At 63.1% G+C, this 56,911-nt stretch carries 56 protein-coding genes (2 of these 56 cut by a window edge); 42 read left to right on the plus strand and 14 right to left on the minus strand.

The features are described from left to right. Together HAQ05_RS16930 and HAQ05_RS16935 are read right to left on the minus strand one after the other, a co-directional pair. Positions 1-1,340, minus strand: partial view of a transglycosylase domain-containing protein gene (locus HAQ05_RS16930; RefSeq protein ID WP_190422657.1) — the start only. Its footprint begins 1,768 nt before the window's first position; only the first 1,340 of its 3,108 coding nucleotides appear in the window; its start codon is at positions 1,338-1,340; its stop codon lies off the left edge, out of view. A gap of 96 nt (positions 1,341-1,436) precedes the next feature. Then, the gene (locus tag HAQ05_RS16935; protein WP_190422659.1) at positions 1,437-1,862 is read right to left on the minus strand and encodes a VOC family protein; all 426 of its coding nucleotides are present in this window, start codon (positions 1,860-1,862) and stop codon (positions 1,437-1,439) included. A gap of 111 nt (positions 1,863-1,973) precedes the next feature. Here HAQ05_RS16935 and HAQ05_RS16940 point away from each other — a divergent pair, with 111 nt between their 5' ends. Next, positions 1,974-2,825, plus strand: a complete 852-nt coding sequence (locus HAQ05_RS16940) for a LysR family transcriptional regulator (protein ID WP_190422661.1) — start codon at positions 1,974-1,976, stop codon at positions 2,823-2,825. A gap of 6 nt (positions 2,826-2,831) precedes the next feature. Here the strand turns inward: HAQ05_RS16940 and HAQ05_RS16945 are convergent, their stop codons facing one another. The 7 genes from HAQ05_RS16945 to HAQ05_RS16975 form a co-directional block, all read right to left on the minus strand. Further along, entirely contained in the window at positions 2,832-3,827 is a 996-nt protein-coding gene (locus HAQ05_RS16945) for a nucleoside hydrolase (RefSeq protein ID WP_190422663.1), read from the minus strand. After that, positions 3,806-5,179, minus strand: coding sequence for a nucleotide 5'-monophosphate nucleosidase PpnN (gene ppnN / locus HAQ05_RS16950; protein WP_190422665.1), 1,374 nt, complete (start codon positions 5,177-5,179; stop codon positions 3,806-3,808). The genes HAQ05_RS16945 and ppnN overlap by 22 nt, the downstream gene beginning before the upstream one ends. 102 nt (positions 5,180-5,281) lie before the next feature. Next, positions 5,282-5,818 (minus strand): gluconate 2-dehydrogenase subunit 3 family protein, encoded by a 537-nt coding sequence (locus HAQ05_RS16955; protein WP_190422667.1) that lies wholly within the window; start codon positions 5,816-5,818, stop codon positions 5,282-5,284. Between the two features lie 88 nt (positions 5,819-5,906). After that, complete coding sequence (locus HAQ05_RS16960; RefSeq protein WP_194719616.1) at positions 5,907-6,677, minus strand: glucose 1-dehydrogenase; 771 nt, start codon at positions 6,675-6,677, stop codon at positions 5,907-5,909. 54 nt (positions 6,678-6,731) lie between these two features. Next, complete coding sequence (locus tag HAQ05_RS16965; protein ID WP_190422759.1) at positions 6,732-8,012, minus strand: MFS transporter; 1,281 nt, start codon at positions 8,010-8,012, stop codon at positions 6,732-6,734. Between the two features lie 425 nt (positions 8,013-8,437). Next, positions 8,438-9,625: an MFS transporter gene (locus HAQ05_RS16970; RefSeq protein ID WP_190422669.1), complete on the minus strand. Its 1,188-nt coding sequence runs from the start codon at positions 9,623-9,625 to the stop codon at positions 8,438-8,440. Positions 9,626-9,838: 213 nt separating this feature from the next. Beyond that, positions 9,839-11,161: an Nramp family divalent metal transporter gene (locus HAQ05_RS16975; protein ID WP_190422761.1), complete on the minus strand. Its 1,323-nt coding sequence runs from the start codon at positions 11,159-11,161 to the stop codon at positions 9,839-9,841. A 233-nt stretch (positions 11,162-11,394) separates the two neighbouring features. Here HAQ05_RS16975 and rnd point away from each other — a divergent pair, with 233 nt between their 5' ends. From rnd to HAQ05_RS16990, 3 genes are all read left to right on the plus strand, one after another. Beyond that, positions 11,395-12,528: a ribonuclease D gene (rnd, locus tag HAQ05_RS16980; RefSeq protein WP_190422671.1), complete on the plus strand. Its 1,134-nt coding sequence runs from the start codon at positions 11,395-11,397 to the stop codon at positions 12,526-12,528. Then, entirely contained in the window at positions 12,525-12,818 is a 294-nt protein-coding gene (locus HAQ05_RS16985; protein WP_190422673.1) for a YcgL domain-containing protein, read from the plus strand. Before rnd ends, HAQ05_RS16985 begins: the two co-directional genes overlap by 4 nt. A 101-nt stretch (positions 12,819-12,919) precedes the next feature. Then, entirely contained in the window at positions 12,920-13,852 is a 933-nt protein-coding gene (locus HAQ05_RS16990) for a D-2-hydroxyacid dehydrogenase (RefSeq protein ID WP_190422675.1), read from the plus strand. A 100-nt stretch (positions 13,853-13,952) separates the two neighbouring features. Here the strand turns inward: HAQ05_RS16990 and HAQ05_RS16995 are convergent, their stop codons facing one another. Further along, on the minus strand, positions 13,953-14,546 hold the full coding sequence (locus HAQ05_RS16995) for a nitroreductase family protein (protein WP_190422677.1): 594 nt from the start codon (positions 14,544-14,546) through the stop codon (positions 13,953-13,955). 135 nt (positions 14,547-14,681) lie between these two features. Between HAQ05_RS16995 and HAQ05_RS17000 the strand changes: the two genes are divergently transcribed. Further along, complete coding sequence (locus HAQ05_RS17000; protein WP_190422679.1) at positions 14,682-15,131, plus strand: YcgN family cysteine cluster protein; 450 nt, start codon at positions 14,682-14,684, stop codon at positions 15,129-15,131. A gap of 6 nt (positions 15,132-15,137) precedes the next feature. Here HAQ05_RS17000 and HAQ05_RS17005 read toward each other — a convergent pair whose 3' ends face one another. The 3 genes from HAQ05_RS17005 to HAQ05_RS17015 all read right to left on the minus strand — a co-directional run bounded on the left by HAQ05_RS17005 (position 15,138) and on the right by HAQ05_RS17015 (position 19,907). Further along, positions 15,138-15,488, minus strand: a complete 351-nt coding sequence (locus HAQ05_RS17005; protein ID WP_190422682.1) for a YgaP family membrane protein — start codon at positions 15,486-15,488, stop codon at positions 15,138-15,140. A gap of 207 nt (positions 15,489-15,695) precedes the next feature. Further along, complete coding sequence (locus HAQ05_RS17010; protein ID WP_476705388.1) at positions 15,696-17,732, minus strand: prolyl oligopeptidase family serine peptidase; 2,037 nt, start codon at positions 17,730-17,732, stop codon at positions 15,696-15,698. A 126-nt stretch (positions 17,733-17,858) separates the two neighbouring features. Then, the gene (locus tag HAQ05_RS17015; protein ID WP_190422686.1) at positions 17,859-19,907 is read right to left on the minus strand and encodes a S9 family peptidase; all 2,049 of its coding nucleotides are present in this window, start codon (positions 19,905-19,907) and stop codon (positions 17,859-17,861) included. Between the two features lie 68 nt (positions 19,908-19,975). Here HAQ05_RS17015 and HAQ05_RS17020 point away from each other — a divergent pair, with 68 nt between their 5' ends. The 37 genes from HAQ05_RS17020 to HAQ05_RS17200 all read left to right on the plus strand — a co-directional run bounded on the left by HAQ05_RS17020 (position 19,976) and on the right by HAQ05_RS17200 (position 54,747). After that, positions 19,976-20,443 carry an MFS transporter gene (locus HAQ05_RS17020; protein ID WP_190422688.1) on the plus strand — a complete coding sequence of 156 codons (468 nt, stop codon included), beginning with the start codon at positions 19,976-19,978 and terminating at the stop codon, positions 20,441-20,443. 11 nt (positions 20,444-20,454) lie between these two features. Continuing rightward, positions 20,455-21,252: a class II glutamine amidotransferase gene (locus HAQ05_RS17025; protein ID WP_190422690.1), complete on the plus strand. Its 798-nt coding sequence runs from the start codon at positions 20,455-20,457 to the stop codon at positions 21,250-21,252. A 9-nt stretch (positions 21,253-21,261) separates the two neighbouring features. Continuing rightward, entirely contained in the window at positions 21,262-21,783 is a 522-nt protein-coding gene (locus HAQ05_RS17030) for a DUF2937 family protein (protein WP_190422692.1), read from the plus strand. Positions 21,784-21,992: 209 nt separating this feature from the next. Beyond that, complete coding sequence (locus HAQ05_RS17035) at positions 21,993-23,171, plus strand: sensor histidine kinase (RefSeq protein ID WP_190422694.1); 1,179 nt, start codon at positions 21,993-21,995, stop codon at positions 23,169-23,171. Beyond that, complete coding sequence (locus HAQ05_RS17040; protein WP_190422696.1) at positions 23,171-24,652, plus strand: sigma-54-dependent transcriptional regulator; 1,482 nt, start codon at positions 23,171-23,173, stop codon at positions 24,650-24,652. Before HAQ05_RS17035 ends, HAQ05_RS17040 begins: the two co-directional genes overlap by 1 nt. A 100-nt stretch (positions 24,653-24,752) precedes the next feature. Further along, a complete protein-coding gene (gene fliE / locus HAQ05_RS17045) occupies positions 24,753-25,085 on the plus strand; it encodes a flagellar hook-basal body complex protein FliE (protein WP_190422698.1) in 333 nt (110 codons plus the stop codon). Positions 25,086-25,099: 14 nt separating this feature from the next. Beyond that, positions 25,100-26,905, plus strand: coding sequence for a flagellar basal-body MS-ring/collar protein FliF (gene fliF / locus HAQ05_RS17050; protein WP_190422700.1), 1,806 nt, complete (start codon positions 25,100-25,102; stop codon positions 26,903-26,905). Then, positions 26,898-27,920, plus strand: a complete 1,023-nt coding sequence (gene fliG / locus HAQ05_RS17055) for a flagellar motor switch protein FliG (protein WP_190422702.1) — start codon at positions 26,898-26,900, stop codon at positions 27,918-27,920. The genes fliF and fliG overlap by 8 nt, the downstream gene beginning before the upstream one ends. Positions 27,921-28,071: 151 nt before the next feature. Next, positions 28,072-28,833, plus strand: coding sequence for a flagellar assembly protein FliH (gene fliH / locus HAQ05_RS17060; RefSeq protein WP_190422704.1), 762 nt, complete (start codon positions 28,072-28,074; stop codon positions 28,831-28,833). Further along, entirely contained in the window at positions 28,823-30,184 is a 1,362-nt protein-coding gene (gene fliI, locus HAQ05_RS17065) for a flagellar protein export ATPase FliI (protein WP_190422706.1), read from the plus strand. Before fliH ends, fliI begins: the two co-directional genes overlap by 11 nt. 6 nt (positions 30,185-30,190) lie before the next feature. Continuing rightward, on the plus strand, positions 30,191-30,640 hold the full coding sequence (gene fliJ, locus HAQ05_RS17070) for a flagellar export protein FliJ (protein ID WP_190422708.1): 450 nt from the start codon (positions 30,191-30,193) through the stop codon (positions 30,638-30,640). A gap of 86 nt (positions 30,641-30,726) precedes the next feature. Next, positions 30,727-31,050, plus strand: coding sequence for an STAS domain-containing protein (locus HAQ05_RS17075; RefSeq protein WP_190422710.1), 324 nt, complete (start codon positions 30,727-30,729; stop codon positions 31,048-31,050). Then, complete coding sequence (locus tag HAQ05_RS17080; RefSeq protein ID WP_190422712.1) at positions 31,043-32,746, plus strand: fused response regulator/phosphatase; 1,704 nt, start codon at positions 31,043-31,045, stop codon at positions 32,744-32,746. The genes HAQ05_RS17075 and HAQ05_RS17080 overlap by 8 nt, the downstream gene beginning before the upstream one ends. Before the next feature lie 26 nt (positions 32,747-32,772). Next, positions 32,773-33,117, plus strand: coding sequence for an Hpt domain-containing protein (locus tag HAQ05_RS17085; protein WP_190422713.1), 345 nt, complete (start codon positions 32,773-32,775; stop codon positions 33,115-33,117). A 68-nt stretch (positions 33,118-33,185) separates the two neighbouring features. Beyond that, entirely contained in the window at positions 33,186-34,610 is a 1,425-nt protein-coding gene (locus HAQ05_RS17090) for a flagellar hook-length control protein FliK (RefSeq protein ID WP_190422714.1), read from the plus strand. A 319-nt stretch (positions 34,611-34,929) separates the two neighbouring features. Next, positions 34,930-35,445, plus strand: coding sequence for a flagellar basal body-associated protein FliL (gene fliL, locus HAQ05_RS17095; protein ID WP_190422715.1), 516 nt, complete (start codon positions 34,930-34,932; stop codon positions 35,443-35,445). Positions 35,446-35,455: 10 nt separating this feature from the next. Beyond that, a complete protein-coding gene (fliM, locus tag HAQ05_RS17100) occupies positions 35,456-36,424 on the plus strand; it encodes a flagellar motor switch protein FliM (RefSeq protein WP_190422716.1) in 969 nt (322 codons plus the stop codon). Between the two features lie 36 nt (positions 36,425-36,460). Further along, positions 36,461-36,928, plus strand: a complete 468-nt coding sequence (fliN, locus tag HAQ05_RS17105) for a flagellar motor switch protein FliN (RefSeq protein WP_190422717.1) — start codon at positions 36,461-36,463, stop codon at positions 36,926-36,928. Beyond that, the gene (gene fliO / locus HAQ05_RS17110; protein WP_190422718.1) at positions 36,928-37,380 is read left to right on the plus strand and encodes a flagellar biosynthetic protein FliO; all 453 of its coding nucleotides are present in this window, start codon (positions 36,928-36,930) and stop codon (positions 37,378-37,380) included. The genes fliN and fliO overlap by 1 nt, the downstream gene beginning before the upstream one ends. Next, on the plus strand, positions 37,380-38,144 hold the full coding sequence (gene fliP / locus HAQ05_RS17115) for a flagellar type III secretion system pore protein FliP (RefSeq protein WP_190422719.1): 765 nt from the start codon (positions 37,380-37,382) through the stop codon (positions 38,142-38,144). The genes fliO and fliP overlap by 1 nt, the downstream gene beginning before the upstream one ends. A gap of 22 nt (positions 38,145-38,166) precedes the next feature. Beyond that, the gene (fliQ, locus tag HAQ05_RS17120; RefSeq protein ID WP_190422721.1) at positions 38,167-38,436 is read left to right on the plus strand and encodes a flagellar biosynthesis protein FliQ; all 270 of its coding nucleotides are present in this window, start codon (positions 38,167-38,169) and stop codon (positions 38,434-38,436) included. A 1-nt stretch (position 38,437) separates the two neighbouring features. Beyond that, positions 38,438-39,214, plus strand: coding sequence for a flagellar biosynthetic protein FliR (gene fliR, locus HAQ05_RS17125; RefSeq protein WP_420825778.1), 777 nt, complete (start codon positions 38,438-38,440; stop codon positions 39,212-39,214). A gap of 4 nt (positions 39,215-39,218) precedes the next feature. Then, complete coding sequence (gene flhB / locus HAQ05_RS17130) at positions 39,219-40,376, plus strand: flagellar biosynthesis protein FlhB (RefSeq protein ID WP_190422725.1); 1,158 nt, start codon at positions 39,219-39,221, stop codon at positions 40,374-40,376. 133 nt (positions 40,377-40,509) lie between these two features. Next, a complete protein-coding gene (flhA, locus tag HAQ05_RS17135; protein ID WP_190422763.1) occupies positions 40,510-42,627 on the plus strand; it encodes a flagellar biosynthesis protein FlhA in 2,118 nt (705 codons plus the stop codon). Between the two features lie 11 nt (positions 42,628-42,638). Then, positions 42,639-43,973, plus strand: a complete 1,335-nt coding sequence (flhF, locus tag HAQ05_RS17140) for a flagellar biosynthesis GTPase FlhF (protein ID WP_190422727.1) — start codon at positions 42,639-42,641, stop codon at positions 43,971-43,973. 96 nt (positions 43,974-44,069) lie between these two features. After that, complete coding sequence (gene fleN, locus HAQ05_RS17145; protein WP_190422729.1) at positions 44,070-44,903, plus strand: flagellar synthesis regulator FleN; 834 nt, start codon at positions 44,070-44,072, stop codon at positions 44,901-44,903. Then, positions 44,897-45,640: an RNA polymerase sigma factor FliA gene (gene fliA / locus HAQ05_RS17150; RefSeq protein ID WP_338050250.1), complete on the plus strand. Its 744-nt coding sequence runs from the start codon at positions 44,897-44,899 to the stop codon at positions 45,638-45,640. Before fleN ends, fliA begins: the two co-directional genes overlap by 7 nt. Before the next feature lie 164 nt (positions 45,641-45,804). Continuing rightward, positions 45,805-46,179 (plus strand): chemotaxis response regulator CheY, encoded by a 375-nt coding sequence (locus HAQ05_RS17155; protein WP_190422733.1) that lies wholly within the window; start codon positions 45,805-45,807, stop codon positions 46,177-46,179. 19 nt (positions 46,180-46,198) lie between these two features. Then, positions 46,199-46,987, plus strand: a complete 789-nt coding sequence (locus tag HAQ05_RS17160) for a protein phosphatase CheZ (protein ID WP_190422735.1) — start codon at positions 46,199-46,201, stop codon at positions 46,985-46,987. Positions 46,988-47,068: 81 nt separating this feature from the next. Beyond that, positions 47,069-49,276 carry a chemotaxis protein CheA gene (locus tag HAQ05_RS17165; protein ID WP_190422737.1) on the plus strand — a complete coding sequence of 736 codons (2,208 nt, stop codon included), beginning with the start codon at positions 47,069-47,071 and terminating at the stop codon, positions 49,274-49,276. A gap of 47 nt (positions 49,277-49,323) precedes the next feature. Continuing rightward, positions 49,324-50,430: a protein-glutamate methylesterase/protein-glutamine glutaminase gene (locus HAQ05_RS17170; protein ID WP_190422739.1), complete on the plus strand. Its 1,107-nt coding sequence runs from the start codon at positions 49,324-49,326 to the stop codon at positions 50,428-50,430. Further along, the gene (locus HAQ05_RS17175) at positions 50,430-51,170 is read left to right on the plus strand and encodes a flagellar motor protein (protein ID WP_190422741.1); all 741 of its coding nucleotides are present in this window, start codon (positions 50,430-50,432) and stop codon (positions 51,168-51,170) included. Before HAQ05_RS17170 ends, HAQ05_RS17175 begins: the two co-directional genes overlap by 1 nt. 4 nt (positions 51,171-51,174) lie before the next feature. Further along, the gene (gene motD / locus HAQ05_RS17180; RefSeq protein ID WP_190422743.1) at positions 51,175-52,056 is read left to right on the plus strand and encodes a flagellar motor protein MotD; all 882 of its coding nucleotides are present in this window, start codon (positions 51,175-51,177) and stop codon (positions 52,054-52,056) included. A gap of 23 nt (positions 52,057-52,079) precedes the next feature. Continuing rightward, positions 52,080-52,868, plus strand: a complete 789-nt coding sequence (locus HAQ05_RS17185; RefSeq protein WP_190422745.1) for a ParA family protein — start codon at positions 52,080-52,082, stop codon at positions 52,866-52,868. A gap of 1 nt (position 52,869) precedes the next feature. Beyond that, the gene (locus HAQ05_RS17190; RefSeq protein WP_190422747.1) at positions 52,870-53,814 is read left to right on the plus strand and encodes a CheW domain-containing protein; all 945 of its coding nucleotides are present in this window, start codon (positions 52,870-52,872) and stop codon (positions 53,812-53,814) included. A gap of 56 nt (positions 53,815-53,870) precedes the next feature. Continuing rightward, a complete protein-coding gene (locus HAQ05_RS17195; protein WP_190422749.1) occupies positions 53,871-54,350 on the plus strand; it encodes a chemotaxis protein CheW in 480 nt (159 codons plus the stop codon). Position 54,351: 1 nt separating this feature from the next. Then, on the plus strand, positions 54,352-54,747 hold the full coding sequence (locus HAQ05_RS17200; protein ID WP_190422750.1) for a DUF2802 domain-containing protein: 396 nt from the start codon (positions 54,352-54,354) through the stop codon (positions 54,745-54,747). Here the strand turns inward: HAQ05_RS17200 and HAQ05_RS17205 are convergent. Continuing rightward, positions 54,744-56,911: the 3' portion of a dermonecrotic toxin domain-containing protein gene (locus HAQ05_RS17205; protein ID WP_190422751.1), read on the minus strand. It continues 619 nt past the right edge of the window; the window shows 2,168 of its 2,787 coding nt (coding positions 620-2,787); its start codon lies beyond the right edge, outside the window; the stop codon is at positions 54,744-54,746. The two genes, HAQ05_RS17200 and HAQ05_RS17205, sit on opposite strands and share 4 nt — an antisense overlap.

A 56,911-nucleotide genomic window follows, 5' to 3' on the forward strand; every position in this document is an offset into this window, starting at 1 on the left:
TCGCTGGCCTGGCTTTGCAACTGCGCGTTGAGGCTGCTGGTGGCCGTAAGGTCCAGCCGGTCGAGGTCGTACAGTGGCTCATCGAGAAGCCCGGCCAGGCGGCCACGGGTAACCACAGTGGCCTTGTCGTTGCTATAGGGCTCCCAGGTGGGCTCTTTGGCCCAGTCGCGCCAATGCAATTGGCTTTGCAGGGCATAGGTAGCCTGCTCATTGCTGATGATGCCCTGGCCGGCGAGCAGGCGAATGTGCGCGTCGGTAAGGGTGTTCAGTTCACCGTGGCCGCGGCTTAAAAAGTGCGAGGGCCGGCGCTGGGCGATCATCAATGACAGCACCTGGCGCAGCGCCAGGCCGCGGGCCTTCAAGGAGCCGACGTCATCGCCCTGGCTGCTGAGGATCACATTGGTTTTATCGAAGTCGGCGCCATACCACACCCGTAGGCCCTCAGCCAGGCCGTGCACTTCGCCATGGCCAGGCACCGCAGACAACGGCACGCTGTTGAGGTAGTCGCGTACCACGTTCTGCCGCGCTTTCAACGTGTTTGGCCCGTTTTGGTAGGCGCGCACGCTGGCCGAGAACATCTGCCGCAGTTTTTCTGGGCCAGAGTCGGTCAGCCCACCGGGGGAGTGGCGGTATTTTTCCAGTTGGGTGGCCAGGGTACTGCCGCCGGCTGACTGGCCGGGCAGGCCGAGCGCATGGGCCACCTGCGACCACGCGGCCTTGGCGAAGCGCGGCCAGTCGACCGCCGGGTTGAGCGTAGGGCGGCGGGCGTCGAGCAGGTTGCGGTCTTCGATGAACAGCAAACTGTTGACCACCAACGGCGGGATGTCGCCAAACTGTTTATATAACTGCAGCGGGTACTTGAAGTCGTAGATCGGTACGCCGCGGCAGTCGTCGATGTGCAGGCCCGCCTGGGGTTTTTCCGGGTAGGGCACGAACAACCCGCGGTTGGCATAGCGTTGCAGGGCAGAAGAAAAGCGTACCTGCTCCAGCACTTGGTAGTTGCGTTTTTGCAAACGTTCGAGGAAGGCGCCCAGGTGGCTGTAGCCCAAGCGCTCATCGAAAGGGCCATTGCTGGGGTATACGACGGCGTCGCTGGCCCCGGGGCGCAATTGCCACCCCAGGCTCGCCGCCAGGCGGCTGAATTCGCGGGCCTGAAGGCGTGAGTTGTACATTTCCTGGCGGGCGGCATAACCGCCGCCCAGCACCACGATCGTCCCGATCAGGGCCACCACCGGCCAGCGCCGCCGGGGGCGCCGCGGGCCGGGCTCAGGGGCCTGCGCGGGCGCCTGCTCCGTGCTGAGGTTCGGCTTGCCTGGCTGGCTGTTCCACAATACGCCCATGGGTCAGGTCTGCTCACTTCTACACCGGGGTGCTGACTTAGAGCGTAACTGGCCCGCAGAGTGCCGCTTGGTTTCCCTTGCCGCTGCGTTTAGGCGTTACCGGGCGAACAATTGGCTCATATCCTTGAACGCTTTGAATTCCAGTGCATTGCCGCAGGGGTCGAACAGAAACATCGTGGCTTGCTCGCCCACCTGCCCCTTGAAGCGCACGTAGGGCTCGATCACGAAGGCAGTATCGCGCGCCCGCAGGCGTTCGGCCAAGGCTTCCCACTCCGGCCAACTGAGTACGATACCGAAATGCGGCACGGGCACATCGTGGCCATCTACCGCATTGGTATGGGCCGCCTGTTGGGAAGGGGTCTTGGGGTGCTCATGGATCACCAACTGGTGGCCGTAAAAGTCGAAATCGACCCAGTGGTCGCTGGAGCGCCCTTCGGCCAGGCCGAAGACATCACCGTAGAAGTGGCGTGCGGCGGGCAGGTCGTAAACGGGGATAGCCAAGTGAAACGGTGACAGGCTCATAGGGTGTTCTCATCGAGGTTCACGGTGGGCCATTCTTACCCATTGGAAATTCGATGCAAAGCGGATAGTTTTGTAGCTGAGCAGCAAAAATATTGTGCCTGGGGCCTTGCCATGATCCGCGAACTTCGCACTTTTTTAGCCGCTGCCCGGCGTGGCAGTTTCGTTGGCGCTGGGCAACAGATAGGGCTTACGCCTTCGGCGGTCAGCGCGCAGTTGCGCAACCTTGAACAGGCGCTGGGGGTGCAACTGTTCGAGCGCAGCGCCCGTGCGGTGCAATTGAGTGCCGCGGGCCAACGCGCCGTGCCGCTGGCGGAGGAAATCCTGGCGTTGTTCGCCCGCATGGGCGCTGCGCCAGGTGAGGGTGCCCAGCGTGGCACGTTGCGCATCGGCGCGATCAACACCGCCCAAACGGGCTTGTTGGCGCCGGCCTTGGTGCGGCTGCGTGAGCGTGCCCCAGCGGTGGAAGTACAACTGGTACCGGGGGTGTCGCTGAACCTACTGGCGCAGGTGGATGCGGCTGAACTTGACCTGGCCATTTTGATTCGCCCACCGTTCCCGCTGCCGAAGGAATTGGAAGCCACCCTGCTGGCCGAGGAGCCGTTCGTGCTGGCAGTGCCGGCCGGCGTGCCGGGCGATTGCCCGCTTACTCTGCTGCGCGAACAGCCGTTTATTCGTTACGAGCGTGCCTCGTTCGGCGGCCGCCAGGTCAGCCGCTTCTTGTTGGCGCAGCGGCTCAACCCGCGGCAGGTGCTGGAGCTCGATGAACTCGACGCGATCATCCGCATGGTCCAGAGCGGCCTCGGGGTGGCGCTGATCCCCCGCGCCGGTTTGTGGCTGGCAAACCCTGTTGGCCTGCGCGTGCTGCCGCTGGGTGAGTGGGCGTTCAGCCGCGAGCTGGTGCTGGTGGCGCCGCGCCGAGCCTCCCCGTTGCAGCGGCTGTTCACCGAGTGCGTGTTGGCTTGAACGCGCTCAGGGCAAACGTGCCAGCCGTTCGGTCAGCAGGTCGAAAAAACCTTCGGCATCGCCGTCGGTGACCCAATGCACATTGGCTGGCTGCTTGAGCGAACCGTAGTAATCGGCCAAGGTTTGGCCGAAGCCCACACCGTCGCGGGCATCGATAGCCATATACAGGTCGCGGCCCTTGAACAGGTGTGGCTTGAGTAAGTAAGCGATCACCGTGGCGTCGTGCACGGGGCCGCCAGGCAGGCCGTAGTGATCGATGTCGTGTTGGGCGTAACAACGGATGATGTCGTATACGCGGCTACCGGCTTGGTTACCCAACTGGCGGATGCGCGCCAGGCGTGCCTCGCTGGTAAGGATCTTATGGGTAACATCCAGCGGTAGATAGGTCAATTTCACCCCGCTGGCGAGTACCACCTTGGCCGCCTGGGGGTCGGCAAACAGGTTGAATTCGGCCACCGGGCTCACATTGCCGCCGTTGAAGTGCGCACCGCCCATCACCACCACCTGCTTGATCCCTTGCACGATGCTCGGGGCTTGGCCCAGCGCCAGGGCCAAGTTGGTCTGTGGGCCGAGCAGCGCCAGGGTGATGCTGTGGGGCGCGGCGGCCTTGAGTGTTTCGACCAGGTACTGCACCGCAGTGCCTTCGGCCAGCGGTTCGCCCGGCTCGTACACCGGTACGCCAGGCAAGCCTTCCTCACCGTGAACGTTGGCCGCATAGAGCGGCGTGCGCACCAGTGGGCGGCTAGCGCCGGCGTAAACCGGCACCTCTTCGCGGTGTGCCCACTCCCGCACCAGCCGCGCGTTGCGCGAGGTTTTCCCCAGGGGCACATTGCCGGCTACGGTAGTAATGGCGCGCAGGTTCAGTTCCGCGGGCGATGCCATGGCCAAAAACAGCGCCACCACATCGTCCGCCCCTGGGTCGGTGTCGATGATCAGGTCGATCGGTTGCGCCGCCTGAACCGGCAAGCGCGGGGCCAAGGTTACGACACCACCCGGTAACACGGCACGTAGGCCGCGCCGCCTGGTAGTTTCATGCGGTGTTGCTCCACGAACGCCTGCAGCAGTTGATCCAGCGGCTGCATGATTTCGCGGTCGCCATGGATTTCATAAGGGCCGTGTCGTTCGATCAGGCGGATGCCTTTGTCTTTTACGTTGCCGGCCACTATGCCGGAAAACGCCCGGCGCAAGTTGGCCGCCAATTGATGGGGCGGCGACGATTTGCGCAGCGCCAACTTGGCCATGTTGGCGTGCGTTGGGTCGAACGGATGCTGGAAGCTGTCTTCGATCTTGAGCAGCCAGTTGAAGTGAAAGGCGTCGTTGCGCTCGCGCCGAAAACGCTTCACGGCCAGCAGCCCCTCGGCCATTTGCCGCGCCACTTCGTCTGGGTCGGCAATGATGATGCGGTAATAGCCCCTGGCCGCTTCGCCCAAGGTGGCGCCGACGAAAGCGTCCAGTTGCTCCAGGTACGCCGCCGCGCTGCGTGGGCCGGTGAGGATCACCGGGAAGGGCAGTTCGCGGTTTTCTGGGTGCATCAGGATGCCCAGCAGGTAGAGGAACTCTTCCGCGGTACCAGCCCCGCCAGGGAAAATGATGATGCCATGGCCCACCCGCACGAAGGCTTCCAGGCGTTTTTCGATGTCTGGCAGTATCACCAACTCGTTCACGATCGGGTTGGGCGCCTCGGCGGCGATGATCCCCGGTTCGGTCAGGCCCAGGTAGCGGCCGCCGTTCATGCGCTGCTTGGCGTGGGCAATGGTCGCACCCTTCATCGGGCCTTTCATTACCCCGGGGCCGCAGCCGGTGCAAATGTCGAGCTTGCGCAGGCCCAGCGCGTGGCCCACTTTCTTGGTGTACTTGTACTCTTCGGTATTGATCGAGTGCCCGCCCCAGCACACCACCATTTTCGGCTCCAGGCCCGCGCGCAAGGTGCGGGCATTGCGCAGCAGGTGGAATACGTAGTCGGTGATGCCGCTTGAGCTGGCCAGGTCGAACTGTAAATCACCCAGTTCGTTTTCCGTATAAATGATGTCGCGCAGGGCGCTGAAGAGCATCTCGCGGGTGCTGGCGATCATTTCGCCGTCGACGAAGGCATCGGCGGGGGCATTGAGTAGCTCCAGGCGCACGCCGCGGTCTTGCTGGTGAATACGCACCTCGAAGTCCTTGTAGGCGTCGAGGATGGTCTTGGCGTTATCGACATGGGCGCCGGTGTTGAGAATGGCCAGGGCGCACTGGCGGAACAGTTGATAGATGCTGCCGGAACCGGCTTCGCTCAGTTGTTGCACTTCGCGGTGAGAGAGTACTTCAAGGCTGCCTTTAGGGCTCACTTGGGCGTTGATGACATTTTGTTTAGCCATGCTGGAATCCTTATCAGCGACACCCGCGCCCACGAACGCTACGGCTTGAACGAACGCACAAGCGGGCATCGAACGGCGCCGCCACTACGAAGGCGCCTGGGGCTATTCTTGGCAGGGTCCGGCGGGGAATGCAAACGAGCCGACGATACTCGCCGAGGGCCAGGCGGCCGGGTGGCTGTAGTACACGGTAGAGACATCGCGCAGCAGGCGCTGGTGGAAGAACACCTGTGGGGCGACTTTGCCCCAGGCCGGGTGGCCGAGCAGGCCGCTGCGCATGGCATGCACCAGCGCGTCTTGTTCAGTCCCACGCAGGTCGGCGAAGCCTTTGCCGTAGCGCTCACGGGCTTCGCTGTCGAGGGCGCCCAGGGCCAAGCGCCAGGTATCGCGCGGCGCCAGTTGCCCCGGTGCGCTGCCCTCATCGAGGTTGGCGTAGCAGCGGGCGTCGAGCAGTGCCGCCAGCGGCACCGCCACACGCGGTGTGGCTTGGGGCAGCACGCGGTCGCACAGTGCTTCGAGGGTGCGGCTTTGCTGCTCGTCGAAAAACAACGGCCCGCGGCGCAACGTGACCTCACGGTCCAACAGCGGCGTAGGCATCGAGGGGTATTGCTCGACGTAGTGCAAAGTCGCGTCGCGGGCCATGGAAAAACCTCGGGCTGCATGGCGTTGATGTAAATGCTCCGTTACTAGACCCCTAAGGTTTTGAGAAGGTTCGTTTTTGGGCAAAGTTTTACAAAGACGCCGTGATGGCGCCGTCGACGTAAAGCACGTGGCCATTGACGAAGCTCGCCGCGTCGCTGGCGAGAAATACCGCTGCGCCGGCCAGCTCTTCCACATTGCCCCAGCGGCGGCTGGGTGTGCGCTGCACCAGCCAACTGCTGAAGGCGTCATCGGCCACCAGCGCCGCATTGAGTTCGGTCTTGAAGTAACCTGGGCCGATGCCGTTTACGTTCAGCCCATGGGGGCCCCAATCGATGGCCATGCCCTTGGTAAGCATCTTCAGGGCGCCCTTGCTGGCCGCATAAGGGGCAATGCCTGGGCGGCCCAGTTCGCTTTGCACCGAACACACGTTGATGATCCGCCCATGGCCACGGGCGATCATGTGCTGGGCGACGGCCTGGCCGACCAGGAAGGCGCTGTCCAGGTTGGTGCGCATCAGTTGCTGCCACGCCTCGTAGGGGAATGCTTGCAAGGGCGCGCGGTGCTGCATGCCGGCGTTGTTCACCAGCACCTGCAATGGCCCCAGGTTTGCCTCGATCGCTTCCACCGCCGCCTTCACCGCCGCCGGGGAGGTTACGTCGAATGCTTGGCCATGGGCATCGAGCCCTTCGCTGCGCAGCGTGTCAACGGCGCCAGCCAGCGCGTCGGCGCGCCGGCCATTAAGCACCACCCGGGCGCCTGCCTGGGCCAACCCGCGGGCGATGGCCAAGCCGATGCCGGCGGAAGAACCGGTGACCAGCGCCCATTGGCCATCAAGACGAAAGCGGTCGAGTATGTTCATGATCGGCTCCCGGAATGTTATCGCCTATGAGCAAAGCACAAAACGCGCAAGCGGTTACTGGCCGGTCGCGACGGCTGCCGTGGCCCGGGCCGGAGGCTGTTCGCCGGCGGCCGGCTCGGCCACTTGGCGGGCCAGGGCCAAAATCACCACGGCGGCGCCGATGTCCAGCACCGCCAGGGCCACGAACAACGGGTTGTAGCCCACCTGCGTGACCAGCACACCCAATATCGCGGTAAACAGTGCGGCGCCGAGGAACCCGCACATGCCGCCCAGGCCCGTGGCGGTGGCCACCTCGTTTTTGCCGAAGGAGTCGGACGTGATCGAGTACAGCGCGCCGGAAAGCACCTGGTGGGCAAAACCACCGATGCACAGCAAAAGGATTGCCGTGTAGGGGCTGGCCGCCAGGCCGATGCAGCCCGGGCCAATCATGCACAGGCAACCGCTGAGCATCACCAGCTTGCGTGAGGTGAACAGCGACACCTTAAGGTGCTTGTGCAGCAGCGGCGAGAGGTATCCGCCCAGCACGCAACCCAGGTCTGCCGCCAAAAAGGGCAACCAGGCGAACAAGGCAATTTCCTTGATGTTCATGTGCCGTTCGGTCATCAAGTACAGCGGGATCCACGCATTGAAAGTTTGCCAGGCAGGCTCGGAGAGGAACCGCGCCAGGGCTACGGCGTAAAAGTTGCGCCGGCCGAACACCTTGCGCCACTGCGCACGGGCTTTGGGCGCATCTTTGAGGTGCGCTTCCTGCCCGGCGAGGATGTAGTCGCGCTCTTGCTCCGACAGTAATCGCTGCTCGGTGGGGTGCTTGTAGATCCACAGCCACAGCCCGCTCCATATCAGGCCGAAGGCGCCTACCAAGACGAACGCCAATTGCCAGCCACTGGTGAGGATGGCCCACACCACCAGGGGTGGGGCGATCAACGCCCCGAGTGAAGAGCCCACATTGAACCAGCCCAATGCCACCGAGCGTTCCTTGGCCGGGAACCACTCGGTAGTGGCCTTGACCCCCGCCGGAAACCCCGCTGCCTCGGTGACCCCGAGCATCCCGCGCAGGAACGCAAGGCTCTGCCAACCGGTGGCCAGTGCGGCGGCCGCGCACACCCCCGACCAAGCGATGGCGAAGCAGGCAAAGCCCATCTTGGTGCCGATAGCATCGACGATGTAACCGGCAACCGGTTGCATGAAGGCATAGCCCATCTGCCAGGCAACAACGATATGCGAGTACTGTTCGGTCGAGATGCTGAGCTGCGACATCATTGTTGGCGCCGCTACGGAAAGGGTATTGCGAGCCAGGTAATTGATGACCAGGCCTGCGATCATCAAGGAAACCATCCACCAGCGGATGCCTTTGATCTTCATGGTTGTTCACTCGGTATTGTTGTTATTGGGGTAAACGTGTACGGCGAAGTAGGTCGTCATATCACCTGACTTTTATAGCGGTCGGGTAAAAGGCTGTCAATTTACCAATGGCTCTAGTGCATGGTATTGCGGGGCTTGGTACAAGTTAGACAAACTTGGTAATGGTTGCGTTAACAGTTAAAATTTATGCTGGCATGGGATGAAGTCGGACAACGGAGTGTGGTGCGCCGAGGGAGCGCACACGCAATGCCCGATGAAATGTTGCTGCCGGGCAAGGCGCTGCGGCGAGCGCGACAGCGTCGGGCGATGAAGCGCAGCGAAGACGCGGCCCGGCACCAAAAGTTACCGGCAAAAGGCTGCAGCCACCTTTCGTGGCACCCAGGCGCCAGCGCCACCGGTTAGTTGCCGCCTTTCATCCGCCGCGCCACGGCATAAAGGCCAAACCCCACAAAGGCAGTGGCAGCGCCGATATAGCCAGTGCTGGTCCAGCCTAGCCCGGCGGTGATGGCCATGCCGCCCAGCCATGGGCCCAAGGCATTGGCCAGGTTGAAGGCGGCATGGTTGGAGGCAGCGGCCAGGCTCGGGGCGTCGGCGGCGATGTCCATCAGGCGGATTTGCAACGGTGCGGCCAGCGACACCATGCTGCCCACCAGCCCGATGCCCAGCACCACGCTCCACAGCGAACCGGCGGCGAACGGGAACAGCACCAGCACCAGCATGGCCCAGCCCAGCAGCAGGCCGACCGCGCGAAATTGCAACCGATCGAACAATTTGCCCCCGGCAATATTGCCGACGATGCCGCCGACACCAAACGCGGCCAGCCCGACCGGTATCCATTGCGGGCTAACCCGCGTGACCTCGAGCATGGTCGGGGCCAGGTAGCTGAATACGCAGAACATCCCGGCAAAGCCAATGGCGCCGATAGCCAGGGCCATCCACACTTGCGGCTGGGTAAAGGCGCGCAGTTCCTTGCGCGGGTCGCTGCGCGCCTCGCCAGGGGGTTGCGGCACGTACCGCCCGACCAAGAAGAGCGTGCACAGCGCGATCACGCCCACCAGGGCGAAAGCCGAACGCCAACCGAAGAGCTGCCCGAGCGCGGTGGCGATCGGGTTGCCCAGCAGCATGGCCAAGGTCAGCCCCATCATCACCCGCGCCACCGCGCCTGCGCGGTGGTTGGCTGCCACCCTGCTGGAGGCCACCACCGCGGCGATACCGAAGTACGCGCCATGGGGCAGCCCCGAGACAAAGCGCAACGCCACCAGCGCGCCGAAGCTGGGGGCAAAGGCCGTGGCCAGGTTGCCTAGTGCGTACAACGCCATCAATAGCAGCAACAGGTGCTTGCGTAGCAATGTGGCGCCGAGGATGGCGAGCAGCGGCGCGCCCACCATTACGCCCAAGGCGTAGGCACTGATCGCATGGCCCACCTGGGGTTCAGTCAGGTTCAGGTTGCTGGCGATGTTGGGCATCAGCCCCATGATCGCGAACTCACCCGTGCCGATGGCGAAACTGCCCACCGCCAGGGCCGCCTCCATTTTCGCGGCGGCGCGCCGAGGTAACACGGCCGGCGGGGTTTGCGGGATAGACATGCGACGCTCCGTTCAAGGGGGGGCTAGTGTGGTGCCTGGGGCGTTGGCTACACCATCTTTCTTGGCGGTGCCTGTTGTTGCCGGGCAGCGTTGCCCGGCAACAACAGGCACCGCCAATGTGCCAACGTCCAAACACTGCTCCAGGGAACCGCCCATGCTAAACAAACATCGGCGAAGGCGTCTAGCACGGGCTTTTTAGGAAGCGTACGGCCGTTAGCGGGACAGGCTGAAAGTGCCTACCAACAAATGCACGTTCAACACCACGATGATCGCCGCAATCAGCCAGGCAATGGCGCTCAAGGCTCGGCCAGCCACCAAGGGGCCCATCAATTGGCGGTCGGAAACGAACCGCACCAGTGGTATCACCGCTAATGGCAATTGCATTGACAGTATCACTTGGCTGAGCACCAGCAGTTTGGCCGTGCCGGTTTCACCATACCAGGCGGTGATCAACACCACCGGGGCCACCGCCAGGCAGCGTGTGAGCAGGCGCCGTGCCCAGCTCGGAATGCGCAGGCGCAAAAAGCCTTCCATCACGATTTGTCCAGCCAGGGTCGCGGTCACGGTCGAATTGATCCCCGACGCCAGCAGCGCCACGGCGAACAGCATCGAAGCGATGCCCACACCCAACATCGGCGACAGCAACTGGTAGGCTTGTTCGATGTCTTCGACATCGGTACGCCCCGCGGCATGGAACACCGTGGCGGCGGTGATCAGGATCGCGGCGTTGACGAACAGCGCCAGGGTGAGCGCCAGGGTACTGTCGGTGACCGCCCAGCGCAGGCCCTCTCGGCGGCCGGCCTCAGTACGCTCAAAGGCGCGGGTTTGCACGATAGAGGAGTGCAGGTAGAGGTTGTGCGGCATCACCGTAGCGCCCAGGATACCAATGGCCAAGTACAGCGCGGTGGGGTTGGTGACCACTTCGGCGCGGGGTATGAACCCGGCCAGCACGGCCGCGATCGGTGGTTGGCTCAGCATCATTTGCGCGATAAAACACAGGAAAATCAGCCCCAGCAGGCTTGCCACGAAGGCCTCCAGGGCGCGAAAGCCCTGGCGCATCAGCAACAGGATGAGAAACACATCGAGCGCGCAGAGTACCGCGCCCCACAGCAGGGGGATCCCGAACAGCAGCTTCAGGGCGATGGCGGTGCCGATCACTTCTGCCAAGTCGCAGGCGATGATGGCGATTTCACAAGCCAGCCACAGCAGGATGTTCACCGGCTTTGAATAGCGTTCACGGCAGGCTTGGGCCAGGTCCAGCCCGGTAGCGATACCCAGCCGCGCGGCCAGCGCCTGCAGCAGCATGGCCATCAGGTTCGACAGCAGTATCACCGACAACAACAGGTAGCCGAACCTGGACCCTCCGGCCAGGTCCGTGGCCCAGTTGCCAGGGTCCATATAGCCCACCGCAACCATATAACCCGGGCCGGCGAAGGCCAGCAGGCGGCGCAGCCAACTGCCGCCGCGGGGCACCGCCACGCTGGCGTTGAGCGGGCCCAGGCTGGGCGGGCCATAACCCACGGCGCGTCGCAGCAGTTCGGGCTCGCCGTCTTCGGCCGGGTATTGGGGTTGTGCGTCGGGTTCGGCCACGTCAGGGAGCACTCGGCGGGTGGGCGGGCATTGCTGTTCAGAGCGTGGGGCGGCCCCCGATGTTCCCCACGGTTTGCGCTAAGCCAGCATCGGCGCCTGCCTGGCACCGCCCCATCGCGAGTGACCGCCAGGTGGCGCGCATCGCGTATACTGCCCGGCATTGTCCGAGGGAGTACCCTGTGTCCATCGAAATCCACTGGATCCGCGACGACGCCACGCTGGCCAGTCACTGCCAGCACTGGCGTACATTGCCCTTTATCGCCGTCGACACCGAATTCATGCGGGTGGATACGTTTTACCCGCAAGCCGGCCTGGTGCAGGTCAGTGACGGGGTGGCCGCCTACCTGATCGACCCGCTGTGCATCGAACGGTGGGCGCCGCTGGCTGAATTGTTGGCTGCCCCCGCCGTGCTCAAGGTGCTGCATGCCTGCAGCGAAGACCTCGAAGTGTTGCAACGCCTGACCGGCACGGTGCCGTTGCCGTTGTTCGACACGCAATTGGCCGCCGGTTACCTGAACCTGGGGTTTTCCATGGGCTATTCGCGCTTGGTGCAACAGGTGTTGGGCCTGGAACTGCCTAAGGGCGAGACCCGCTCCGATTGGCTGCAGCGGCCGCTGGCCGAGGCGCAGGTGAGCTATGCCGCCGAAGATGCCCTGCACCTGGCCGAGCTCTATGTGGCGCTGAGCCCACGGCTGGGCGTGGAAAAACACGCTTGGGTGCTCGAAGATGGCGAAGAACTGGCGCAACAGCCCACCCGCGAAGTGAACCCGCGCGAGCTGTACCGCGACGCGAAGATGGCCTGGAAACTGTCGCCGAGCCAACTGGCGGTGCTGCGTGAGTTGTGTGCCTGGCGCGAGTTGCAAGCACGTGAGCGCGATGTACCGCGCAACCGGGTGCTTAAGGAAAGCAGCCTGTGGCCGTTGGCACGCTTCCAGCCGGCCAACCTCACCGCCATGGCCAAGATCGAAGACATGCACCCGCGCACGCTGCGCCAAGACGGCGAGGTGCTGCTCGAGCTGATCCAGCAGGCGGCCAGCCTGCCCGAGGCGCAATGGCCTGCGGCCTTGCCCGAGCCACTGCCACTGGAAGCCTCGGCCGTGCTCAGGCAACTGCGGGCCATCGGCCAAGCCGAAGCCGAGCGGTTAGGCATTGCGCCGGAACTGGCGTTGCGCAAGAAAACCCTTGAAGCCTTGCTCAAGTCGGGGTTCCCCCATGGCCCCTACCAGTTGCCCGACTCACTGCGTGGTTGGCGCCGCCAGCGCTTGGGGCAAAAATTGCTCGATGCCCTGGCCGGTAGTAAGGAACACCCATGAAACGTATCTGTTCGATCTACAAAAGCCCCCGCAAACGCGAGATGTACCTTTACACCTTGAAGGCCGATGGGCTGGCGCGCCTGCCCGAGGGCTTGCTCAGCCTGTTCGGTACGCCGCAGCATGCGTTCGACTTGGTATTGAGCCCGGCACGCACGCTGGCCCGGGAGGATATCCACAAAGTGCTGGAAAACCTCGACGGCCAGGGTTACCACCTGCAGATGCCGCCGCCGGAAGAAGACTACATCGAACATTTGCCTGACGAGTTGCTGCGACGTAACGACCCGATCTAAGCCACTGCGATGCGGCGCTTTGCGGCGTCGATTTCACTGTAAGCGGCCGCCGTACCACAGTAGGCTTGGCGCTTTTCGTTGGTCTTTCACAAGGTTTCACCATGCGCGTTCTCATCGCGGAGCAACACTTCGCCACCTATGCTCGCCTGCTCGACCAGCAGGCCCCTTGGCTCGAAGTGCTTACCAGTGACGATTCTGCCGTCCTCGCCGAGCAAGCCGCGCAATGCGCCGTCTGGCTGGGCGAGCCAGCCCTGTTGGCCGGCCTGTTGCGCCAGGGCAACCAGCCTCGCTGGGTACAGTCGACGTGGGCTGGCATCACCCCGCTGTTGGCCCCGGCCCTGCCACGGGATTACCTGCTAACCCGGGCGGTCGGCATTTTCGGCCAGGTCATGGCCGAATACGTGCTCACCTATATGCTCAACCATGAACGGATGGTGCTGTCGCGCTTGGTCAGCCAGGTCGAGCGCAAGTGGGACAATCGCCTGCCGGCGAGTTTGCGTGGCCGCCGGGTGCTGATCGTGGGGGTGGGTGACATCGGCCAAAGCGTGGCGCGGTTTCTCGCACCGTTTGGCGTAATGCTCTATGGCATCGCCCGGCAAGCGCGTGAGCTGGCGCCGTTCATCGAAGTGGCCGAACTGGAGCAATTGGGCCGCTTAGTGGGCGAGGCCGATTACGTGATTAATTTGCTGCCACACACCGCACACACCGACGACCTCTACAATGCCGAGCTGTTTGCCCGTTTTAACCCCGAGGCGCTGTTCATCAACGCCGGGCGCGGCACTTCGGTGGTCGACGCCGACTTGGTCGAAGCGCTGAAAATGGGCCATGTGGCCGGTGCCGTGATCGATGTGTGCCGCCAGGAACCTTTGCCCCAGCGGCACCCCTTCTGGACGGCCTGGGGCCTGCTGCTCACCGGCCACAGCGCGGCCCCTTCCTCGCCGGACTTGATGGTCGCGCTTTTTTTACAAAACCTTGAAGCGTTCCAGGCGGGTACGCCGCTGCAGGGCCAAGTGGATTTCGACCGGGGGTATTGAAGCGGGTGGGGTTGTTTCAGCGGTGCGCACACAAATTGTGTCCCCAACTGCTGAAACACCCCGCCGAGGTGGCGCACCGAGGTGGCGCACCTAGGTGGCATTAGAGGCTGAAGTTACCTTCCGCTGCAATTTCCCCTACCGGCTTGCGCGGGCTCGGCAGTTCCCGGGCCTGCAGCCCTTGCGGCAGGCTGGCCTTGTCGCCGAGCTTGCCGATCGCGACGGCGGCATGCAGTACGTAGCCGTCGGGTATCTGCAGCTCTTTACGGGTCAAATCCTGATCGAAGCCGGCCATGCCGTGGGTGTACCAACCGTCGAGGCTGGCTTGCAGGGCGAGGTGTGCCCAGGCCGAGCCAGTGTCGAAGGTGTGCCACAGGGCAGGGCTTTCTTCGCTGGCACCAGGGGCGGTGAACGTGGTTTTCGAGATCACGATCACCAGCGCGGACGCATGCTGCGCCCAGCCGCGGTTGAACTCATTGAGCAACCCCAGAAAACGCTGCCAGTTCGGCGTGTCGCGGCGTGCATAGAGAAACCGCCACGGCTGCGAGTTGTACGCCGAGGGCGCCCAGCGTGCCGCCTCGAAAAAGCCCAGCAGGGTTGTTTCCGGGATCGGCTCGGCGTTGAATGCGCGAGGTGACCAGCGATTGATGAATTGCTCGTGAATGGCGTAATCGGCGATACGTGGGCTGTCGCTCATGGCAAGTTCCTTAGCGGGTGAGGGGGTACGTCGCCACGCGGCGTCCGTCAAAGCCGCTAAAGCTACTGCGATGCCCGGCCGATGACAAGTGAACCGGTGCGCCGTAGACTAGCGCGCCATGAATATAGGTGCGCCATGGCTGCCAGCGTAGAGCCCTTCTGGATTCACAAAACCCTCGACCAGCTCGACGCGAGGGAGTGGGAGTCGCTGTGCGATGGCTGTGGCTTGTGTTGCCTGCAAAAGCTCGAAGATGAAGACGACCACAGCGTGTATTACACGCGCATCGCCTGCAAGCTGCTCGACCTGAACAGTTGCCAATGCCGCGATTACGCCCACCGGCGCAGCCAAGTGCCCGATTGCATCCAACTTACCGCCGCGCAAGCCGACCAGTTCAAGTGGTTACCGCCCACCTGTGGCTACCGCTTGGTGGCCGAGCGCAAACCCTTGCCGGCATGGCACCACCTAGTGTGCGGCGATCGCGAGCAGGTTCACAAACAACGGGTGTCGCAGGCTGGGCGCATGCTCAGCGAAACAGCGGTAGCCGAAGACGACTGGGAAGATTACCTGATCTTCCGCGCCGGCTGATCAAGGCTATTTGGGCGCGAGCGGGTCCTCGCCGATGACCGTGGTGGTTTCGGTGGCAGCCACGGCGCTGTCCTTCAGGCTTTGCAGTTCGGCACCGGCGCCCTCGATGCGCGCGCGAATGGCATCCAGGTCTTGCCGGCCTTTCTCGAAAATGTCCTTCGTCTTGCTGTAACCGGTGTAACCGCGTGCCAGTGCGGCCCCGCCTATGGCCACTTGCAACAGCCCGAGCAGGCCGCCGCGGGCCACGCCCTTGCCTACCAGCACCACGCCGGCGGCCAGCGAGCCTGCGCGCTCCCAGCCATGAACATTCTGAGGTTGTGTGACATCGGTAAGGTCGGCGACGGAACGGCGGCTCATGATCGGCTCCACTGTGGGAAAGGGAAATATCACACTAGCTGACCGGCCCGGCGCACTGATCGTTCCGTTCAACGCACCTTCTACCAGCCGGCCATGTACCGGCGCCTGCACAAAGCACGGCCCAGGCGCGAACCACCATGGCGCTAGCGCACGCTTCGGCCAGCAACCGCGCGGGCGAGCCGCACTGGAAAGGGTTGGCGTGGTTTTTCAGAGTTCATCGGGTGCGGGAAGGGCAGGCTGTGGTCGATCTCCCAGCAGGCTTTTAGCCAAACCCATGGCGTGGAAAATGAACGCGTATTCCAATGCGTCCCGGCGGATCCGCTCATAGCGGCCGGGCCCCGCCCCATGGGTGCCTTGCAAGTCGAGGTAGAACAGCAATGGGTTACTGTCGGTTTTGCTGGCGCGCAATTTGGCCACCCATTTGGCGGGCTGCCAATAGGGGACCACCGGGTCTTGAAAGCCCGCAGTCACCAGCAACGCCGGATACGCCTGGGCGGCCACGTTCTCGTAAGGGGAATAGGCTTTTATCCAAGCATGGGCGTGGGGCTCGCGCGGGTCGCCCCATTCGCCGTATTCGGTGGTCGTCAAGGGCAGGCTGGGGTCGAGCATCGCGGTTAATGGGTCGACGAATGGCTGGTGGGCAACGGCCACTTTGCACAAGCCCGGGCGTTGGTTAAGCGTGGCGCCGATCAGTAACCCACCGGCGCTTTCACCGCGGATCGCCAGCCCTTCGGGCGTGGTCCAGCCCTGGTCGAGCAGGTAGTGGGCGCAGGCGATGAAGTCATCGATGCTGTTTTGCTTGTGCTCGCCTTTGCCGGCTGCGTGCCAAGGCTCGCCCAGCAGCCCGCCGCCACGCACGTGGGCAATGGCCACGGCGAAGCCGCGGTCGATCAAGCTCAGGCGTGAATAGGAGAACGCTGGCTCTTGGGTCACCCCATAAGCACCGTAACCGGTTAATAGCACCCGCAACGGGCGGCGGGTGGCGTGGTCCTTGCGCAGCACCAGGCTGATCGGCACGCCCGTGCCGTCAGGGGACGTGGCCTGCAGGCGCAGGGTGGTGTAACGCTCGCTGGCAAAGTTACCCAGCACCTCCATTTGTTTGATCAGCCGGTGTTCACCCGTGGCCAAGTCGAGCCAACGCACCTGCCGTGGCGTCGCCAACGACTCGTGCACCAGCAGCATGGCCGGGCTTTCGAAGGCCAATGGGGCATGCACACCCAGCAGGTACACGTCATCAGGTACCTGGATCGGCACCGGCGCGGCACCTTGGCGGTGTATCTCAAGGCTTGGGCGCCCCTGTTTGCGCAGGCTCAACACCACAGCGTGGTGGTTCAAATCCATGCCTTCGATCGCCACGTCGTCTTCGGGCGCGGCCAGCCATTGCCACTGCTCGCGGCTGGGCAGGCTGCCGTGGTCCGGCGCGTGGCGAACGTTCAACGGCGCGCCGCCGGCGCTGGTGTGGTCGAACCAGTGCCAGGCAGCGCCCCAGCGGCCGTGGTCGACCACCCCTTTGTGCTGTTGCTGCCGGGGCAACAGGCAGGCGAAGGGGCGTTCGGGCGCTCGGGCATCGAGCACCCAGGTTTCGCTCGATGTTTTACTGGCGCAACGCAGTATCAGCCAGCGCCCCGAGCGGCTGCGTGAGCAGTGCAGGTTAAAGCGGTTGTCGTGCTCTTCGAAGGCCAACTGTGCCAGCGCCTCGCCCAGGCGATAACGGTACAGGCGGTTGCTGTGCTGCGTGGTGGTGGTGGCGAAAAACAGCGTGTGGCTGTCGGCTGCCCAGGCCACGCTGCCATCGAACGGCGCGCCGGGCGGCGGCACCGGCCGCACTAGGCCCGTGGCGAGGTCCTGGATAAAAAGCCCGCTGCCGGCGGCGGCGATTACGCTGTAGGCCAAGTAGCGTTGGTCAGGGCTCGGCGCCACAGCGCCAAAAGCGATCGGTGCGCCGTTGGCCATGGCATTGGGGTCGAGCAACAACTGTTCGGTATTGGGGTCAACCTCCAATGCCGTAGCGGTGAGGTGCCGGCAACGGTAATAGCGCGCCATGCTTTCGCCCTGCAGCTTGCGAAAGTAGTAGAGGTAGCCACCAAACGGTTGGGGCACCGAGGCGTCGGCGTCGCGGTAGCGGCCCTTGATCTCCTCGAACAAACGGCCCTGTAATACGCGGGTGTGGTCCATCCACGCATCGAAATAGGCACGTTCCTCGCCAAGGTAGGCACGGGTCGCGGTTGCGCTCGCGCTACGCAGCCAGTTTACGGGTCGCTGCCTTGAGCCGGTGCAGCGGAGGGAAGCGCTATCGCCATGGGAAAGCCTCCGTGTGAGGGGAGGCGACATCTTAGGTGCGCGGCAAGCCCGGCGGGTGAGCAATAATGCTCATCCCGGTAAAAGGTTCAGCGCCTTGAACACGAATGCGTATTCCAGGGCCACGTCTTTGAGCGCTTGGTAGCGCCCGCTCATGCCGCCGTGGCCGGCACCCAGCTCGGTCTTGAGCAGCAGCAGGTTATCGTCGGTTTTGTTGGCACGCAGGCGGGCGACCCATTTGGCCGCTTCCCAATACTGCACGCGGCTGTCGTTGTAACCGGCTACCACCAGCATTGCCGGGTACGCCTGGGCTACCACGTTTTCGTAGGGCGCATAGGCCTTGATGCGCTTATACACCGCTGGGTCTTGCGGGTTGCCCCATTCATCGTACTCGGTCACCGTGAGCGGAAGCTCCGGGTCGAGCATGGTGTTGAGGGTGTCGACGAAGGGCACTTCGGCGATAGCGGCGGCAAACAGCTCCGGGCGCTGGTTGAGCACCGCACCGATCAACAGCCCACCGGCGCTGCCGCCGCTGATCACTAATTGCGCTGGCCGGGTGATGCCTTCGGCGATCAGGTGCTCGGCACAGGCGATGAAATCACCGAAGGTGTTCTGTTTGTGCGCTTGTTTGCCCGCGCGGTACCAAGCTTCGCCCAGTTCGCCGCCGCCGCGCACGTGCGCGATGGCGAAGGCGAACCCGCGGTCGAGCAGGCTCAGGCGCGCGTGGGAAAACCACGGGTCGAGGTTACTGCCATAGGCGCCATAGCCGTAAAGGTACAGCGGCACGGGTTGGCCCACGCTGTCGCGGCGGCGCACCAGGCTGATAGGCACTTGGGTGCCGTCCGCCGCGGTGGCCCAGAGGCGCTGGCTTATATAGGCATCCGGGTCGAACGCCCCAAGCACCGGGATCTGCTTGAGCACTGCCTGCTCGCCACTGGCCAGCGCCAGCTGGCGCACCTGCGCCGGGCGGTTGAGCGCTTCATAGCGCAGGCGCATGTGCGCGCCTTCGAACTCCAAGGTGTCCTGAATGTACAGGCTGTAGGCCGCATCGGGCAATTGCACGCGGTAGGCGGGCGAGGCCTGCGGGTGCACTTCGATCACCGGCAGGCCGCCCTCGCGCAGGCTTAGTACGTAGGCTGCATGGTTCAGGCTGACGCCGTCGAGCATCACCTGGTCGCGGTGGGGCACTTGTTCTTGCCAGCGGTCGCGGGTCGGCGGCAGGCCGTCGTCGGCCACCTGATACAGGGCGAAGTTGATCCCCGGGGCGTTGCTGCGGATAAACCAATGCCAGTCGCCGTCGAGCTTGCCGTGGTCCACGTCGTATTCGTGGCCTTCGGCCCTGGGCGCCACGCACACGAAGGGCTGCGCGGGCGTGGCAGCGTCGAGGACCCACGCCTCGCTGGTGGTTTTGCTGCCCAACTGCAAAACCAGTTGGCGTTCGGAGCTGGAGCGGTAGCAATGCAGGAAGAAGCGCCCGTCGGGCTCTTCGAATACCTGCGCCGGTTGCGCCTCGCCAAGCCGGTAGCGATGCAGGCGGAATGGGCGTTGGGTATCGTCGAGGGTGGCAAAGAACAGCGTTTGGCTGTCGTTTGCCCAGGTCATGCTGCCGTCGCAGTCGTCGAAGGGCAGTTCGGTGACGGCGCCGCTGGCCAACTCTTTGACGAACAGCCGGTAGATTTCATCGCCGGCCGTGTCCAGGCTATAGGCCAGGCGCTGCTGGTCAGGGCTGACACTCACCGTGCCCAGCGACAAAAAGCCCCCCGCGGCTAGCGCGTTAGGGTCCAACAGCAGTTGTTCACCGTGCTCGCTCACCGCCAAGCTGCCATCTGCCGGCCGCTGGTGGCGATAATGCCGGGCGTATTCATCACCGGCGGTGGTGCGGGTGTAATACAGCCATGGGCCCCAGGGCGAGGGCAGCGACAGGTCGGTTTCGCGGATACGGCCCTTGATCTCTTCGAACAACTGTTCGCGCAGCGGTTGCTCGTTGGCCAGTTGCGCGTCGAGGTAGGCATTCTCAGCGTTCAGGTAGGCCAGCACTTCAGGTGCGTCGCGGGCTTGCAACCAGGCATACGGGTCGGCGCCGGGGCCTGGCCGGGCGATGGGCGCGGGGGAGGTCGACATGGCGGGCAGCGTCCTTTGGCAAAAGCCGTTATCATAAGCGCCAATTCGCCTGCCGTCGCCCGAACACCATGACAGAAAACGATTACTTGATTGCCTGGGGCATCTACGCCTTCGCCGCCCTCGGTTGCCTGCTCGTCTGGTTCCGCCTCACCCGTTGGATGTGGCGTTGGCTGCGTGAGCCGTTGCGCCTGCTGGCGGCCGTCGCGGTCTGCACGCCCACCGCGGTCGACAGTTCCAGCGCCAAGCTGGCCCCGGCCATCGCCATCGCCGCCCTGGACATCCTCTTCAAAGACACCAGCCACCTTTGGCAAACGGCGCCCATACTGGCGATGTACGCCGCTATCGCCATGGCCGCGTACCTGCTGTTCGCCCTGGTGCGCTGGCCGCTGGAACGCCACAGCCGTGCGCGGCGTGCCGAGCAAGCGCGCCAGGCACCCAACCAAGGCGACGAATCTCCCCGGCCCGCGCCTGAGCCCGAAGCGGCGTTGCGCGCGCCACCGGCCAGCCCACCTGGCCGGGTCGAGCCGCGCGTGTAAAGGGGCTAGCCATGTGCGAATTGCTTGGCATGAGTGCCAACGTGCCCACCGATATCGTGTTCAGTTTCACCGGCCTGATGCAGCGCGGTGGCCGTACCGGCCCACACCGCGACGGTTGGGGCATTGGTTTTTACGAAGGCCGTGGCCTGCGACTGTTCCAGGACCCGGCGGCCAGCAGTGAATCGCAAGTGGCGCAACTGGTGCAGCGTTACCCGATCAAAAGCGAAGTGGTGATCGGCCATATTCGCCAGGCCAATGTGGGCCGGGTATGCCTGGCCAATACCCACCCCTTCGTGCGCGAAATGTGGGGGCAGAACTGGTGCTTTGCCCATAATGGCCAACTGGCCGGCTTCGCACCGCTGCCGGGCTTTTACCGGCCGGTAGGCGATACCGACAGTGAAGCGGCTTTTTGCGACCTGCTCAACCGCTTGCGCCAGGCGTTCCCCGAGCCGGTGCCGGTGCCGGTGCAGGCGATGTTGCCGGTACTGGTGGCGGCCTGCGCACAGTACCGTGAAAAGGGTGTATTCAACGCCTTGCTCAGCAACGGCGACTGGCTGTTTTGCTTTTGTTCGACCAAGCTGGTTTACATTACCCGCCGCGCACCGTTTGGCCCGGCCCGGCTCAAGGACGTAGACATCAGCGTCGACTTCCACGCCGAGACCACCCCCAACGATGTGGTGACGGTGATCGCCACCGAGCCATTGACCGACAACGAAGCCTGGCAACCTTATGGCGCCGGCCAATGGGCGCTGTGGTGCCAGGGTGAATGCGCCGCACAGGGCGCCAGTGAATGCGGTACCACGGAGTAAGGGCACGCCATGCTGCGCAGCTACATGCGATTGATCGTTTTCGCCATCGGCCTGCTGGTAGGTGTGCAATGGCCGGGGCTGCTCAATGAATACACGGTCCGGGTGCAGGCGCACTTGACCGAGGCGCGCAATGCCTTACAGGGCTTCAGCGATACCGCGGCGAAGTTCTTCAACGGTGACTTGCAGGCGCTGGTACAGCATTACCAAGGCAGTGACGACCCAGTGTTTCGCAGCGACGCGCAAAGCATTTCTGCTCTGGTCAGCCGTGAGGCTGCTTTGCGGGCCGAATGGGAGGCGCTGCAAGGGCCGTGGTACCAACGCAGTTGGCATGTGCTGAGCGCTGCCGATGGGCAGATCCGCGACGAAACGCTCCAGGGCTATAACTACCAAGTGCCGCTGGCGCCGCAGGCCATCGCCTGGGGTGTGGGCATTGCGGTGTTGCTGGCCCTGGCCTTCGAATGGCTGATGATCGGCATCGGCTACACCTTTGGTATTCGCCGGCACACGCCGGTACCGGAAAGCTGGCGCTGAAACCGCAGGCTTCGGTTGCAGGGTGCACGCGCTAACCCCCTGCGCGCCCTTAGGGTCTATGGCGCCAACCCCTTGACGCTGGCGGGCACGCTGGCGCGGGTGCGCCCCCGCACCGCGCATGTTCCGGCGTTTGGCGCGGCCCGGCACGTCAATTGCACTGTGGCTCGGGTCCATACCGTTTGCTGACGGTTAGCCATTGAGAGCGCACGATGTCCCAGGCCGTTCCTAACCCAGAAGTGACCGACGCCCCGACGCCGGAGCCGCCGGACTTGAACCAGGCGTTCGCCTTGTTCAACAAAGTGTCGGCGCAGTTGAGCGATTCGTACAGCTTGCTCGAAAGCCGCGTGAGCGCGCTTAAAGGGGAGTTGGCCGAGAGCACGCAGCGCCGCCTTGATGAGTTGGCCGCCAAAGAACGCTTGGCTGGGCGCCTGCAAAGCTTACTTGATGTGCTTCCGGCGGGGGTGGTGGTGCTCGACGCCCACGGGCGGGTGGCCGAAGCCAACCCCGCGGCGCAGGCCCTGCTCGGCGAGCCGCTGGTGGGTGAGGCGTGGCGGCGGGTGATTGCCCGCTGCTTTGCGCCCCGGCGGGACGACGGCCACGAAATCTCGCTGCGCGACGGCCGCCGGTTATCGATTGCTACCCAGTCGTTGCACGGTGAGCCCGGCCAATTGGTGGTGCTCAACGACCTTACCGAAACCCGGCGGATGCAGGATGAACTGGCGCGCCATGAGCGGCTGTCGTCGCTTGGGCGCATGGTCGCTTCGCTCGCCCACCAGATTCGCACGCCGTTATCGGCGGCCATGCTCTATGCCGGGCACCTGCAAGACCAGGCACTGCCTTTGGATACCCAGCAACGTTTCGCCGGGCGGCTCAAAGAGCGCTTGCATGAGCTGGAGCACCAAGTGCGTGACATGTTGATCTTCGCCCGGGGCGAGCTGCCGATGCATGACCGCCTCACCCCCGCCGACCTGTTCATGGCCCTGCGCCGCGCCGCCACCAGCCACACCGAAGGGGCGGCGGTGCGGTGGCAATGCGATGTGCAGGGCAGGGTGCTGCTGTGCAACCGCGACACCTTGGTCGGGGTGCTGTTGAACCTGATCGACAACGCCCTGCAAGCCAGCGCCCAGGGCGCAAAGCTGAAGGTGCACCTGTACTTGCGCGGTAACGCCTTGCGCCTGAGCGTCAGCGACCGTGGCAGCGGCATTGCACCCGCCACCTTGGCACGCCTGGGCGAGCCATTTTTTACCACCAAGGCCACCGGGACCGGGCTAGGCCTAGCCGTGGTCACCGCGGTCGCCCGTGCCCACGGTGGCGAGCTGCGGCTGCGCTCGCGGCTGGGGCGTGGCACCTGTGCCACCGTGGTGTTGCCGTTGGGCGAGGAGGTGTGATGAGCAACAAAGTGCTGTTGGTAGAAGACGACCGGGCCCTGCGCGAAGCGCTGGCCGATACGCTGGCCTTGGCCGGCCACGATTACCGTGCGGTGAGCAATGCCGAGGCGGCGCTGCAGGCGGTGGCCAGCGAGCCCTTTAGCCTGGTGCTGAGCGATGTGAATATGCCCGGCATGGATGGGCACGGCTTGTTGGCTCGCCTGCGCGCCAGCCAGCCGCAACTGCCGGTGGTACTGATGACCGCCTACGGTGCGGTGCAGCGGGCGGTCGAGGCGATGCGCCAAGGGGCGGCCGATTATCTGGTTAAACCGTTCGAACCGGCAGCCTTGCTCGAAGTGGTGGCGCGCCACGGCCTGGGGCAATTGCCCAGCACCGCCGATGATGGCCCGATAGCCCAGGCGCCGGCCAGCCAGCGCCTGCTGGCGTTGGCCGCGCGGGTGGCCCGCAGCGACTCTACCGTGCTGATTTCCGGCGAGTCGGGCACGGGCAAGGAGGTGCTGGCCCGGTACATTCACCAGCAGTCGGTTCGGGCCTCGGCACCCTTTATCGCCATCAACTGTGCGGCGATCCCCGACAACATGTTGGAGGCTACGCTGTTCGGCCACGAAAAAGGCTCGTTCACCGGCGCCGTCGCCGCGTCGCCGGGCAAGTTCGAGCAGGCCAACGGCGGCACACTGCTGCTCGATGAAATTTCCGAAATGCCGCTGGCCCTGCAGGCTAAGCTGCTGCGCGTGCTGCAGGAGCGCGAAGTCGAGCGGGTTGGCGCCCGCCGCGCGATCAGCCTGGACATCCGGGTGTTGGCTACCACTAACCGGGACCTGCACGCAGAAGTGGCCGCCGGGCGTTTTCGTGAAGACCTTTATTACCGTTTATCGGTGTTCCCGCTAGCGTGGCAGCCACTGCGCGAACGGCGCGGCGACATTCTGCCGTTGGCTGAAAAATTGCTGGCCAAACACGCCGGCAAAATGAAACTAGGCCAAGTGCAACTCGACGAAAGCGCCCGCGCCTGCCTATTGGCCTATGCCTGGCCAGGCAACGTGCGCGAGCTGGACAACGCCATCCAACGCGCGTTGATCCTGCAACAAGGCGGGCGTATTCACGGTGATGACTTCTGCCTGGCGGGGGTACCGGCCCCGCTGCTGAGTGTTGATTTATTGACGGGGCGGCCCTCCGCGGGGCGGCCCTCCGCCGCCCAGCCCTGCGCCGTATTCCTCCCAGCCCAGCCGTTCACCGGTCAGCCGTCGGAAGGGGCGAAACCCACACAAGGCGGTGAGGTCACCCCTAGTGACAGCGCTGAAGGCTTGGGCACCGACCTGCGCCGGCGCGAGTTCGAAGTGATCATCCACACCCTGCGCAGTGAGCGGGGGCGCCGCAAGGAGGCCGCCGAGCGGCTTGGCATTAGCCCACGCACCTTGCGCTACAAGTTGGCGCAGATGCGTGACGCGGGCATGGACGTAGATGCCCACCTGTTTGCCAGCTGAAACACGTATCAGCTTCGTAGGCTTTGGCATCGCTCTTGCTACTTCACTGGCAGCGAGCTGTTTAAGCGTCAATTTTCTGCAAGGCCGGGAGATCTATTGCATGAGCCAGGGTATCGAATTCAACCGTTTGATGATGGACATGCGCGCCATGCAGATGGAGGCGATGGGCAGCACCCAAAGTGCCGCCGCTGCCAGCCAAACCGAGGGTGGCAGCAGCTTCGCTGACTTGCTCAGCGGTGCGGTGAACAAGGTCAACGACACCCAGCAGGCGGCCGACCAATTGGCCAATGCCTTCGAAATCGGTACCCAGGGCGTGGACCTGACCGATGTGATGGTTTCGTCGCAAAAGGCCAGCGTTTCGTTCCAGGCGCTGACCCAGGTGCGTAATAAGCTGGTTCAGGCTTACCAAGACATCATGCAGATGCAGGTGTGAGGGCGTTTTAGGTCATGGCTGAAGCTACGGATAACCTCCCGGCCAAAGGCGCCGGCCTTGCAGGCAAGTCGCTGCCGGGCATGTCGTTTTTGGAAAATATCTCGAAGATGCCGGTGATGCGCCAAGTGGGCCTGCTGGTGGGCTTGGCTGCGAGCGTTGCCATAGGCTTCGCCGTGGTGCTGTGGTCACAGCAGCCCGACTACCGCCCGTTGGTCACCAGCTTGGCCGGCATGGACGCCAAACAGGTCACCGACACACTCAGCGCCGCCAATATTGCGTATACCATCGAGCCTAATTCGGGTGCGTTGCTGGTCAAGGCCGACGACATCGGCCGTGCGCGTTTGCAATTGGCCCAGGCCGGCGTGACCCAAAGCGACGGCAACGTTGGCTATGAAATCCTCGACAAGGACCAGGGCCTGGGCACCAGCCAGTTCATGGAAGCTGCCCGTTATCGTCGGGGCTTGGAAGGCGAGCTGGGCCGTACCATTTCCGCCCTTAATGGCGTGAAGGCCGCGCGGGTTCACCTGGCCATCCCGAAAAGCTCGGTATTCGTGCGCGACGACCGCAAACCCACCGCCTCGGTGCTGGTCGAAATGTACGGCGGCCGTACACTTGACCCGGGCCAGGTGTCGGCAATCGTCAACCTGGTGGCCACCAGCGTGCCGGAGATGGACAAAACCGGCGTGACCGTGGTGGACCAAAAGGGCACCCTGCTGTCGGACCAAGCGGAGAACTCCGAGTTGTCCATGGCCGGTAAACAGTTCGATTACACCCGCCGCATGGAGTCGATGCTCAGCCAGCGCGTGCAAAGCATTTTGCAACCGGTATTGGGTAGCGACCGCTTCAAGGCACAAGTGTCGGCCGATGTCGACTTCACCGCGGTGGAGTCCACCTCCGAGCAGTTCAACCCGGACCAACCGGCGTTGCGCAGTGAGCAGTCAACCAACGAGCAGCGCTCCAGCGCGGGCAGTAACGGCGGTATTCCGGGTGCATTGAGCAACCAGCCACCCGGCCCGGCTTCGGCGCCGCAACGTACCGGCCAAGCCGCCGCGGCAAACCAACCGCAAGCGATCCCGGCGGGGCAGCCGCTGCTCGACGCCAACGGCCAGCAAATCATGGACCCGGCCACCGGCCAACCGATGCTGGCGCCATTCCCGGCCGATAAGCGCCAACAGTCTACCCGTAACTATGAACTGGACCGGTCCATCAGCCACACGCGCCAGCAGCAGGGCCGTTTGGCCCGCCTGTCGGTGGCCGTGGTGGTCGATGACCAGGCCAAGTTGGACCCGGCCAATGGCCAAGTCACTCACCAACCCTGGAGCGCCGATGAGTTGGCGCGCTTTACCCGCTTGGTGCAGGATGCGGTGGGGTATGACGCCAGCCGCGGTGACAGCGTGACGGTGATCAACGCCCCGTTCAGCGCCGATCAAGGCGAAGTGCTGCAGGAACCATCGTTCTACCAGCAACCGTGGTTTTGGGATGTGGTCAAGCAAGTGCTGGGTGTGCTGTTTATCCTGGTGCTGGTGTTCGGTGTGTTGCGCCCGGTGCTCAACAATATCACCGGCGGCGGCAAGGCCAAGCAGTTGGCCCTGGCCGAAGGCGAGGGCATCGCCGGCGCCGGCGGCATGGGCGGTATCGGCAGCGGTTTCGAAGGGGGGCTGGCCGATGACCGCGTTAGCCTGGGTGGGCCGCAGAGCATTCTGTTGCCCAGCCCGAGCGAGGGCTACGACGCGCAGTTGAACGCAATCAAAAGCTTGGTGGCCGAAGACCCGGGCCGTGTCGCGCAGGTCGTGAGAGAGTGGATCAACGCAGATGAGTGATAACCGTGCACTGGCCGCCCCTAAGCTGACCAAGGTCGATAAGGCGGCGATCCTGCTGTTATCGTTGGGTGAAACCGACGCTGCCCAGGTGCTGCGGCACATGGGCCCAAAAGAAGTACAGCGGGTGGGTGTGGCGATGGCGCAAATGCGCAATATCCACCGCGAGCAGGTCGAGCAGGTGATGAGCGAGTTCGTCTCCACCGTGGGCGACCAGACCAGCCTGGGGGTGGGCTCGGACGGCTACATCCGGAAAATGCTCACCCAGGCGTTGGGCGAAGACAAAGCCAATGGCTTGATCGACCGTATCCTGCTCGGTGGCAACACCAGCGGCCTGGACAGCCTCAAATGGATGGAGCCGCGCGCCGTGGCCGACGTGATCCGCTACGAGCACCCGCAAATCCAGGCGATCGTGGTCGCCTACCTTGACCCAGACCAAGCCGGCGAAGTGCTCGGCCACTTCGACCATAAGGTGCGCCTGGACATTATCCTGCGCGTATCGTCGCTCAATACCGTGCAACCGGCTGCGCTCAAGGAGCTCAATACCATCCTCGAGAAGCAGTTCGCCGGTAACTCGACCTCCGCGCGCACCAGCCTGGGCGGTATCAAGCGCGCCGCCGATATCATGAACTTCCTCGACAGCTCTGTTGAGGGCCAACTCATGGATTCTATCCGCGAAATCGACCATGACCTGTCTGGGCAAATCGAAGACCTGATGTTCGTGTTCAACAACCTCAAGGATGTGGACGACCGCGGCATCCAGGCACTGCTGCGCGAGGTGTCTTCCGACGTGCTGGTGGTGGCGCTCAAGGGCGCCGACGACGGCGTGCGCGAAAAAATCTTCAAGAACATGTCCAAGCGGGCCTCGGAACTGTTACGCGACGACCTGGAGGCCAAGGGGCCGGTACGTGTCAGCGAGGTGGAAACCGCGCAGAAGGAAATCCTCACCATTGCCCGGCGCATGGCCGAAGCCGGCGAAATCGTGCTGGGTGGCAAGGGCGGCGAAGAGATGATCTGATTCGGTGTACCCTTGTTAAACATTCAACCCGGCGTGGGCCGCTCGCTCCTGAAGGTAGCCCGCGTTGTGCCAGCCAAATGGCCAGCCAAATAGCGAGCCAGACGGCGAGCCAGACGGCGTGCACGAATAACGTGCCGAAACGGAAAACCGAATGAGCCAAGCGAGCCATACACTGCCCAGCGATTTGATCCGTGCCCGCGACCTCGAGGGTGTGGACGTTTGGCGGCTGCCCAGCTTCGACCCCGCCCTGCCGGAGCCGGCCCCCGAACCGCTCGCCGAGCCTGAAATCGAGGAGGTGCCGCTCGAAGAAGTGCAACCCTTGACCCTCGAGGACGTCGAGGCGATACGCCAGCAAGCGTACAACGAAGGCTTCACGCAGGGTGAACGCGACGGTTTTCACAGTGCTCAGCTCAAGGTGCGCCAAGAGGCCGAGGTGGCGCTGAAGGCGCGGCTCGAAACCCTCGAAACGTTGATGGGGCAGTTGATGGCGCCGATTGCCGAGCAAGACAACGAGATCGAGCGCAGCTTGGTCGAGTTGGTGGGCCATGTGGCGCGTGAAGTGGTGCAGCGCGAGCTGAAGATGGAGTCGGTTCAGATCGAACGCGTGCTGCATGAGGCCCTGAAGCTACTGCCCATGGGGGCGGGTAACATCCGGATTTTCGTCAACCCGCAAGATTTCGAACAAATAAAGGCGCTGCGTGAGCGCCATGAAGAGACCTGGCGCATTCTCGAAGACCCAGCCCTGCTGCCGGGCGGCTGCCGGGTAGAAACCGAACACAGCCGCATCGATGGCACCGTTGAGACGCGCATCACCCAGGCGCTGGGGCTGCTGTTCGACCAACTGCACGAACAGGGCCTGAACCCGGCCGCGGCGGACCTTCACTTGGAACTGGGCAGCGCCGATGCGCCTTGAGCGCACCAGTTTCGGCAAGCGCCTGGGCACCTACGCCCCAGCCATTGCCCTGCCGCGCCAACCGGTGGTCGAGGGCCGCCTATTGCGTATGGTGGGCTTGACCTTGGAAGCCGAGGGCCTGCGCGCAGCCATGGGCACCCGCTGCCTGGTAATCAACGACGACAGCTATCACCCCTCCCAAGTGGAGGCCGAAGTGATGGGGTTTTCCGGCAGCAAGGTGTTCCTCATGCCGGTCGGCAGCCTGGCGGGCATCGCCCCCGGCGCGCGGGTGGTACCGCTGGCGGACACCGGCCGCCTACCCATGGGCATGAGCATGCTCGGGCGCATCCTCGATGGCGCTGGGCGTGCATTGGACGGCAAGGGTGGGATGAAGGCCGAAGACTGGGTGCCGCTGGATGGCCCGACCATCAACCCGCTCAACCGCGACCCGATCAGCCAGCCGTTGAACGTGGGCATCCGCAGTATCAATGGCTTGCTCACGGTGGGCCGTGGCCAGCGCTTGGGCTTGTTCGCCGGTACGGGTGTGGGCAAAAGCGTATTGCTGGGCATGATGACGCGCTTCACCGAGGCGGAGATCATCGTGGTGGGGCTGATCGGCGAACGTGGCCGCGAGGTGAAGGAGTTCATCGAGCATATCCTCGGCCCGGAGGGGCTCAAACGTTCGGTGGTGGTGGCTTCGCCCGCTGACGATGCACCGCTGATGCGGCTGCGCGCTGCGATGTATTGCACACGCATCGCCGAATACTTTCGCGACAAAGGCAAGAACGTGCTGCTGCTGATGGATTCGCTTACCCGCTATGCCCAAGCGCAGCGGGAAATCGCCCTGGCCATCGGCGAGCCGCCTGCGACCAAAGGCTACCCGCCGTCGGTATTCGCCAAGCTGCCCAAGCTGGTGGAGCGCGCGGGTAACGGTGAGGCCGGCGGCGGTTCGATCACGGCGTTCTATACGGTGTTGTCCGAAGGTGACGACCAGCAAGACCCTATCGCCGACGCCGCGCGTGGGGTACTTGATGGCCATATCGTGTTATCGCGCCGGCTGGCGGAAGAGGGGCACTACCCGGCCATCGATATCGAGGCATCGATCAGCCGGGTAATGCCAGCGGTGGTCAGCCCGCAGCACTTGAGCCAAGCACAGCAGTTCAAGCAACTGTGGTCGCGCTACCAGCAAAGCCGCGACCTGATCAGCGTGGGTGCCTATGTAGCCGGTGGCGATCGGGATACGGACCTTGCCATCACCCTGCACCCTAAATTGGTCCATTTTTTGCGCCAGGGCCTGACCGAAACCGACAACCTGGCGGAAAGCGAGGCGCGTTTGGCGACGATCTTCAAGCCCGCGGTGGCCCCGGGGTAAGCGACCATGGCAGCGAGCAGAGCCGCGCGCCTGGCGCCGGTGATAGAAATGGCGGAAAAAGTCGAGCGCAACGCCGCCCAGCGCCTCGGGCACTTGCAGGGCCAGTTGCAAATCGCCCAGGGCAAGTTGCAGGAATTGGAGCAGTTTCGCGCCAACTACCAAGAGCAGTGGATCAAGAACGGCACCCAAGGGGTGTCTGGCCAATGGCTGCTCAACTACCAACGCTTTCTCACCCAATTGGAAACCGCTGTGGGCCAACAGCGGCGCAGCTTGGCCTGGCACGAAAACAACCTTGATAGTGCGCGTAAAACCTGGCAAGACGCCTATGCTCGCGCCTGCGGGCTGCGCAAACTGGTTGAACGCTATATGGCCGAAGCGCGCCGCCTCGAAGATAAACGCGAGCAGCGCTTGCTCGATGAACTTTCTCAGCGCTTGCCGCGGTCTGATGGGTACTGAGCCGAAAAAGCATGAGGGCACGTTGCCCGCTTTTCGCCTTGGTGCTAAATATTTCCCGCAGCTGCCACTTAAAAAAGGATGCTTCCATGGCTGTTACTTCTGAAGTTTCCCAGGATGGGACGGTACTCGTCATCACCATCACCGGGCGCTTCGACTTTGGCGCTCACCAAGACTTTCGCAACGCCTACGAACGCGTGAATGCAAAGCCCGAGCGTTATGAGGTCAACCTGGGCGAGGCGACCTACCTGGACAGTTCTGCCCTGGGTATGCTGCTGTTGCTGCGCGACCATGCCGGCGGCGAATCTGCCAAGGTCAAGCTGACGAACAGCAGCGCGGATGTTGGCAAGATCCTCGCCATATCAAACTTTGACAAATTGTTCGAAATCGAAAAGCCAGGGCACAATGGCTAACGCCGAGCGCCCCGCCCTATCCGTGCTGATCGCTGACGACAACATGACCGACCGCATGTTGTTGGCCGGCATCGTGCGGCGCCAGGGCCACCATGTGCTGCAGGCCGGTAACGGTCAGGAAGCGGTCAAGGTGTTCGAGCTGATGCGCCCGCAGTTGGTGTTGCTCGATGCGATGATGCCGGTAATGGATGGCTTCGAGGCCGCGCGGCAGATCAAGGCCATCGCCGGTGACGAGTTGGTACCGATCATCTTTCTCACGTCACTGGCCGAAGAAGAAGCGTTGGTGCGCTGCGTAGAGGCCGGTGGCGACGACTTTCTCGCCAAGCCCTACAACCATGTGGTGCTGGGCGCCAAGATCACGGCGATGGAACGGGTGCGCCGGCTGCAAGCGACGGTGCTGGAGCAACGCGACCTGCTGGCCCGCCACCATGGGCATTTACTCAACGAGCAGCGCGTCGCCAAGGCCGTGTTCGACCAGGTGGCGCACTCGGGTTGCCTGAGCGCGGCGAACATCCGTTACCTGCAATCGCCCTATGCCTTGTTCAATGGCGACCTGTTGTTGGCGGCCTACACGCCTTCCGGCGACATGCACGTGATGCTCGGCGATTTCACTGGCCACGGTTTGCCGGCGGCAGTGGGGGCCATGCCATTGGCCGAAGTGTTCTATGGGATGGCGGCCAAGGGCTACGGCTTGGGCGAAACCCTGCGGGAAATGAACGCCAAGCTCAAACGTATCCTGCCGGTGGATATGTTCTGCTGTGCAACGTTACTTAATGTAAGTGCCCGGCGCCGGGTACTGGAAGTCTGGAACGGTGGCATGCCTGATGGCTACCTGCAGCCGCTGGCTGGCCAGCGGTTATTGCTGCCGTCGCGGCATTTGCCGCTGGGTATTTTGCAGCGCCCGGCGTTCGACGCCACGTTGGAAACCTTCGCCTTCAACCCCGGTGACCGGGTGTTCCTGCTTTCCGATGGTGTGATCGATACGGCCAATGCCGACGACCAGTTATTCGGAACGCAGCGACTGCAATCGGTGTTTGACCACAACAAAGACCCACGGCGGTTGTTCGAAGACATTCGCGAGGCATTGAGCGATTTTCGTGGTGAATCCCGTGACGATGTGAGCATGGTACAAATCGAGGCGACCGCGCCCGGTAGCTTGCCCGCATCGGGCTTGATTTTCAGCGACAGCGGGCAACTGACGCCCATGGATTGGTCGGTGTGTTTTGAATTCCGCGGGCAAACCCTGCGCCGCTATAACCCGTTGCCCTTCCTATTGCAACTATTGCTAGAAGTGCAGGGGCTGCGCGATCAAAGCGGTGCCCTTTACACCGTGCTCACAGAGCTGTACTCGAACGCGCTGGAGCACGGCGTGCTGGGCCTGGACTCGGCGCTGAAAAAAGATGGCGAGGGTTTTACCCGTTACTATGCCCTGCGCCAGCAGCGGCTGGAGGCGCTGGAGCAAGGCCTAGTGAGCGTGGGCCTTGAAATCCAGCCCCTGCCCGAAGGCGGTGGGCGCCTATGTATTCGCGTCAGTGACAGCGGCAGCGGTTTCGACGTGGCCGCCAAGGCCCGCGGCGGCGACAACGCCTATGCCGGGCGCGGTATCCGGTTGATCCGAGAGTTGAGCCGGCACGCCGAATGGGCCGACGACGGGCGTAGCGCACGCGTGGAATTCACCTGGGCGTCTCAGGCATAATCCCGCGCGATCATGGAGGACCACCCGTGGCTAGTGAACATCTGGATTACAAAGTGCTCGCCGCCTTGAAGGAAGTGATGGAAGGCGAGTATTTGCTATTGCTCGACACATTCCTCGAAGATTCGGCCGCTCGGCTCGCGCACTTGCGCCAAGCGCGCGAAGCGCAAGACCTTGGGCAGGCCGCCCACAGCTTCAAGGGCAGCAGTAGTAACATGGGTGCCTGGCAATTGGCCCAACTGTGTCAGGAACTCGAAGAGCGTGCGTTCCACGGCCCGCTGCAAGGTATCGAAGACCTGGTTAACCGCATCGACAGCGAGTTCGCTACAGTGCGCGGGCTGTTCGAAGACGAACGGCAACGGGCCGCGAGTTAGCCTTGGCCTGCGAATTGCTTTGTCCCTTGCAACAGTGCCATTCCACCAGCGCACCGGGGACCCCGCTCATGCCTGTCGCTTCCAATTCATTGCTGCAACTGAGCCCGACCACTACCGCCAACAGCGCCACCAGCGCTGGTGCGGCGACAGCGGCCGAGCTCAGCAACGGCACGGGCCCCAGCTTCTCGGACGTCTACGCCAACCAACAGCCCAGCGCTAACGCCACCAGCCGTACCACGCTGCATGGCCAATTGGCCAGTGGCGCCGACGATAAGCCGTCGGCCACCGATGGCGGTGGCGTAAAAAAAGCCCAGGTTGCCGATGGCGGCAAGAAATTGCCGGCCAGTAAAGAATCGGCACCGGCAGGCGAGGCAGACGCGAAAACCGACAAGCCTTCGAAGGGCGATAAGGCCGCCAAGGACGACGACACGGTTGCCAGCGATGACGACCCAGCCTTGGCCAGCGATGGCGCCCAGGCCAGCGTGGTGGTGCCTGCCCCGCTGCCAGAGCAGAACCTGGCGCCGTTGCCGGCGGTGCCGGCGGAACCTGCCGCGGCGCAGCCTGACCCCAGCGCCCTGGCGCAGCAAGCCGCGGCAGCCACTGCCCCGGTGCCGGCGCCGGTGGCCGCGAACGATGATAGCCAGGGCGATGATTTTGACCCGGCGGCCGACCCGCTGGAAGGTTTACCCATGGTGCGTATGGCCCTGGAGCAGAACGCCAAGGCACAAGGCACCACCTCGGCCCACGCGCAGCCGGCCGAGGGTAACGGCAAGGGTGAGCAAAGCGATGGGCAGCAGCCCTTCGCCGACAACCTCAGCGCGTTGGCGCAACCACCAAAAGCGGAAGATGGCACCGCCGGGCAGGGCGACGCTTCGCTGGCCAAGCCCAGCGATGACGCCAGCCAAGCCACGGCAAGCGGCAGCCCCGCACCGCGCGCCGAAGATTTCGCCAGCCGCTTGCACAGCCTTACGGCCGCCACCCCGGCGGGCGACAAAACCGCTGCGGCGGCTGCCAGCCAGCAGCCGCTGCAGATGCAGCAAAGCGGGTGGAGCGAAGGGTTGGTGAACCGGGTGATGTACCTGTCGAGCCAAAACCTGAAGTCGGCCGATATCCAATTGCACCCGCTGGAATTGGGCCGCCTGGACATCCGCGTCGACGTGACGGCCGACCAGCAAACCCAGGTCACCTTCAGCAGCGTTCACCCGGCGGTTCGCGAAGCACTCGACAACCAGCAAGGCCGCTTGCGCGACATGCTGTCGCAACAGGGCTTGGGCAATGTGGACGTGAACGTCTCCGACCAGTCGCGCCAGCAACAGCAACAGCAACAGCAGCAACAGCAACAGCAGCAACAATTGGCCGCCAATGGCCAGCGCGGCAGTGGCGGTGCGGGCGGGCAGGGCGGCGAGGGCGCCATAGGCGAGGTTAGCCAGGCCGAAGCGGCTAGCCAGCCACAGGTCGTGATCGGCAGCAGTGCCGTCGATTATTACGCGTAAATGGCGGCCCCCACCCGCCATATCCCCTAGCGTGGCGCCCTAGATGTTAACTGCGCCCTTTTGACGGTGCCCTTAACTGGCCGGGCCGTGCCGCGTGCCGATCCCGCCGCCAGGGCTTACCGGGCAGCCAATACGCCGCCCATGGTTATGTGAACTTCCCAGCCGCCGGGCCGGCGAAGCCTCATAGCCTATGGTATTTCGGGTCTGCTTTTTTGTAGCGATTCGCGAGTGGCCTGCTGGCGTATTTGGAATCTGGCACAACCCTTGCCTCATGGCCTGTATCCCAAGTAAACCCCTGTAACGGCGACGGAATATTGGCATGGCAAAGAACGACCCGGTAGCGGGCGATACAGCGACCCCCGCCAAACAAGGCAAGCTTAAGTTCATTATCTTGATGGTGCTGGTACTGTTGGTCGCTATCGGTGGGTCGGTGGCGGGAACCTGGTTCTTTCTGCACAAGTCCCAGAACAAGGACGAAAAGCCCGCTGACGCCGCGACGGTGGCCACCGCCAAACCGGCGGCGATTTACGAGGCACTGCAGCCGGCGTTCGTGGTCAACCTTGCGCAGCAGGGGCGCCAACGTTACCTGCAGGTGAGCATTACCCTGATGAGCCACGATGCCGAGGGCATGGCCGCGCTTAAAGAGCACATGCCGGTGATCCGCAATAACCTGGTGCTACTGTTATCAGGGCAGGATTTCAACCAATTGGCGAGCCCGGTAGGGACTGAAATGCTTCGCCAAAAAGCCACTGCCAGCGTTCAGGAAGTGGCGCAGAAAGAAATCGGCAAGCTGGTCGTCGACCAGTTGCTGTTCACCAACTTCGTGTTGCAATAGGAAAGCCCGAATGGCCGTTCAGGACCTGTTGTCCCAGGATGAAATCGACGCCTTGCTGCATGGCGTGGACGACGGCTTGGTGCAGACCGAAAGCCTGGTAGAACCTGGCAGCGTCAAAACCTACGACCTCACCAGCCAGGACCGCATTGTGCGTGGGCGTATGCCGACGCTGGAAATGATCAACGAACGCTTCGCCCGCTATACCCGTATCAGCATGTTCAACTTGCTGCGCCGTTCCGCGGACGTGGCGGTGGGCGGGGTGCAGGTGATGAAGTTCGGCGAATATGTGCACTCGCTGTACGTACCCACCAGCCTGAACCTGGTCAAGGTCAAGCCACTGCGCGGCACGGCGTTGTTCATTCTCGACGCCAAGCTGGTATTCAAGCTGGTCGATAATTTTTTTGGCGGTGATGGTCGCCACGCCAAGATCGAGGGCCGTGAGTTTACCCCTACCGAATTGCGCGTGGTGCGCATGGTGCTCGACCAAGCGTTCGTCGACCTGAAAGAGGCCTGGCAGGCTGTGATGGAGGTCAGCTTCGAATACATCAATTCAGAAGTGAACCCGGCAATGGCCAATATCGTCGGGCCCAGCGAAGCGATCGTGGTGTCGACCTTCCACATCGAATTGGACGGCGGTGGCGGCGACCTCCACGTGACCATGCCCTATTCGATGATCGAGCCGGTGCGCGAAATGCTCGATGCGGGGTTTCAGTCCGACCTGGACGACCAGGACGAACGCTGGGTCAAGGCGCTGCGCGAAGACGTGCTGGATGTGGCCGTGCCGCTGAGTGCAACCGTCGCCCGGCGCACCCTCAAGTTGCGCGATATTTTGCACATGCAACCGGGCGATGTGATCCCGGTCGAGTTGCCCGACGAACTGGTGATGCGCGCCAATGGCGTGCCCGCGTTCAAAGCTCGCCTGGGCTCGCACAAGGGCGCCCTGGCCCTACAGATTACTTCACCGGTAGAGCGCCGTTGACCGCGATACCGACAAGCAGATTTTCGAGGAACCGAAATGGCTGATGAAAAAGACGCGGTCTCCGCGGGCGATCAAGCCCTGGCCGATGAGTGGGCGGCAGCATTGAACGAGGCCGGAGAGGGTGGCCAAGGCGATATCGACGCCTTGTTGGCTGCGGATGCGGCGCAACAGCCCAAGGGCGCGCGGCTGCCGATGGAAGAGTTCGGCACCCCGCCAAAACCGGTGGAGAACTTTGGCCTGGAAGGGCCGAACCTGGACGTGATCCTGGACATTCCAGTGATGATCTCCATGGAAGTGGGCAGCACCGAAATCAATATCCGTAACTTGCTGCAATTGAACCAGGGCTCGGTGATCGAGCTCGATCGGCTGGCGGGTGAACCGCTCGACGTGCTGGTCAACGGCACGCTGATTGCCCACGGCGAGGTGGTGGTGGTGAACGAGAAGTTCGGCATCCGCCTTACCGACGTGATCAGCCCCACCGAACGCATCAAGAAGCTGCGCTGATGGGCCGGTTGCTGATGGCGTTGCTCGCCCCGCCGCTTGCCCTACCGCTGGCGGCTTGGGGCGCCGAGCCCGTGGCCCAGGCCGCCAGCCAGTCTTCGCTGCTCGGCGGCACGGGCGGGCAACTGCTGCAAACCGTGATCGGCTTGCTGGTGGTGCTGGGCGTGATCGTGGGCTTGGCCTGGGTGCTCAAGCGCATGCAACAGGCCTCGCCACGCGGCGGCCGCCAAGTGATCGAACTGGTCGGCGCACGCGCCCTTGGCCCGCGCGACCGGCTGCTGCTGGTGCAAGTGGGCGATGAGCAGGTACTGCTCGGTATCTCGCCAGGGCGCATCACCCCGCTGCACGTGATGGCGAAACCGGTGGCGATGCCGGAAAAGGCCGAGCCGGTTGCGCCTGAATTCGCCCAGCGGCTGATGGAACTGCTCGGCAAGGACCAAAAGGATAAGCACTGATGCGCGCACTGCGCTGGGTATTGTGGCTAGGTGTGGGGGTGGGGTTGGGGTTACTGGCGCCGCTGGCGCTGGCGGCCGACCCGCTGCAGGTGCCGGCGATTACCTTGACCTCTGGGGCTAATGGCCAGCAGGAGTATTCGGTCAACCTGCAAATTTTGCTGATCATGACGGCGCTGAGTTTCATCCCGGCGTGCGTGATGCTGATGACCAGTTTCACCCGTATCATTATCGTGTTTTCTATCCTGCGCCAGGCCTTGGGCCTGCAGCAAACGCCGTCGAACCAGTTGCTCACCGGCATGGCATTGTTCTTGACGTTTTTCATCATGGCACCGGTGTTCGACCGGGTGAATAACGAGGCCTTGCAGCCGTACTTGAGTAACCAGCTCAGCGCCCAGGATGCCTTGGCCAAGGCAGAGGTGCCGGTGAAAGCCTTTATGCTGACGCAAACCCGCCAGAGCGACCTGGACCTGTTCGTGCGGTTGTCCAAGCGTACCGATATCGCCAGCCCCGACGCGACACCCTTGGCCATCGTGATACCTGCCTTCGTGACCTCCGAGCTCAAAACCGCGTTCCAGATCGGCTTCATGATTTTCATCCCGTTCCTGATCATCGACCTGGTGGTGGCAAGCGTGCTGATGGCCATGGGCATGATGATGCTCTCGCCACTGATTATTTCGTTGCCGTTCAAGCTGATGCTGTTCGTGCTGGTCGATGGCTGGGCGCTGATCATCGGCACTTTGGCCAGCAGCTTCGGCGGCGTATGAGCAACCTGAGCGAGGTAAGCCAATGACTCCAGAAGTCGCAACCGACCTGTTTCGCGGCGCCCTGTGGCTGACCACCTTGATGGTGGCGGTGATGGTACTGCCCAGCCTGCTGGTGGGGTTGGTGGTGGCCATGTTCCAGGCGGCCACCCAGATCAACGAGCAGACCTTGAGTTTTTTGCCGCGGATGATCGTGATGCTGATCACCCTGATCGTGCTCGGGCCATGGATGGTCCGCGAGTTCATGGATTACATCCTGGAGCTTTACCACAACATCCCGCAGCTGATTGGCTGACGTGCTGCACCTTACCGACGCGCAAATTGGCGGCTGGGTGGCCGCCTTTCTGCTGCCGCTGTTCCGGGTAGCCGCCCTGCTGATGACCCTGCCGCTGTTCGGTGCCGACATGGTGTCGGCGCGCATTCGCTTGTACATGGCCTTGGCGATCACCCTGGCGATCGTGCCGGTGCTGCCACCGATGCCGCAGCTCAACGCGTTGGACCTGCACGCGCTGCTGCTGTGCGCCGAGCAAATCGTGATCGGCGCCCTGATGGGCCTGGCGATCCAGATGCTGTTCCAGGTGTTCGTGATTGCCGGGCAGGTGGTCGCGATCCAGATGGGGATGGCCTTTGCCTCGATGGTCGACCCGGTCAACGGGGTGAACGTGGCCACCGTGAGCCAATTCTTCAACATGCTGGTGACGTTGCTGTTCTTGTCGATGAACGGCCACCTGGTGGTGTTCGAGGTACTGGTGGAAAGCTTTACCACCCTGCCGGTAGACGGCGGCCTGCTCACCGGGCAATTCTGGGAGTTGGCCAACCGCTTGAGTTGGGTACTGGGGGCGGCGATTTTGCTGGTGCTGCCGGCGGTCACCGCGTTGCTGGTGGTCAACGTCGCCCTGGGCGTGATGACACGCGCCGCGCCGCAGCTGAATATCTTCTCCGTCGGTATGCCGGTGACCATCGTGTTGGGCATGGTGATCCTCTGGCTCAACATGGCCGATATTCTCAACCAATACCAATCGCTGGCCAGCGAAGCCCTGCAGTGGCTACGCGAACTGGCGCGGGCCAGGTGACGCGATGGCTGAAAGCGAAGGCGGGCAAGACAAAACAGAAGCGGCCACAGACAAACGCAAGCGTGAGTCCCGGGCGCAAGGCGAGATCGCCCGCTCGCGCGACCTCAACACTTTCGTGGTGATGCTGGCCGGTGCGGGTGCGTTGCTGGCCTTCGGTGGCGGTATGGCGCGCACGATGATGCAACTGATGCGCGAGAGCTTCACGCTGCCGCGCGAGGTGGTGGCCGATACCCACCAAATGGGTATCTACCTGCTGCGTTCGGCCTGGGAGGCGGCGCAAGCCACCCAGCCGGTGATGATCATGCTACTGCTGGCGGCGATCATTGGCCCTGTCAGCCTGGGGGGCTGGCTGTTCGCGGCGGGCTCGATGGCACCCAAGTTCAGCCGTATGAACCCCGTGTCGGGGCTTAAACGGATGTTTTCGATGCACTCGGTCACCGAACTGCTCAAGGCGCTGGGCAAGTTTGGTATCACCCTGGCGGTGGCGGTGTTCGTGCTGCTCAAAGACCGCAACGACCTGATGGCCATCGCCAACGAGCCGTTGCAGCAGGCGATCGCACATGCCTTGCAGGTGGTGGGCTGGAGCAGCCTGTACATGGCGTTGGGGCTGCTCATCATCGCCGGCGTCGACGTGCCCATCCAGCTTTACCAGAGCGCCCAGAAGCTGCGGATGACCAAGCAGGAGATCCGCGACGAATACAAGGAAACCGAAGGCAAGCCGGAGGTAAAAGGGCGCATTCGGCAGATGCAGCGGGAGATTTCCCAACGGCGCATGATGGCCAACGTACCCAAGGCCGACGTGGTGATCACCAACCCGACCCATTATGCCGTGGCGCTTAAATACGACGCTGAGCAGGCCGGTGCGCCGATGTTGCTGGCCAAGGGTGTGGACATGACGGCATTGAAGATTCGCGAGATTGCTGCCGAGTACCACATCCAGATCATGGAATCACCCGCCCTGGCCCGTTCGATCTACTACTCCACCGAGGTCGAACAACAAATACCCGCCGGCCTTTACATGGCCGTGGCCCAGGTGCTGGCGTATGTGTATCAGATCCGTCAATACCGTGCCGGGCGGGGCAAGCGCCCGCAGGCCCCCAAAGATGTGCCCATTCCGCCGGACTTACGCCGGGACGAAGACGAGCCTAACCCGTCGGCGTAACACCGCTTGCCCGCGCACGGGCGAACGCTTACTGCAGGGCGCCGTCGAAAGTATGAAGCTTGCCCGAGTGTGGAGAGCTTCTTGCAATACCCCACCCAAAGCGTCAAAAGTTTGCTGGGGAATGAATATGGCGGTGGATCGCACGCAACTGCTGAACAATGCTCGAGGCTTGGCCCGGGGTAACCTCGGGGTGCCGATACTGCTGTTGATCATGCTCGCCATGATGACGCTGCCGGTGCCGCCGTTTTTGCTCGACGTGTTCTTTACATTCAACATCGCGCTGTCGATCGTGGTGCTGTTGGTGAGCGTCTATGCCCTGCGGCCACTGGACTTTGCGGTGTTCCCGACCATTTTGCTGGTGGCCACGTTGCTGCGCCTGGCGTTGAACGTGGCCTCCACCCGGGTGGTAATGCTCAACGGCCACCTGGGGCACCAGGCGGCGGGCAAGGTAATCCAGGCCTTCGGCGAGGTGGTGATCGGCGGTAACTATGTGGTGGGCGCCGTGGTGTTCGCCATCCTGATGATCATCAACTTCGTGGTGGTGACCAAGGGTGCTGGGCGTATTTCGGAAGTCAGCGCGCGCTTTACCCTCGATGCCATGCCTGGCAAGCAAATGGCGATCGACGCCGACCTCAACGCCGGCTTGGTCGACCAGGCCGGCGCCAAGGCACGCCGTGCCGAGGTGGCGGCCGAGGCCGAATTCTACGGCTCGATGGACGGCGCCAGTAAATTCGTGCGCGGTGATGCGATCGCCGGCTTGTTGATCCTGTTCATCAACCTCATCGGTGGCATGGCCATCGGCATCCTGCAGCACGGGCTGAGCTTTGCCGATGCCGGCAAGACCTATGCCTTGCTGACCATCGGTGACGGTTTGGTGGCGCAGTTGCCCTCGTTGCTGCTGTCTACCGCGGCAGCGGTGATGGTCACCCGCGCCAGCGGCTCGGAAGAAATGGGTAAGCAGATTACCCGGCAAATGTTCGATTCGCCCAAGGCGTTGGCGGTGGCGGCAGGGCTGATGGCGGTGATGGGGTTGGTGCCGGGCATGCCGCACGTCGCCTTCCTCAGCCTGGCGTTGATGGCCGGGGGTGGGGCCTACCTGATCTGGAAAAAACAAAACGACGTGAAGTTGCGCACGGCAGCCGAAGCGGCCCGCCAGCAGGAACTGCTGCCCTCGCCACAGCGGGCGGCGCAAACCAAGGAACTGGGCTGGGATGACGTCACGCCCATCGACATGATCGGGTTGGAAGTGGGCTACCGCTTGATTCCGCTGGTCGACCGCAACCAAGGGGGTGAGTTGCTGGCGCGTATCAAGGGCGTGCGCAAGAAGCTGTCCCAAGACTTGGGCTTTCTCATGCCGACGGTGCATATTCGCGACAACCTCGACCTGTCGCCCAGCGCTTATCGGCTGACGCTGATGGGGGTGATTCTGGCAGAGGCTGAGATCTACCCGGACCGCGAGCTTGCCATCAACCCCGGCCAGGTATTCGGCACCCTCAATGGCATCCAAGCCCGTGACCCGGCCTTCGGCCTGGAGGCGGTGTGGATCGAGATCAGCGCCCGGGCCCAGGCGCAGTCGCTGGGCTACACCGTGGTCGATGCCAGTACCGTCGTGGCCACCCACCTGAACCAGATATTGCAAAAACACGCCCATGAGCTACTAGGCCACGAGGAGGTTCAGCAACTGCTGCAGGTGCTGGCCAAGGCTTCACCCAAGCTTGCCGAGGAGTTGGTCCCAGGGGTGGTGTCGTTGTCAGCGCTGCTCAAGGTGCTTCAAGCGCTGTTGGCTGAACAGGTACCGGTACGCGACATTCGTACCATCGCCGAAGCCATCGCTAACAACGCCGGCAGGAGTCAAGATACCGCCGCGCTGGTGCAGCATGTTCGCGCGGCGTTGTCCCGCGCAATCGTGCAAAGCATTGTGGGAGTTGAGTCGCAGCTGCCTGTGATCACCTTGGAACCCAAGTTGGAACAGATATTGCTCAATAGCCTACAGAAGGCTGGGCAGGGTCAGGAAGAAGGCGTTTTGCTCGAACCTGGCATGGCGGAACGCTTGCAGCGTTCGTTGATCGAAGCTGCACAGCGCCAGGAAATGCTCGGCCAACCGGCGATTCTGCTGGTGGCCGGGCCGGTTCGGGCGATGCTCTCGCGCTTCGGGCGCTTGGCAGTACCGAATTTGCACGTGCTGGCGTATCAGGAAATACCCGACAACAAACAAGTGACGATCGTGGCGACAGTAGGGCCCAACGGCTGAGGTAGCGGAATATGCAAGTGAAGCGTTTTTTTGCAGCCGACATGCGCCAGGCGATGAAGCTGGTGCGCGATGAGCTGGGCGCCGACGCTGCCATCATCGGCAACCGCCGCATCGCCGGCGGCGTTGAGCTGACCGCCGCGCTGGATTACGCATTGTCCGCATTGACCCCGCGTGAGCCCAACCGGGAACTGGAAAGCGAATTGCGCAAAACGCAATCGCGTATCGTGTCGGCCCAGGCCGAACTGTCCAACCGGGGTGCAGACAGTGGCGGCAGCAACAATCGCCAATTGTTCGCCGGCTTGCCGCTGACCGCCGCCGAGCCGCTGATCGAGCCCCATTTCGACGAGCCGGCGCGCGCCGCTGCGGCCCCGGCACCTGCCCAGCCGGTGGCTCCAGCGGTAGACCAACAATTGTTCGACTCGATGCGCCAAGAGCTCAGCGGCCTTCGCGAATTGCTCGAAGTGCAACTGGGCTCGCTGGCATGGTCGCAATTGCAGGGCAGCCGCCCGGAGCAGGCCAACCTTTGGCGGCGTTTGCAGCGTATCGGATTATCTGGCCCGTTGGCGCGCACCCTGCTCGAACAGGTGGGCGATTACAGCGAACCGCGCCAGGCCTGGCGGCTGTTGCTGGCGCATTTGGCGCGGATGATCGACACCCCCGAGGTAGAACCGCTCGAAGAGGGCGGGGTCATCGCCATGGTCGGCCCCGCCGGCATGGGCAAGACCACGACGCTGGCCAAGCTCGCGGCGCGTTACGTACTTAAATATGGCGCGCACAACATCGCATTGGTGAGCATGGACGGTTTTCGCATCGGTGCCCAGGAACAACTTAAAACGTTGGGGCGCATCCTCAACGTACCGGTGACCCACGTCGACCCGGGCCAATCGTTGGCCCAGGCGCTGGAGCCGGTGCTGCGCAAACGCGTGGTGCTGATCGACACCGCTGGCTTGCAGGCCAGCGACCCGGCCTTGAAGCTGCAGCTCGAAAGCCTGGCCGGGCGCGGCATCCACGCGCGAAATTACCTGGTGCTGGCCACTACCAGCCAGAAGCAGGTGCTCACTGCCGCCTACCACAGCTACAAACGTTGTGGGTTGGCCGGCTGTATCCTGACCAAACTTGACGAAACGGCAAGCCTGGGTGAAGTGCTGAGCCTGGCCATCGATCACCAATTACCGGTGGCGTACCTTACGGACGGGCCGCGTATTCCCGACGACCTGCACCTGCCGCGCAAGCACCAATTGGTCAGCCGCGCGGTCAGTGTGCAAATTCCGCAAGAGCCCAGCGAAGAGGCCATGGCCGACATGTTCGCCGATCTCTACCATAACCCCGGTAAACGTGCCAGTTGAGATGAAATAGCGATGATCAGTGCAATCTACCTGCGTGAGATGTTGCCCCTGGCAGCCTCGCGTGGCCTCGGTCTGAAGTGACAAGGTAAAGAACGAATGGGCAGCATGCATCCCGTACAGGTGATCGCGGTGACCGGCGGCAAGGGTGGCGTCGGCAAAACAAACGTGTCAGTGAACCTCTCGCTGGCGCTGGCCGACCTCGGCCGGCGAGTGATGTTGCTCGATGCCGACCTTGGCTTGGCCAATGTCGACGTGTTATTGGGCCTGACACCCAAACGCACCCTGGCCGACGTCATCGAAGGCCGCTGTGACCTGCGCGACGTGTTGTTGCAAGGCCCCGGTGGCATTCGTATCGTGCCCGCCGCTTCGGGCACCCAAAGCATGGTGCACCTCACCCCGGCGCAGCATGCCGGGCTGATCCAGGCCTTCAGCGAAATTGGCGATAACCTCGACGTGCTGGTGATCGACACCGCCGCCGGCATTGGCGACTCAGTGGTCAGCTTCGTGCGCGCCGCACAAGAGGTGCTGTTGGTGGTGTGCGATGAGCCGACCTCCATTACCGATGCCTATGCGCTGATCAAGCTGCTGAACCGCGACTATGGCATGAACCGCTTCCGGGTGTTGGCCAACATGGCCCAGAGCCCCCAAGAGGGGCGTAATTTGTTCGCTAAACTGACCAAAGTCACTGACCGTTTCCTCGACGTTGCCCTGCAGTACGTGGGTGCGGTGCCTTACGACGAAACGGTACGCAAGGCCGTGCAAAAGCAACGTGCGGTCTATGAAGCGTTCCCGCGCTCCAAGTGCGCCCTGGCGTTCAAGGCCATTGCGCAAAAGGTCGATACCTGGCCCCTGCCTGCCAACCCACGCGGGCACCTGGAGTTCTTCGTCGAACGATTGGTACAGCAAACCAGTGCGGGGCCCGTATCATGAGCGCCAGTGGATATCGGATGTACGACAAAGCTTCACGCCAGGCGCAACAGTACCAATTGATCGAGCGCTATGCGCCGCTGGTCAAACGCATCGCCTACCACCTGTTGGCACGCCTGCCCGCCAGCGTGCAAGTCGAAGATTTGATCCAAGCGGGGATGATCGGCTTACTGGAAGTGTCGACCAAGTACGATTCCAGCAAGGGCGCCAGTTTCGAAACCTACGCCGGCATTCGCATCCGTGGGGCCATGCTCGATGAGGTGCGCAAGGGCGATTGGGCGCCGCGTTCGGTGCACCGTAATACACGCATGGTCAGTGACGCCATTCGCGCTATCGAAGCAAGAACCGGCCGTGACGCTAAAGATCACGAGGTTGCTGCCGAACTCAAGATGAGCCTGAACGAATACTACGGGATCCTCAACGACACCCTGGGCAGCCGGTTATTCAGTTTCGACGACCTGTTGCAAGACGGCGAACACGAAAGCGGCCACGAGGAGGGCGTGGGCAGCGGCGAGCCGTCGCGAGGGCTGGAAGACGAGCGTTTTCAGAAAGCCCTGGCAGAGGCCATCGCCAACCTGCCTGAGCGTGAGCGCTTGGTGCTGTCGCTGTACTACGACGAGGAGTTGAACCTCAAGGAAATCGGCGAGGTGCTGGGGGTCAGCGAGTCCAGGGTCAGCCAATTGCACAGCCAATGCGCGGCGCGGTTGCGCAGCCGGTTGGGGGAGTGGCGGGCCCGGTAGGAAGTTGTAGGCCATTGGAATGATTTGCTGGATCAAGGTGCTGGCTGTGTGATATCACCGCGCCACGCCTGCTCAGGCAGTCGCGTAATGTAACTGGTTTGGATGCTCGCGCCCCTCGGGCTGGGCGCGTTAGAGACTGCTTGGAGGTCTACTTGGACAAGAACATGAAAATCCTCATCGTTGACGATTTCTCGACGATGCGGCGGATCATCAAGAATTTATTGCGTGATCTCGGGTTCACCAACACCGCCGAAGCCGACGACGGCAACTCGGCGCTGCCCATGCTGCACAGCGGCAATTTCGACTTCCTGGTGACCGATTGGAACATGCCGGGTATGTCTGGCATCGACTTGCTGCGCACCGTGCGCGCTGACGACCGCTTGAAGCACCTGCCGGTGCTGATGGTCACCGCCGAAGCGAAGCGTGAGCAGATCATCGAAGCGGCCCAGGCCGGCGTCAACGGCTACGTGGTCAAGCCCTTCACCGCGCAGGTGCTCAAAGAGAAAATCGAAAAGATTTTCGAGCGCGTCAATAGCTGAAGCTCGCCACGGGGGCCCCATGGAGCCAATAGATTCGTCAATGGGGGACTTTGAGTCCACCCTGAAAAAGCACGCCCATGAGTTGGTCGAAAGCCTTGAACAAGGGAAGTTCGGCGAGGCGGTCGAGCTGATCCATGAGCTGAACCAGGCCCGCGACCGCGGCCTGTACCAAGAGGTCGGCAAGCTGACCCGCGAGTTGCACAGCGCGATCGTAAGCTTCCAGATCGACCCTCGGCTGCCCGAAGCCCAGGACGCCTCGCAGATCACCGACGCCACCGAGCGCCTGGACTATGTGGTGCGCCTGACCGAGAAAGCGGCCAACCGCACCATGGACTTGGTCGAGCAGAGCATGCCCCTGGTCCATGAGTTTGGCGATGCCGCCGGTGCCCTACGCGCCGATTGGCAGCGGTTCATGCGCAAGGAAGTGAGTGCCGATGAGTTCCGCGAGTTGGTCAAGCGGGTAGACACCTTCCTGGCGCGCAGCGAAGTCGATGCCACGGGCCTTGCCACGCACCTGAACGATATCCTGCTGGCGCAGGACTTCCAGGACCTCACCGGCCAGGTGATCAAGCGTGTCACCAAGCTGGTGACCGAGGTGGAAGGCAACCTGCTGAAGTTGGTGCTGATGGCAAGCCAGGTGGACCGCTTTGCCGGTATCCGCCATGACCGCGAAGCGCTTGAACAGGAAAAAAATCAGGAAAAATATCCTGATAGGGGTGAAGGTCCGCAGATTCATGCCGATAAGCGTGATGATGTGGTTTCCGGTCAAGACGACGTGGACGACCTGCTGTCGAGCCTGGGCTTCTGATTCCCGGCCCGGCGATTATCCAGGCCAGGCGCCGAACCGCCGCGGCCGGGCAGCACTTAACGAATTCCAGGAGCACCCCACATGAGCTTCGGCGCCGATGAAGAAATCCTCCAGGATTTCCTGGTAGAGGCCGGCGAGATCCTCGAGCAGTTGTCCGAGCAATTGGTCGAGCTGGAAAGCCGCCCCGACGATGCGGACTTGCTCAATGCGATATTCCGTGGTTTCCACACGGTCAAGGGCGGTGCCGGCTTTCTTCAGCTCCATGAGCTGGTGGAGTGCTGCCATATCGCCGAGAACGTGTTCGACATCCTGCGCAAGGGTGAGCGGCGCGTCGATGCCGAACTGATGGATGTGGTGCTCGAAGCCCTCGATACCGTTAACAGCATGTTCGGCCAGGTGCGTGAGCGCAGCCCTGTTACCCCGGCCAGCCCGCAGTTGCTCGAAGCCTTGGCGCGCCTGGCCGAACCCGCCGGCACCGCACCGCCAGTAGCGCCACCGGCAACCCCAGCCGCGGCGGCCGAACCGGCCGGTGGCGATATTTCCGATGCCGAGTTCGAAGCGCTGCTGCACTCATTGGACAACGGCCAAGCCCAGGCTGGGCCTGCCGTACCAGGCGATGTGCCCGCCGATGAAATAACCGATTCGGAATTCGAAGCGTTGCTCGACCAACTGCACGGCAAGGGCCAGTTTGCCGCGGACAACCTCGCGGCCCCGGCAACCCCAGCGGCCGCGCAGACCCCGGCCGCACCGGCAGCCAGCGGCGGCGATGAAATCAGCGACGATGAATTCGAGGCGCTGCTCGACCAACTGCATGGCAAGGGCACGTTCGCCACCGGCAAACCGCCCGCGCCGGCGGCCCCCGCCCCGGCCGCGGCGGGCGGGGGTGAGTTGATCACCGACGACGAATTCGAATCGCTACTCGATGAGTTGCACGGCAAAGGCAAATTCACCGGCGAAGTAGCAACCGCCGCCGCAGCGGCCACAGCGCCGGTGGCCAAGCCTGCCGCCGCCGCGCCCGCGCCGCGCCCCCAGCCTGCCCGCAGCGAGCCGGCCGCCCCAGCCGTGGCACCCGCACCGGCACGTGCGCCGGTGGCCGAAAAGCCGGCCGCCAGCGAAGCCGAAACCACCGTGCGGGTCGATACCGCGCGGCTGGATGAAATCATGAACATGGTCGGCGAACTGGTATTGGTGCGTAACCGTTTGGTACGCCTGGGCGCCAACAGCAGCGATGAAGCCATGGCCAAGGCGGTGTCGAACCTCGATGTGGTCACCGCAGACCTGCAAACCGCGGTGATGAAAACCCGTATGCAGCCGATCAAGAAAGTCTTCGGGCGCTTTCCGCGCTTGGTGCGCGACCTTGCACGGCAATTGAAGAAAGAAATCAACCTGGAGTTGGTGGGCGAGGAAACCGACCTGGATAAAAACCTTGTCGAGGCCCTGGCCGACCCGCTGGTGCACTTGGTGCGCAACGCCTGCGACCACGGCGTGGAAACGCCCGAAGAGCGCGAGGCCAGTGGCAAGGTGCGCGGTGGCCGGGTGGTGCTGTCGGCTGAGCAGGAAGGCGATCACATCCTGTTGTCGATCTCCGATGACGGCAAGGGCATGGACCCTAACGTGCTGCGCACCAAGGCCGTTGAAAAAGGCCTGATGGACAAAGACGCCGCCGACCGCCTGAGTGAGTCGGACTGCTACAACCTGATCTTCGCCCCAGGCTTTTCGACCAAAACGGAAATCTCCGACGTGTCTGGCCGTGGCGTGGGCATGGACGTGGTCAAGACCAAGATCGCCCAGCTCAATGGCTCGATCAACATCTTCTCGGCCAAGGGCCAGGGCTCCAAGATCGTGATCAAGGTGCCGCTGACCTTGGCCATCATGCCCACCCTGATGGTGATGCTGGGCGAGCAGGCGTTCGCCTTCCCGCTGGTGAGCGTCAATGAAATCTTCCACCTTGACCTGTCGCGTACCAACGTGGTCGACGGCCAGGAAGTGGTCATCGTGCGCGACAAGGCGTTGCCGCTGTTCTACCTCAAGCGGTGGCTGGTGAACAATGCCGCCAGCGCCGAACAACAGCGCGAAGGCCACGTGGTGATCCTCTCGGTGGGCACCCAGCGCATCGGCTTTGTGGTCGACCAACTGGTTGGCCAGGAAGAAGTGGTGATCAAGCCGTTGGGCAAGATGCTGCAAGGTACCCCTGGCATGTCTGGCGCCACCATCACCGGCGATGGCCGTATCGCGTTGATTCTCGACGTTCCCAGCATGCTCAAGCGTTACGCCTCGCGGCGCATCTAAGACCCCGGGGGCCGGCCCGCCGCGGGCGCCTGGTAATGGAGTGAACAATGGCAGTGAAAGTCCTGGTGGTCGACGACTCGGGTTTTTTCCGGCGCCGCGTATCGGAAATCCTCGCATCCGACACCAGCCTGCAGGTGGTGGGCACCGCGACCAATGGGCGTGAAGCGATCGACCAAGCCCTGGCGCTGAAGCCCGATGTGATCACCATGGACTACGAAATGCCGATGATGGACGGCATTACCGCGGTACGCCACATCATGCAGCGTTGCCCCACGCCGGTGTTGATGTTCAGCTCACTGACCCATGAAGGCGCCCGCGTCACGCTCGATGCGCTCGACGCCGGCGCGGTGGATTACCTGCCGAAAAACTTCGAAGATATTTCCCGTAACCCGGAGCGGGTGCGGCAACTGCTGTGCGAGAAGATCCACCTCATCGCCCACAGCAACCGCCGCTTCAGTGCCTTCGCCACCCCCACGCCGCCGGTGGCACCGGCGCTGCGCCCCAGCGCCCCAGGCCCGCTGCCGGCACCGGCTACGGTACGCCCCGCACAGCGCCCTGCCGTGCCGCCGGCAAGCCCCGCGCCCAAGCGCAAGGCCTATAAATTGGTGGCCATTGGTACCTCCACGGGTGGGCCTGTGGCCTTGCAGCGCGTGTTGACCCAACTGCCCGCCGGCTTTCCCGCGCCCATCGTACTCATCCAGCATATGCCGGCGGCGTTCACCAAAGCTTTTGCCGAGCGCCTGGATAAACTCTGCCGTATCAGCGTCAAGGAAGCCGAAGACGGCGACACTTTGCGCCCGGGCTTGGCGTTACTCGCCCCCGGCGGTAAGCAGATGATGATCGATGCCCGCGGCGCGGTGAAGATCCTTCCCGGCGACGAGCGCCTGAACTACAAGCCGTCTGTGGACATTACCTTTGGCTCGGCGGCCAAGTCGTTTGGCGACAAAGTGCTCGCCGTGGTGCTGACCGGCATGGGCGCCGATGGGCGCGAAGGCGCGCGTTTGCTCAAGCAGGGCGGTGGCCAGGTGTGGGCCCAGGACGAAGCCAGTTGCGTGATCTACGGCATGCCCATGGCCATTGCCAAGGCGGGCCTGGCCGATGCGGTGTATGGCCTGGATGACATCGGCCGCCACTTGGTAGAGGCGTGCTACTGATGGATGCGTTGAGCCTGATCGGTATCATCCTGGCGTTCGTGGCCATCATCGGCGGTAACTTTCTCGACGGCGGCCACTTGCCATCGCTGGCCAATGGCCCCGCCGCGCTGATCGTGCTGGGGGGCACCTTGGCCGCGGCGTTGTTACAAACGCCGGTCAGCGCATTCAAGCGCGCCCTGGGGATCGCCCGTTGGATTTTCTTCCCACCGAGCATCGACCTGGCCGGCGGTATCGACCGTGTGGTGGGCTGGAGCCTGGTGGCGCGCAAGGAAGGCTTGTTGGGCCTGGAAGCGATGGCCGACAGCGAACCGGACCCTTACGCGCGCAAAGGCTTGCAACTGCTAGTAGACGGCAGCGAGCCCGAATCGCTGCGCGGGGTGCTTGAAGTGGATTTTCTGACGCAGGAGGGGCGCGACCTGGCGGCCGCCAAGGTCTTCGAGTGCATGGGCGGCTACGCACCGACCATCGGTATCATCGGCGCGGTGATGGGCTTGATCCACGTGATGGGCAACCTCGCTGACCCGTCGCAACTCGGCAGCGGCATTGCAGTGGCTTTCGTGGCCACTATCTACGGTGTGGCGTCCGCCAACCTGGTGCTGTTACCGATGGCCAACAAGCTCAAGGCCATCGTGCACCGCCAGGCGCGCTATCGGGAAATGCTCCTGGAGGGGCTTTTGTCGATTGCCGAAGGCGAGAACCCACGCTCGATCGAACTGAAGCTGCAAGGCTTCATGGAGTGAACTGATGCGTCGTCGCCGGCTGGTCGAGGAACACGAAAATCATGAACGGTGGCTGGTCAGCTACGCCGACTTCATCACCCTGCTGTTCGCTTTTTTCGTGGTGATGTATTCGATCTCCTCGATCAATGAAGGCAAGTACAAAGTGCTGTCGCAAGCCCTGGTGGGTGTATTCAACGAGCAACAGCGCAGCATCGAGCCCATACCGATCGGCGAGGAAAAACCGCTGTCGACCCAGCCGGCGACCCCGCTGAACACCGACCACCCGGCCAGTGACACGGCCCTCGGCCAGGCCGACCCGCTCAAGGCCATCACCGATGACGTTCGCACCGCGTTCGGCGACCTGATCGCCAGCGACCAGATGACCGTGCGCGGCAATGAACTGTGGATCGAGATCGAGCTTAAATCCGGGTTGTTATTTCCCAGTGGCGATGCCATTCCCAGCGACAAGGCGTTTGAGATCATCGACAAAGTGGCCAAGGTGCTGGCGCCGTTCGGCAACCCGGTACACGTGGAGGGCTTTACCGACAACCAGCCGATCCGCACCGCCCAGTACCCCACCAACTGGGAGCTCTCCACCGCGCGAGCGGCGAGCATCGTGCGCATGCTCGCGATGGACGGCATCGACCCCAATCGCTTGGCCGCGGTGGGCTATGGTGAATTCCAGCCGGTGGCCAGTAACGATAGTGCCGACGGCCGTTCGCGCAACCGCCGGGTGGTACTGGTGATCTCTCGCAACCTTGAAGTGCGCCGCAGCCTAACCGGTACCGGCACGGCCAACGCGACCCCGGATGCGGCGCTGAAGCGGGCTGGCACACAAAGTGCACCAGCTGGGGCAACGCCATCAGGAGCGGGCGGGGCCGTCAAAAGCCCGGCACCCGCGCCCTAACCTGAAAAACGAGATCCGAGCGCATGAGAGTGTGGGCAGTAGCCAATCAAAAAGGGGGCGTGGGTAAAACCACCACGTCCATTGCCCTGGCGGGCCTGCTGGCCGACGCCGGCCAGCGCGTGCTGGTCGTTGACCTCGACCCCCACGGCTCGATGACCAGCTATTTTGGCCTGAACCCCGACGCGCTGGAACACAGTTGTTTCGACCTGTTCTTGCACAAGGGCAGCGTGCCGGATGGCTTGCCTGGCCAACTGCTACAGCCCACGAGCCACGATGCCATATCGTTGCTCGCATCTAGCACCGCCCTGGCCACTTTAGAGCGCCAATCGCCTGGCCAAAGTGGTTTGGGCCTGGTGATCGCCAAGACCCTGGCACAGTTGTGGCAAGACTTCGACTATGCCTTGATCGACAGCCCGCCGTTGCTGGGCGTGCTGATGGTCAACGCCCTGGCGGCGAGCCAGCAACTGGTGCTGCCCTGCCAAACCGAGCATTTGGCCGTCAATGGCCTGGAACGTATGGTCAACACCCTGGCGATGATCAACCGCTCGCGCAAGCAAGCATTGCCCTTTTCCATCGTACCGACGCTGTTCGACCGCCGTACCCAGGCATCGCTGAGCACCCTCAAGGTGCTGCGCGACCGGTGGCCACAGAACGTGTGGGAGGGCTATATCCCGGTAGACACGCGGCTGCGCGACGCCAGCCGGGCCGGGCGAACCCCGTCGCAATTCGACCCCAAAAGCCGAGGGGTGGCCGCTTACCGGGCCCTGCTCAAGCATTTGCTGGGCCAGCAACTTACTTCCCAGGTGGCCTGACATGAACCCCCCGGTCGATTTCGCCAAACGCCCGCAACAAGCATTGCAGGCTTATTTAGACGGCCTTTTGCAAGACATACCCGAGGCCCTTGAGCCGGATGTGCTTCTGGCTACGGCTTCAGATGTGGCGCTGGGTGAATTCCACGCCGCCGTGCGCGAAGAGCAATTGCGCGATGCGCACCGGCCGGCTGCGGCGTTGCGCGCCGAGCCGTTGATCCAGCCCGACGACCCCATGCCCTGGGCTACGCCGCCGCTACCGCAGCTGGCTACGCCGCTGTTGCAGCAGGCGCTGCGGGTAGCGCCGCTGGCCGAGGTGCATTTGTCGGCCCCGGTCCCTGAGCCGGTCCCGCAACCGGCGCAGCTGCTAATGCCCGCCCATGCCAGCCGGCATGGCGGGGGCTTGCATAGTGATGGCCCACCGGCGTGGGCCACCGGGCCGTTCGAGTGCCTGCTGTTCGACGTAGCCGGGCTGACCCTGGCCGTGCCACTGGTGTGCCTGGGTTCTATCTACCCGTTGGCCGGGCAGGAGCTCACCCCGCTGTTCGGCCAGCCAGAGTGGTTCCTCGGCATCCTGCCCAGCCATAGTGGCAACCTCAAGGTGCTCGACACGGCGCGCTGGGTGATGCCCGATCGTTACCGCGCTGATTTTTTGCAGGGGCTGCAGTACGTAATTTCGGTACAGGGCTACGAATGGGGGCTGGCGGTGCACCACGTGAGCCGCTCGCTGCGTCTGGACCCAAGCGAAATCAAATGGCGCAGCCAGCGCGGGCAGCGCCCGTGGTTGGCCGGCACCGTGATCGAACACATGTGCGCGCTGCTCGATGTGGCCGCGCTGGCCGAACTGATCGCCAGCGGCGCCATTACCCGGCAGATGCAAGAGACCAAGGAAAAAGCCGCCGCCGAAGCGAAAGCCAAGGCGGCGGCGCAACGGCCCAGCAAACATTAAGGGCGCCGACCGCGCCATACCATACAACGCCACTAGGGCAGCGAGGGTTAGGGATTATGAATAAATCGTCCGCACAAGGCACCGAAGATCCAATTTTGCAATGGGTCACCTTCCGCCTGGACAACGAAACCTACGGCATCAACGTGATGCAGGTCCAGGAAGTACTACGTTACACCGAGATCGCCCCGGTACCCGGTGCGCCGGCCTATGTGTTGGGCATCATCAACCTGCGCGGTAACGTGGTCACGGTGATCGACACTCGCCAGCGTTTTGGTTTAGCGTCGTCCGACATCACCGATAACAGCCGTATCGTGATCATCGAGGCCGACAAACAGGTGGTGGGCATTCTGGTGGATAGCGTGGCGGAGGTGGTGTACTTGCGCCAGTCGGAAATCGAAACCGCGCCGAACGTCGGTAACGATGAGTCGGCCAAGTTCATCCAGGGGGTGTGCAACAAGAATGGCGAGTTGCTGATCCTGGTCGAACTCGACAAGATGATGAGCGAAGAAGAATGGTCTGACCTGGAGAACCTCTGAGTTGATCGTTGAAGTAGCGGTCATCGTGCTGGCTGTTCTTTGGCTGGGTACGTTGGTGCTGTTCCTGCAATACACCCGCAACCAGCAACGCATGGCGGCCGAGCAGGCGGCGGGCGACGCATTGCGTGACCAGCGTATCCGCGACATTGCCAAGCGCTTGGATGACTACCAGAACGGCACCGTACGCATGGGGGAGGCGATCCACGAGTTGCGTGCCGTGGTCGCACCGTTGCCAGATAAACTTTTGCAACTGGAGCAGCGCGACCCGGGCTCGCTGTCGTTCGCCCAGGCCGCCAAATTGGTGAGCATGGGCGCCAGTGTCGATGAACTGACCCAGGCCTGCGGGTTAACGCGGACCGAGGCGGAACTGATGCGCAAGCTGCACCACAACAGTTAGGTGCTGACCCAGCTTTGGGTACCGCCGATCTTTATGCAGCGGCTGAAGGGCAAGTGGGCGTTTATCGCGCCACCCAGTGGGGTGAAGTCGATGATCGCCTGCTGGTTGGTCACCGGGAAGCTCCACAGCGACAGCACCCCCCGAAGCTGGCGCAGCTCCGGGCGCTGGTGCGTGATCACGTCATTGAGCAGGGCCGGCCCGGTCAACTCGCTTAGCCGTGCCGCATAGGCCCGGAAGCCGGCCGGGTCCCGCGTCGGGCTGGGGCGGGTGTTATAAAAGTCTTGGGCCGTTTGGTAGCGAAGGTGCATTTCTTCGCTGATGGCCTCGAGCGTCGGGTTGCCCGCATGGCTGCCGATCACGCTGGTGTTGTATAGCTCACGCATGCCCAGTTTATAGTTCGACACCGTGTCGTTGAGCAGCAGCCCGTCCGGCGTAGCCGCTAACGCCATATCAGACAACGGGCGTGCGCCGCCATAGGGCCCAGTCGGCGCCCCCGGTGGCAGTATCTGGTCGTCGAGGTCCATGTAAATGCCACCTTCATGGTGCAGCAGCGGGTAACGCAACACATCCGAGGCCGAGGAGTAGTTGGTGGCCACCCCACCATTACCGTCGATGGCTGCTCGGTACTGGGCAAAGTTGTCACTTTGCGCGAAATGAGCATAGAACGGATGTTCTTCCAGCGTGATCACTTCCAGGGTGGGCGCGTGCTGCGCGAGCAACTGGAGGTTTTGTCGGTATGCTTCGGTGTTGGCGTTGGACAAAAACAGCCGGAACCGATAGTTCGCCTGGTCCAGCGCCTGAGCATTGTGCGCGACGTTTTCCAGCAAGGTTGAGCTGAGCACCTTGTCGCCCACCCAGATCGACATGACCGAATGGGGTATTTCGCTGCGTGCCGCCGCCAGTGGCCCAGCTAGGTCTACCGGCAGGGTGAGGTCCACCCCCAGCGCGCGCAACGTGCTCATGCGGCTGGCATGGGTGGCTACTCTCGGCGGCTGGGGTTCTGGCACCAAGCTGGGGTTCCAGGAATCCGGCGCTACGTAGTAGGTGGGGGCCACTTCGTTCACCGCCTCGGCGCGCAGGAAGGCGTCGCGCTCCAGGTCGTACACCATGTCTGCGGTGCGGCTGTCGATAAAGCTTTCGAGGATATCCCGCTCACCCGTCCAGCGCGCTATGCGCGTCACGCTGCGGGCGACCGCGGCGTTCGGTTCAGGTAATACGGCAACCGCATCGGTGGCCTCGAACGCCGCCGCCAGCGGGTCGGCCGGCAGCTGTGGCGGGTCCACTGGGCTGAGCGGGTAGCCCCAGCGGCCGTTGACCCAGCGCGGGCTGAAAAACCCGCTACGTTCGGCGGTGTACACCTCGCCCAGGTTAGCGGCGGCGCTGTGTACAAGCGGCAGCGCATTGAGCAGGCCGAAGGCGGTGCTTTGCACCCCCTCGGCTTGTTCATGGGCGTTTTTGCCATGGATCGCGTGGTCCAAGCCCAGGCCAAATTGCGCCAGCCCGCCGGCGGCCAACAGCGGCGCCAGCTCCGGCACCGCCAGCGCCAACGGCCCCAGCAAGTTGATGGCCGAATTCAGGTAGCCGCGCCATTTGGCTTTGGTCACGCTGGCGTCGCTCGCAATAATGAAGTCTGCGTCGCGGTAGCTGCGCTGCTGTTGCCGGAAAGCCAAGGCGCCGCCCAGGTCGCCGTTGATTAATGGGCTGTATTTTTTGACTTTGTAGTTCACGAACAGGTAGGGGCTCCACACCCCGCTGGTGGCGAAGCCTTCGTGCTGCGGTGGCAGATAATGCGGGTGCGGGTAGGCCGCCAAGCCTGCCATCGCGGTATCGAGCCCGCTATAGCTCAGGCCATCCGGGCCGTCCGCGAGGTCGAAATGGGCCTTGAGCGCTTGGCGGGTGTGTTCACCCTTGCACTGCTCGGCGACCCAGGCCTGCATCTTTCGGTGGTTGGCGAATTCATGCAGGGGCGAGGCGTTCCCAGGGATGTACAGCAGGGTTGTGCCGCTCTGGTTGTCGAACAAGCACAGCAAGCCGGTGGCGGTATAGCCATAGATGTTCAGCGGCGCGGCCAGCACCACGGGGTAAGCCCGCGCGGGCTTGCCGAGGCTTTCCCAACTGGGCGCTGCCTCCAGCCCAGCGACCTGCCAGGCCAGGCGCCGCCCTG

Source organism: Pseudomonas typographi (genome assembly GCF_014694385.1).
GTDB lineage: Bacteria > Pseudomonadota > Gammaproteobacteria > Pseudomonadales > Pseudomonadaceae > Aquipseudomonas > Aquipseudomonas typographi.

Bases quoted from the DNA above. Each gene is read 5' to 3' on its own strand.
- HAQ05_RS16935 (WP_190422659.1), bottom strand. From the start codon at position 1,862: ATGAGCCTGTCACCGTTTCACTTGGCTATCCCCGTTTACGACCTGCCC.
- HAQ05_RS16940 (WP_190422661.1), top strand. From the start codon at position 1,974: ATGATCCGCGAACTTCGCACTTTTTTAGCCGCTGCCCGGCGTGGCAGT.
- ppnN (WP_190422665.1), bottom strand. From the start codon at position 5,179: ATGGCTAAACAAAATGTCATCAACGCCCAAGTGAGCCCTAAAGGCAGC.
- HAQ05_RS16955 (WP_190422667.1), bottom strand. From the start codon at position 5,818: ATGGCCCGCGACGCGACTTTGCACTACGTCGAGCAATACCCCTCGATG.
- HAQ05_RS16960 (WP_194719616.1), bottom strand. From the start codon at position 6,677: ATGAACATACTCGACCGCTTTCGTCTTGATGGCCAATGGGCGCTGGTC.
- HAQ05_RS16965 (WP_190422759.1), bottom strand. From the start codon at position 8,012: ATGGTTTCCTTGATGATCGCAGGCCTGGTCATCAATTACCTGGCTCGC.
- HAQ05_RS16970 (WP_190422669.1), bottom strand. From the start codon at position 9,625: ATGTCTATCCCGCAAACCCCGCCGGCCGTGTTACCTCGGCGCGCCGCC.
- HAQ05_RS16985 (WP_190422673.1), top strand. From the start codon at position 12,525: ATGAAACGTATCTGTTCGATCTACAAAAGCCCCCGCAAACGCGAGATG.
- HAQ05_RS16990 (WP_190422675.1), top strand. From the start codon at position 12,920: ATGCGCGTTCTCATCGCGGAGCAACACTTCGCCACCTATGCTCGCCTG.
- HAQ05_RS16995 (WP_190422677.1), bottom strand. From the start codon at position 14,546: ATGAGCGACAGCCCACGTATCGCCGATTACGCCATTCACGAGCAATTC.
- HAQ05_RS17000 (WP_190422679.1), top strand. From the start codon at position 14,682: ATGGCTGCCAGCGTAGAGCCCTTCTGGATTCACAAAACCCTCGACCAG.
- HAQ05_RS17005 (WP_190422682.1), bottom strand. From the start codon at position 15,488: ATGAGCCGCCGTTCCGTCGCCGACCTTACCGATGTCACACAACCTCAG.
- HAQ05_RS17015 (WP_190422686.1), bottom strand. From the start codon at position 19,907: ATGTCGACCTCCCCCGCGCCCATCGCCCGGCCAGGCCCCGGCGCCGAC.
- HAQ05_RS17020 (WP_190422688.1), top strand. From the start codon at position 19,976: ATGACAGAAAACGATTACTTGATTGCCTGGGGCATCTACGCCTTCGCC.
- HAQ05_RS17025 (WP_190422690.1), top strand. From the start codon at position 20,455: ATGTGCGAATTGCTTGGCATGAGTGCCAACGTGCCCACCGATATCGTG.
- HAQ05_RS17030 (WP_190422692.1), top strand. From the start codon at position 21,262: ATGCTGCGCAGCTACATGCGATTGATCGTTTTCGCCATCGGCCTGCTG.
- HAQ05_RS17035 (WP_190422694.1), top strand. From the start codon at position 21,993: ATGTCCCAGGCCGTTCCTAACCCAGAAGTGACCGACGCCCCGACGCCG.
- HAQ05_RS17040 (WP_190422696.1), top strand. From the start codon at position 23,171: ATGAGCAACAAAGTGCTGTTGGTAGAAGACGACCGGGCCCTGCGCGAA.
- fliE (WP_190422698.1), top strand. From the start codon at position 24,753: ATGAGCCAGGGTATCGAATTCAACCGTTTGATGATGGACATGCGCGCC.
- fliF (WP_190422700.1), top strand. From the start codon at position 25,100: ATGGCTGAAGCTACGGATAACCTCCCGGCCAAAGGCGCCGGCCTTGCA.
- fliG (WP_190422702.1), top strand. From the start codon at position 26,898: ATGAGTGATAACCGTGCACTGGCCGCCCCTAAGCTGACCAAGGTCGAT.
- fliH (WP_190422704.1), top strand. From the start codon at position 28,072: ATGAGCCAAGCGAGCCATACACTGCCCAGCGATTTGATCCGTGCCCGC.
- fliI (WP_190422706.1), top strand. From the start codon at position 28,823: ATGCGCCTTGAGCGCACCAGTTTCGGCAAGCGCCTGGGCACCTACGCC.
- fliJ (WP_190422708.1), top strand. From the start codon at position 30,191: ATGGCAGCGAGCAGAGCCGCGCGCCTGGCGCCGGTGATAGAAATGGCG.
- HAQ05_RS17075 (WP_190422710.1), top strand. From the start codon at position 30,727: ATGGCTGTTACTTCTGAAGTTTCCCAGGATGGGACGGTACTCGTCATC.
- HAQ05_RS17080 (WP_190422712.1), top strand. From the start codon at position 31,043: ATGGCTAACGCCGAGCGCCCCGCCCTATCCGTGCTGATCGCTGACGAC.
- HAQ05_RS17090 (WP_190422714.1), top strand. From the start codon at position 33,186: ATGCCTGTCGCTTCCAATTCATTGCTGCAACTGAGCCCGACCACTACC.
- fliL (WP_190422715.1), top strand. From the start codon at position 34,930: ATGGCAAAGAACGACCCGGTAGCGGGCGATACAGCGACCCCCGCCAAA.
- fliM (WP_190422716.1), top strand. From the start codon at position 35,456: ATGGCCGTTCAGGACCTGTTGTCCCAGGATGAAATCGACGCCTTGCTG.
- fliN (WP_190422717.1), top strand. From the start codon at position 36,461: ATGGCTGATGAAAAAGACGCGGTCTCCGCGGGCGATCAAGCCCTGGCC.
- fliO (WP_190422718.1), top strand. From the start codon at position 36,928: ATGGGCCGGTTGCTGATGGCGTTGCTCGCCCCGCCGCTTGCCCTACCG.
- fliP (WP_190422719.1), top strand. From the start codon at position 37,380: ATGCGCGCACTGCGCTGGGTATTGTGGCTAGGTGTGGGGGTGGGGTTG.
- fliQ (WP_190422721.1), top strand. From the start codon at position 38,167: ATGACTCCAGAAGTCGCAACCGACCTGTTTCGCGGCGCCCTGTGGCTG.
- flhB (WP_190422725.1), top strand. From the start codon at position 39,219: ATGGCTGAAAGCGAAGGCGGGCAAGACAAAACAGAAGCGGCCACAGAC.
- flhF (WP_190422727.1), top strand. From the start codon at position 42,639: ATGCAAGTGAAGCGTTTTTTTGCAGCCGACATGCGCCAGGCGATGAAG.
- fleN (WP_190422729.1), top strand. From the start codon at position 44,070: ATGGGCAGCATGCATCCCGTACAGGTGATCGCGGTGACCGGCGGCAAG.
- HAQ05_RS17155 (WP_190422733.1), top strand. From the start codon at position 45,805: ATGAAAATCCTCATCGTTGACGATTTCTCGACGATGCGGCGGATCATC.
- HAQ05_RS17160 (WP_190422735.1), top strand. From the start codon at position 46,199: ATGGAGCCAATAGATTCGTCAATGGGGGACTTTGAGTCCACCCTGAAA.
- HAQ05_RS17165 (WP_190422737.1), top strand. From the start codon at position 47,069: ATGAGCTTCGGCGCCGATGAAGAAATCCTCCAGGATTTCCTGGTAGAG.
- HAQ05_RS17170 (WP_190422739.1), top strand. From the start codon at position 49,324: ATGGCAGTGAAAGTCCTGGTGGTCGACGACTCGGGTTTTTTCCGGCGC.
- HAQ05_RS17175 (WP_190422741.1), top strand. From the start codon at position 50,430: ATGGATGCGTTGAGCCTGATCGGTATCATCCTGGCGTTCGTGGCCATC.
- motD (WP_190422743.1), top strand. From the start codon at position 51,175: ATGCGTCGTCGCCGGCTGGTCGAGGAACACGAAAATCATGAACGGTGG.
- HAQ05_RS17185 (WP_190422745.1), top strand. From the start codon at position 52,080: ATGAGAGTGTGGGCAGTAGCCAATCAAAAAGGGGGCGTGGGTAAAACC.
- HAQ05_RS17190 (WP_190422747.1), top strand. From the start codon at position 52,870: ATGAACCCCCCGGTCGATTTCGCCAAACGCCCGCAACAAGCATTGCAG.
- HAQ05_RS17195 (WP_190422749.1), top strand. From the start codon at position 53,871: ATGAATAAATCGTCCGCACAAGGCACCGAAGATCCAATTTTGCAATGG.